This is a genomic window from Paenibacillus sp. EKM212P (genome assembly GCF_011066115.1).
Lineage (GTDB): Bacteria > Bacillota > Bacilli > Paenibacillales > Paenibacillaceae > Paenibacillus > Paenibacillus polymyxa_B.
Map to the genome: position 1 here is coordinate 1 of NZ_JAAMNR010000012.1, position 57,671 is coordinate 57,671.

General features: G+C 46.2%; 55 protein-coding genes, 2 tRNA genes, 2 pseudogenes and 1 riboswitch (1 of these 60 running past the window's edge). Of the genes and pseudogenes, 38 read left to right on the forward strand and 21 right to left on the reverse strand.

Annotated elements, in window-relative coordinates:
* Positions 1-410 precede the first annotated feature (410 nt).
* The 7 genes from guaB (at position 411) to G9G54_RS23235 (ending at position 7,038) form a co-directional block, all read left to right on the forward strand.
* Positions 411-1,868, forward strand: a complete 1,458-nt coding sequence (gene guaB, locus G9G54_RS23205) for an IMP dehydrogenase (protein WP_013308172.1) — start codon at positions 411-413, stop codon at positions 1,866-1,868.
* 324 nt (positions 1,869-2,192) lie between these two features.
* On the forward strand, positions 2,193-3,581 hold the full coding sequence (locus G9G54_RS23210; RefSeq protein WP_165179774.1) for a D-alanyl-D-alanine carboxypeptidase family protein: 1,389 nt from the start codon (positions 2,193-2,195) through the stop codon (positions 3,579-3,581).
* Positions 3,582-3,712: 131 nt separating this feature from the next.
* Positions 3,713-4,594, forward strand: coding sequence for a pyridoxal 5'-phosphate synthase lyase subunit PdxS (pdxS, locus tag G9G54_RS23215; RefSeq protein WP_061831829.1), 882 nt, complete (start codon positions 3,713-3,715; stop codon positions 4,592-4,594).
* Between the two features lie 16 nt (positions 4,595-4,610).
* Positions 4,611-5,177, forward strand: coding sequence for a pyridoxal 5'-phosphate synthase glutaminase subunit PdxT (pdxT, locus tag G9G54_RS23220; RefSeq protein WP_013308175.1), 567 nt, complete (start codon positions 4,611-4,613; stop codon positions 5,175-5,177).
* 35 nt (positions 5,178-5,212) lie between these two features.
* Positions 5,213-6,496: a serine--tRNA ligase gene (gene serS, locus G9G54_RS23225; RefSeq protein WP_013308176.1), complete on the forward strand. Its 1,284-nt coding sequence runs from the start codon at positions 5,213-5,215 to the stop codon at positions 6,494-6,496.
* Between the two features lie 89 nt (positions 6,497-6,585).
* Positions 6,586-6,671, forward strand: a tRNA-Ser gene (locus G9G54_RS23230).
* A gap of 136 nt (positions 6,672-6,807) precedes the next feature.
* The gene (locus tag G9G54_RS23235) at positions 6,808-7,038 is read left to right on the forward strand and encodes a hypothetical protein (RefSeq protein WP_165179775.1); all 231 of its coding nucleotides are present in this window, start codon (positions 6,808-6,810) and stop codon (positions 7,036-7,038) included.
* Positions 7,039-7,069: 31 nt separating this feature from the next.
* Here G9G54_RS23235 and G9G54_RS23240 read toward each other — a convergent pair whose 3' ends face one another.
* Positions 7,070-7,954 (reverse strand): LysR family transcriptional regulator, encoded by an 885-nt coding sequence (locus G9G54_RS23240; protein WP_069290777.1) that lies wholly within the window; start codon positions 7,952-7,954, stop codon positions 7,070-7,072.
* Between the two features lie 125 nt (positions 7,955-8,079).
* On the opposite strand from G9G54_RS23240, the pseudogene G9G54_RS23245 reads away from it, so the two are divergent.
* The 7 genes and pseudogenes from G9G54_RS23245 to G9G54_RS23275 all read left to right on the forward strand — a co-directional run.
* Positions 8,080-8,265: pseudogene (locus G9G54_RS23245) on the forward strand (phosphate acyltransferase); the annotation flags it as partial.
* A gap of 63 nt (positions 8,266-8,328) precedes the next feature.
* Complete coding sequence (locus tag G9G54_RS23250; RefSeq protein WP_069290778.1) at positions 8,329-9,276, forward strand: NAD(P)-dependent oxidoreductase; 948 nt, start codon at positions 8,329-8,331, stop codon at positions 9,274-9,276.
* A gap of 103 nt (positions 9,277-9,379) precedes the next feature.
* A tRNA-Ser gene (locus G9G54_RS23255) sits at positions 9,380-9,508 on the forward strand.
* A gap of 144 nt (positions 9,509-9,652) precedes the next feature.
* Entirely contained in the window at positions 9,653-9,994 is a 342-nt protein-coding gene (locus G9G54_RS23260; protein WP_029514958.1) for a hypothetical protein, read from the forward strand.
* A gap of 28 nt (positions 9,995-10,022) precedes the next feature.
* Positions 10,023-10,193 carry a hypothetical protein gene (locus G9G54_RS23265; protein WP_007428073.1) on the forward strand — a complete coding sequence of 57 codons (171 nt, stop codon included), beginning with the start codon at positions 10,023-10,025 and terminating at the stop codon, positions 10,191-10,193.
* Between the two features lie 72 nt (positions 10,194-10,265).
* Complete coding sequence (locus tag G9G54_RS23270; RefSeq protein ID WP_029514956.1) at positions 10,266-10,421, forward strand: small acid-soluble spore protein P; 156 nt, start codon at positions 10,266-10,268, stop codon at positions 10,419-10,421.
* A gap of 198 nt (positions 10,422-10,619) precedes the next feature.
* Positions 10,620-11,696 carry a hypothetical protein gene (locus G9G54_RS23275; protein ID WP_165179776.1) on the forward strand — a complete coding sequence of 359 codons (1,077 nt, stop codon included), beginning with the start codon at positions 10,620-10,622 and terminating at the stop codon, positions 11,694-11,696.
* 115 nt (positions 11,697-11,811) lie between these two features.
* On the opposite strand, the gene G9G54_RS23280 is transcribed toward G9G54_RS23275, so the two are convergent.
* Together G9G54_RS23280 and tadA are read right to left on the reverse strand one after the other, a co-directional pair.
* Positions 11,812-12,378, reverse strand: coding sequence for a GNAT family N-acetyltransferase (locus G9G54_RS23280; protein WP_165179777.1), 567 nt, complete (start codon positions 12,376-12,378; stop codon positions 11,812-11,814).
* Between the two features lie 60 nt (positions 12,379-12,438).
* Complete coding sequence (gene tadA, locus G9G54_RS23285) at positions 12,439-12,939, reverse strand: tRNA adenosine(34) deaminase TadA (RefSeq protein ID WP_061831822.1); 501 nt, start codon at positions 12,937-12,939, stop codon at positions 12,439-12,441.
* A gap of 329 nt (positions 12,940-13,268) precedes the next feature.
* On the opposite strand from tadA, the gene G9G54_RS23290 reads away from it, so the two are divergent.
* Both G9G54_RS23290 and rluF read left to right on the forward strand, forming a co-directional pair.
* Positions 13,269-15,545: a PAS domain S-box protein gene (locus tag G9G54_RS23290; RefSeq protein ID WP_061831821.1), complete on the forward strand. Its 2,277-nt coding sequence runs from the start codon at positions 13,269-13,271 to the stop codon at positions 15,543-15,545.
* Between the two features lie 50 nt (positions 15,546-15,595).
* Complete coding sequence (rluF, locus tag G9G54_RS23295; RefSeq protein ID WP_165179778.1) at positions 15,596-16,297, forward strand: 23S rRNA pseudouridine(2604) synthase RluF; 702 nt, start codon at positions 15,596-15,598, stop codon at positions 16,295-16,297.
* A 135-nt stretch (positions 16,298-16,432) separates the two neighbouring features.
* On the opposite strand, the gene motB is transcribed toward rluF, so the two are convergent.
* Together motB and motA are read right to left on the reverse strand one after the other, a co-directional pair.
* Positions 16,433-17,260: a flagellar motor protein MotB gene (gene motB, locus G9G54_RS23300; RefSeq protein WP_165179779.1), complete on the reverse strand. Its 828-nt coding sequence runs from the start codon at positions 17,258-17,260 to the stop codon at positions 16,433-16,435.
* Positions 17,253-18,047 (reverse strand): flagellar motor stator protein MotA, encoded by a 795-nt coding sequence (gene motA, locus G9G54_RS23305; RefSeq protein WP_025723780.1) that lies wholly within the window; start codon positions 18,045-18,047, stop codon positions 17,253-17,255. The genes motB and motA overlap by 8 nt, the downstream gene beginning before the upstream one ends.
* Before the next feature lie 187 nt (positions 18,048-18,234).
* Here motA and G9G54_RS23310 point away from each other — a divergent pair, with 187 nt between their 5' ends.
* Positions 18,235-18,528 carry a hypothetical protein gene (locus G9G54_RS23310; protein ID WP_165179780.1) on the forward strand — a complete coding sequence of 98 codons (294 nt, stop codon included), beginning with the start codon at positions 18,235-18,237 and terminating at the stop codon, positions 18,526-18,528.
* Positions 18,529-18,645: 117 nt separating this feature from the next.
* On the forward strand, positions 18,646-18,945 hold the full coding sequence (locus G9G54_RS23315; protein ID WP_007428083.1) for a 4a-hydroxytetrahydrobiopterin dehydratase: 300 nt from the start codon (positions 18,646-18,648) through the stop codon (positions 18,943-18,945).
* Positions 18,946-19,023: 78 nt separating this feature from the next.
* Here the strand turns inward: G9G54_RS23315 and G9G54_RS23320 are convergent, their stop codons facing one another.
* The 4 genes from G9G54_RS23320 to G9G54_RS23335 form a co-directional block, all read right to left on the reverse strand.
* Positions 19,024-19,530 carry a GNAT family N-acetyltransferase gene (locus G9G54_RS23320; protein ID WP_165179781.1) on the reverse strand — a complete coding sequence of 169 codons (507 nt, stop codon included), beginning with the start codon at positions 19,528-19,530 and terminating at the stop codon, positions 19,024-19,026.
* 305 nt (positions 19,531-19,835) lie between these two features.
* Complete coding sequence (locus G9G54_RS23325) at positions 19,836-20,336, reverse strand: C40 family peptidase (protein WP_061831815.1); 501 nt, start codon at positions 20,334-20,336, stop codon at positions 19,836-19,838.
* A gap of 5 nt (positions 20,337-20,341) precedes the next feature.
* Positions 20,342-20,479, reverse strand: a riboswitch (cyclic di-AMP (ydaO/yuaA leader).
* Between the two features lie 276 nt (positions 20,480-20,755).
* Complete coding sequence (locus tag G9G54_RS23330; RefSeq protein WP_165179782.1) at positions 20,756-21,583, reverse strand: hypothetical protein; 828 nt, start codon at positions 21,581-21,583, stop codon at positions 20,756-20,758.
* Positions 21,584-21,594: 11 nt separating this feature from the next.
* Positions 21,595-23,607 (reverse strand): M1 family metallopeptidase, encoded by a 2,013-nt coding sequence (locus G9G54_RS23335; RefSeq protein ID WP_165179783.1) that lies wholly within the window; start codon positions 23,605-23,607, stop codon positions 21,595-21,597.
* A 124-nt stretch (positions 23,608-23,731) separates the two neighbouring features.
* Between G9G54_RS23335 and G9G54_RS23340 the strand changes: the two genes are divergently transcribed.
* On the forward strand, positions 23,732-24,238 hold the full coding sequence (locus tag G9G54_RS23340) for a YwhD family protein (protein WP_010346553.1): 507 nt from the start codon (positions 23,732-23,734) through the stop codon (positions 24,236-24,238).
* Positions 24,239-24,647: 409 nt separating this feature from the next.
* On the opposite strand, the gene G9G54_RS25880 is transcribed toward G9G54_RS23340, so the two are convergent.
* Positions 24,648-24,737 carry a putative holin-like toxin gene (locus G9G54_RS25880; RefSeq protein WP_373441577.1) on the reverse strand — a complete coding sequence of 30 codons (90 nt, stop codon included), beginning with the start codon at positions 24,735-24,737 and terminating at the stop codon, positions 24,648-24,650.
* A gap of 216 nt (positions 24,738-24,953) precedes the next feature.
* On the opposite strand from G9G54_RS25880, the gene G9G54_RS23350 reads away from it, so the two are divergent.
* Positions 24,954-25,460 carry a PTS sugar transporter subunit IIA gene (locus G9G54_RS23350; protein WP_165179784.1) on the forward strand — a complete coding sequence of 169 codons (507 nt, stop codon included), beginning with the start codon at positions 24,954-24,956 and terminating at the stop codon, positions 25,458-25,460.
* 99 nt (positions 25,461-25,559) lie between these two features.
* On the opposite strand, the gene G9G54_RS23355 is transcribed toward G9G54_RS23350, so the two are convergent.
* Positions 25,560-26,309, reverse strand: coding sequence for an MBL fold metallo-hydrolase (locus tag G9G54_RS23355; protein ID WP_165179785.1), 750 nt, complete (start codon positions 26,307-26,309; stop codon positions 25,560-25,562).
* Between the two features lie 141 nt (positions 26,310-26,450).
* Between G9G54_RS23355 and G9G54_RS23360 the strand changes: the two are divergent.
* Positions 26,451-26,991: pseudogene (locus tag G9G54_RS23360) on the forward strand (histidine phosphatase family protein).
* Between the two features lie 55 nt (positions 26,992-27,046).
* The gene (locus tag G9G54_RS23365; RefSeq protein ID WP_165179802.1) at positions 27,047-27,400 is read left to right on the forward strand and encodes a YunG family protein; all 354 of its coding nucleotides are present in this window, start codon (positions 27,047-27,049) and stop codon (positions 27,398-27,400) included.
* A gap of 314 nt (positions 27,401-27,714) precedes the next feature.
* Here the strand turns inward: G9G54_RS23365 and G9G54_RS23370 are convergent, their stop codons facing one another.
* Positions 27,715-28,527 (reverse strand): pentapeptide repeat-containing protein, encoded by an 813-nt coding sequence (locus tag G9G54_RS23370; RefSeq protein WP_165179786.1) that lies wholly within the window; start codon positions 28,525-28,527, stop codon positions 27,715-27,717.
* A 118-nt stretch (positions 28,528-28,645) separates the two neighbouring features.
* Entirely contained in the window at positions 28,646-29,038 is a 393-nt protein-coding gene (locus tag G9G54_RS23375) for a VOC family protein (protein WP_165179787.1), read from the reverse strand.
* A gap of 119 nt (positions 29,039-29,157) precedes the next feature.
* Between G9G54_RS23375 and G9G54_RS23380 the strand changes: the two genes are divergently transcribed.
* Both G9G54_RS23380 and G9G54_RS23385 read left to right on the forward strand, forming a co-directional pair.
* Entirely contained in the window at positions 29,158-30,207 is a 1,050-nt protein-coding gene (locus G9G54_RS23380; RefSeq protein WP_165179803.1) for a hypothetical protein, read from the forward strand.
* A gap of 135 nt (positions 30,208-30,342) precedes the next feature.
* Entirely contained in the window at positions 30,343-30,807 is a 465-nt protein-coding gene (locus tag G9G54_RS23385) for a transporter (RefSeq protein ID WP_165179788.1), read from the forward strand.
* A 146-nt stretch (positions 30,808-30,953) separates the two neighbouring features.
* On the opposite strand, the gene G9G54_RS23390 is transcribed toward G9G54_RS23385, so the two are convergent.
* Positions 30,954-33,011 carry a transglycosylase domain-containing protein gene (locus tag G9G54_RS23390; RefSeq protein ID WP_165179804.1) on the reverse strand — a complete coding sequence of 686 codons (2,058 nt, stop codon included), beginning with the start codon at positions 33,009-33,011 and terminating at the stop codon, positions 30,954-30,956.
* Between the two features lie 282 nt (positions 33,012-33,293).
* Between G9G54_RS23390 and speE the strand changes: the two genes are divergently transcribed.
* Positions 33,294-34,121 carry a polyamine aminopropyltransferase gene (gene speE / locus G9G54_RS23395; RefSeq protein ID WP_165179805.1) on the forward strand — a complete coding sequence of 276 codons (828 nt, stop codon included), beginning with the start codon at positions 33,294-33,296 and terminating at the stop codon, positions 34,119-34,121.
* A 272-nt stretch (positions 34,122-34,393) separates the two neighbouring features.
* Positions 34,394-35,686 carry an MFS transporter gene (locus tag G9G54_RS23400; RefSeq protein WP_165179789.1) on the forward strand — a complete coding sequence of 431 codons (1,293 nt, stop codon included), beginning with the start codon at positions 34,394-34,396 and terminating at the stop codon, positions 35,684-35,686.
* Positions 35,687-35,900: 214 nt separating this feature from the next.
* Here the strand turns inward: G9G54_RS23400 and G9G54_RS23405 are convergent, their stop codons facing one another.
* Both G9G54_RS23405 and G9G54_RS23410 read right to left on the reverse strand, forming a co-directional pair.
* Complete coding sequence (locus G9G54_RS23405) at positions 35,901-36,482, reverse strand: LOG family protein (RefSeq protein ID WP_165179790.1); 582 nt, start codon at positions 36,480-36,482, stop codon at positions 35,901-35,903.
* A gap of 13 nt (positions 36,483-36,495) precedes the next feature.
* On the reverse strand, positions 36,496-36,810 hold the full coding sequence (locus tag G9G54_RS23410; RefSeq protein WP_025718465.1) for a MazG nucleotide pyrophosphohydrolase domain-containing protein: 315 nt from the start codon (positions 36,808-36,810) through the stop codon (positions 36,496-36,498).
* A gap of 267 nt (positions 36,811-37,077) precedes the next feature.
* Here G9G54_RS23410 and G9G54_RS23415 point away from each other — a divergent pair, with 267 nt between their 5' ends.
* The gene (locus G9G54_RS23415; protein ID WP_165179791.1) at positions 37,078-37,557 is read left to right on the forward strand and encodes a DinB family protein; all 480 of its coding nucleotides are present in this window, start codon (positions 37,078-37,080) and stop codon (positions 37,555-37,557) included.
* A 430-nt stretch (positions 37,558-37,987) separates the two neighbouring features.
* On the opposite strand, the gene G9G54_RS23420 is transcribed toward G9G54_RS23415, so the two are convergent.
* Positions 37,988-39,727, reverse strand: a complete 1,740-nt coding sequence (locus G9G54_RS23420; protein WP_165179792.1) for an ABC transporter ATP-binding protein — start codon at positions 39,725-39,727, stop codon at positions 37,988-37,990.
* A complete protein-coding gene (locus G9G54_RS23425) occupies positions 39,724-41,478 on the reverse strand; it encodes an ABC transporter ATP-binding protein (protein ID WP_165179793.1) in 1,755 nt (584 codons plus the stop codon). Before G9G54_RS23425 ends, G9G54_RS23420 begins: the two co-directional genes overlap by 4 nt.
* Positions 41,479-41,631: 153 nt before the next feature.
* Between G9G54_RS23425 and G9G54_RS23430 the strand changes: the two genes are divergently transcribed.
* From G9G54_RS23430 to argS, 3 genes are all read left to right on the forward strand, one after another.
* Positions 41,632-42,522, forward strand: coding sequence for a LysR family transcriptional regulator (locus G9G54_RS23430; RefSeq protein ID WP_165179806.1), 891 nt, complete (start codon positions 41,632-41,634; stop codon positions 42,520-42,522).
* 92 nt (positions 42,523-42,614) lie between these two features.
* A complete protein-coding gene (locus tag G9G54_RS23435; protein ID WP_081112515.1) occupies positions 42,615-43,049 on the forward strand; it encodes a DUF1934 domain-containing protein in 435 nt (144 codons plus the stop codon).
* A gap of 2 nt (positions 43,050-43,051) precedes the next feature.
* Complete coding sequence (gene argS / locus G9G54_RS23440) at positions 43,052-44,731, forward strand: arginine--tRNA ligase (protein WP_028542578.1); 1,680 nt, start codon at positions 43,052-43,054, stop codon at positions 44,729-44,731.
* 111 nt (positions 44,732-44,842) lie between these two features.
* Here the strand turns inward: argS and G9G54_RS23445 are convergent, their stop codons facing one another.
* Complete coding sequence (locus G9G54_RS23445) at positions 44,843-45,703, reverse strand: hypothetical protein (protein WP_165179794.1); 861 nt, start codon at positions 45,701-45,703, stop codon at positions 44,843-44,845.
* A 126-nt stretch (positions 45,704-45,829) separates the two neighbouring features.
* On the reverse strand, positions 45,830-46,723 hold the full coding sequence (locus G9G54_RS23450) for a LysR family transcriptional regulator (protein ID WP_076295928.1): 894 nt from the start codon (positions 46,721-46,723) through the stop codon (positions 45,830-45,832).
* 202 nt (positions 46,724-46,925) lie between these two features.
* Here G9G54_RS23450 and G9G54_RS23455 point away from each other — a divergent pair, with 202 nt between their 5' ends.
* From G9G54_RS23455 to G9G54_RS23470, 4 genes are read left to right on the forward strand one after another with little or no spacing between them, the layout of a single operon-like run.
* Positions 46,926-47,924: an ABC transporter ATP-binding protein gene (locus tag G9G54_RS23455; RefSeq protein ID WP_165179795.1), complete on the forward strand. Its 999-nt coding sequence runs from the start codon at positions 46,926-46,928 to the stop codon at positions 47,922-47,924.
* A gap of 20 nt (positions 47,925-47,944) precedes the next feature.
* Positions 47,945-49,015, forward strand: coding sequence for an ABC transporter substrate-binding protein (locus G9G54_RS23460; protein WP_165179796.1), 1,071 nt, complete (start codon positions 47,945-47,947; stop codon positions 49,013-49,015).
* 4 nt (positions 49,016-49,019) lie between these two features.
* A complete protein-coding gene (locus G9G54_RS23465; RefSeq protein ID WP_165179797.1) occupies positions 49,020-50,690 on the forward strand; it encodes an ABC transporter permease in 1,671 nt (556 codons plus the stop codon).
* The gene (locus G9G54_RS23470; RefSeq protein WP_165179798.1) at positions 50,687-52,072 is read left to right on the forward strand and encodes an MBL fold metallo-hydrolase; all 1,386 of its coding nucleotides are present in this window, start codon (positions 50,687-50,689) and stop codon (positions 52,070-52,072) included. The genes G9G54_RS23465 and G9G54_RS23470 overlap by 4 nt, the downstream gene beginning before the upstream one ends.
* A gap of 14 nt (positions 52,073-52,086) precedes the next feature.
* On the opposite strand, the gene G9G54_RS23475 is transcribed toward G9G54_RS23470, so the two are convergent.
* Entirely contained in the window at positions 52,087-53,247 is a 1,161-nt protein-coding gene (locus tag G9G54_RS23475; protein WP_165179799.1) for a S8 family peptidase, read from the reverse strand.
* Positions 53,248-53,651: 404 nt separating this feature from the next.
* Here G9G54_RS23475 and rpoE point away from each other — a divergent pair, with 404 nt between their 5' ends.
* The 4 genes from rpoE to fba form a co-directional block, all read left to right on the forward strand.
* The gene (gene rpoE, locus G9G54_RS23480) at positions 53,652-54,203 is read left to right on the forward strand and encodes a DNA-directed RNA polymerase subunit delta (protein WP_013308216.1); all 552 of its coding nucleotides are present in this window, start codon (positions 53,652-53,654) and stop codon (positions 54,201-54,203) included.
* Between the two features lie 402 nt (positions 54,204-54,605).
* On the forward strand, positions 54,606-56,207 hold the full coding sequence (locus G9G54_RS23485) for a CTP synthase (protein WP_013368772.1): 1,602 nt from the start codon (positions 54,606-54,608) through the stop codon (positions 56,205-56,207).
* 213 nt (positions 56,208-56,420) lie between these two features.
* Positions 56,421-56,789: a response regulator gene (locus G9G54_RS23490; RefSeq protein ID WP_013308218.1), complete on the forward strand. Its 369-nt coding sequence runs from the start codon at positions 56,421-56,423 to the stop codon at positions 56,787-56,789.
* A gap of 246 nt (positions 56,790-57,035) precedes the next feature.
* Positions 57,036-57,671 carry the 5' portion of a class II fructose-1,6-bisphosphate aldolase gene (fba, locus tag G9G54_RS23495; protein ID WP_013308219.1) on the forward strand. 219 nt of this gene lie beyond the right edge of the window, so the window shows 636 of its 855 coding nt (coding positions 1-636); it begins with the start codon at positions 57,036-57,038; the stop codon falls past the right edge of the window.

A 57,671-nucleotide genomic window follows, 5' to 3' on the forward strand; every position in this document is an offset into this window, starting at 1 on the left:
TAAGCCCTCCAGCGCCGATGGTACTTGGACCGCAGGGTCCTGGGAGAGTAGGACGTCGCCAAGCAACAAGTAAAGAGGACCATGATCTCAATGAGATCATGGTCCTCTTTGGTATATTACGGTACAAACCACTTATACAATTGCTTCTATGCTGCGCATTCAAAGAGGAGATATGCTTTTGTGAATAGCTATTACCTTTGGAAACGCTTATTTTTAAAGGTTGTCCTTCGTAGGAGTACAGTTGTTTGTACAGGGAAATACTAAAGGTTAGGGCTATTGATGAAGGCTTGACACCCCTATACCGCTTTGCTAAGATTGCAATAATATATTTTCAGAGAGCCTTGATTTGTCCATGTCGGACAGACAACAAGACCAATACAGACTAAACAATTTGAAGGAGGATCATCTTGGTGTGGGAAGATAAATTCGGTAAGGAAGGCCTTACCTTTGACGATGTTTTGCTGGTACCTCGCAAGTCGGTGGTTCTGCCCAAAGAAGTAAGCGTGGCGACTCGTTTGAGTGATAACGTGAAGCTGAATATTCCTTTGATGAGTGCTGGTATGGATACTGTTACTGAGGCAGTGTTGGCAATTGCGATGGCTCGTGAGGGCGGTATCGGTATTATTCATAAAAATATGTCGATTGAACAGCAAGCAGTAGAGGTGGATCGGGTTAAACGTTCGGAGAGCGGTGTTATCACCAATCCATTCTCATTGACTCCGGATCATTTGGTGTCCGATGCTGAAGCAGTTATGGGTAAATACCGTATTTCTGGTGTACCTGTTGTAAACGAAGAAAACAAACTGGTGGGTATTATTACTAACCGCGATCTTCGCTTTATTCACGATTTTAACCTTAAAATCAGTGAAGTCATGACGAAGGAAGAACTGGTAACTGCACCTGTGGGTACGACTTTACAGGAAGCGGAAGTCATTTTGCAAAAGCATAAAATTGAAAAGCTCCCTTTGGTCGATGATGAAAATTATCTCAAAGGACTTATCACCATTAAAGATATTGAGAAAGCTATTCAATTTCCGAACGCAGCGAAAGATGCACAAGGGCGTCTTCTGGTCGGTGCGGCTGTCGGCATTTCCAAGGATACATTTGATCGAACTGAAGCACTTGTAAAAGCTGGTGTGGATATGATTGTTGTGGACTCTGCTCACGGCCATCATATTAACATTATTGAAGCGGTCCGCAAGTTGCGTGAAGCTTATCCTGATCTGACGATTGTAGCAGGTAATGTAGCTACTGGTGACGGAACGCGCGAATTGATTGAAGCAGGAGCATCTGTTGTAAAAGTCGGTATTGGTCCAGGCTCCATCTGTACAACACGCGTAATCGCAGGGATAGGTGTTCCACAAGTAACAGCAATTTATGATTGTGCAACAGTAGCACGTGAATATAATATTCCGATCATTGCAGACGGTGGTATTAAATACTCCGGTGAAATTACAAAGGCCATTGCGGCAGGCGCTTCTGCGGTAATGCTGGGAAGTCTTTTTGCAGGTACGGAAGAAAGCCCAGGCGAATCTGAAATTTATCAAGGACGCCGCTTTAAAGTATATCGTGGTATGGGTTCTATGGCTGCGATGAAGCAAGGTAGTAAAGATCGTTATTTCCAAGATGACGACAAGAAATTGGTACCGGAAGGCATTGAAGGACGCGTTGCTTATAAAGGACCACTTTCCGACACTGTTCATCAGCTGTTGGGCGGTCTTCGTTCCGGTATGGGTTATTGCGGTACAGCTAATATTGAGGAGCTTCGTAACGATACAAGCTTTATCCGTATTACAGGCGCTGGTCTGCGTGAGAGCCATCCGCATGATGTGCAAATTACGAAAGAAGCACCAAATTACTCTCTATAAAGTTCGGCTGTAGTAGACTTGACGACAGGCAGAGCGTATTTCGCTCTGCCTGTCTTTTTTTAGAGATACCCCTGTGATAGAATAGACAAGTGTCCGCCTTTTTGACGAAATTATTGACGAATTAGGACACGTAGGTCTTTTGGACGATTCCTACCAGTGAAGAAGATTCGAGCAGAAAATGCTCATGACAGGATACAACTAAGCAAACGAAGTGAAACTGGATTTTATAACATTAATTAATTACATTGGCCAAGTAGAGGCTGTAACCACCGTCTCGTTATTCATAGCGGATCGGGTTGAGGTACGAGAGGAGTTTGTATTCATTTGAAAGCGAACATTTTAAAACAGAATAAAAAACGCAGCATGATTAAAAAGAGTGTGACTGCAGTCATGGTGCTTAATATGATGTATATGTCGGCATTGCCTGTGGTAGGCAATTTCGATCCGAGCGTGGCTACTTATGCAGCTGGAGCGGCAACACAGGCAACCAATATTACGGGGACAGGTTCTATTAATCCTCCTAGTCTGGCACTACGTTCCGCCATTTTGATCGAGCCTTCCACTGGGCAAGTATTGCTGTCTATGAACCCAGATGAGCCACTTCCGCCAGCAAGTATGACTAAAATGATGACAGAATACATCGTGGCTGAACAGGTTAAGCAAGGTAAACTCAAGTGGACGGATAAAGTTACGGTTAACGAGAATGCTTCTAAGAGCATTGGATCACGTATTTTTTTGGCTCAAGGGGATCAACATACGGTAGAAGAGCTTTATATTGCAATGGCGGTAGGTTCTGCTAATGATGCAACAGTAGCCCTTGCTGAACGCGTATCTGGAACTGAGCAGGACTTTGTAAAACTAATGAATGAAACAGCTCAGAAAATGGGCATGAAAAATACGTATTTTATCAACTCGACTGGTTTGGACCGTGGTGATATGCCGAAAGGCTTCCAGCCGGATACAGACCGGGAAACTGTGATGACAGCGAGAGATGCAGCGACATTAGCTAGTAACATTATAAAGGATCATCCGGATTATACACGGTTTACCACAATTCAATCTTACAAATTCCGACCGACTGACAAAGCACCAATTATTAACTACAATTGGATGTTAGAAGCAAACAAAAATATTACTAACTTTAGAAAGTTTGCTTATCCCGGCTTGGACGGAATGAAAACGGGCCATACGAGCAATGCTGGAAACTGTTTTACAGGTACAGCTGAGCGCAACGGAATGCGTCTCATCAGTGTAGTCATGGGAGCAGATTCAGAGCCTCATCGTTTTACAGAGACAGCTAAAGTGCTGAACTATGGTTTTGATAATTTTGAAGTGAAGCAGGTTATTGCTCCAAAGACGATGGTTAAGGGTGTTGAGAATGTGCCAGTGACCAAAGGTACGGAAACAGAAGTACCGATCGTCACCAAGGATGCAGTAAGCTTTATCGTACCTAAGGGTGCGAGCAATCCTAAGGTAACCTTTACAACGAACATTACACCAGCAAGCTCTCTGGTGGCACCTTTGAAGCAAGGGGCCAAAGTCGGAACAATTACGTACACGTACAAGACAGACGGTGTGGATAAAGGGCAGACGAAAACCGTGGATCTGGTTACTACGACGGCAGTAGAAGAGGGCGGCTGGTTCCGGATGCTTTTCCGGGCAATCGGTGATTTCTTCGGAGATCTGTTCCAGGGAATTAAGAACCTCTTCTAAAAAAGCGAAGCTAAGCGATCTACCTTGTTTTTCATTACTTATTTTGCAGCTTGAAATGATTGTGTATTTGGCATTCGTGCGGTAAAATATTAAGTTAGAATCTAAACGTAACCCTTATAGGAGGCAACGACATGGAAACGGGAACTTCGCGTGTAAAAAGAGGTATGGCAGAGATGCAAAAAGGTGGCGTAATCATGGATGTCATGAACGCTGAGCAGGCTAAAATTGCAGAGGCAGCAGGAGCTACAGCTGTAATGGCTCTTGAACGGGTGCCTTCGGATATCCGTGCAGCTGGTGGGGTTGCTCGTATGGCTGACCCAACGATTGTGGAAGAAGTTATGAAGGTTGTTTCTATTCCTGTTATGGCTAAGGCTCGTATCGGTCACTATGTAGAGGCAAAGGTATTGGAATCTCTCGGTGTTGACTATCTCGATGAAAGCGAAGTGCTGACACCTGCGGATGAAGTTTTCCATATTGATAAGCGGGAGTTCACCGTTCCATTTGTTTGTGGAGCTAAGGATCTGGGAGAAGCGCTGCGTCGTATTGGTGAGGGTGCATCTATGATCCGTACGAAGGGCGAACCGGGGACTGGGAATATTGTTGAGGCCGTTCGGCATATGCGTTTTATCAATGGTCAAATTCGCAAGGTGCAAAACTTGTCGAAGGACGAGCTGTATGCAGAGGCGAAAAACCTCGGAGTTGCATATGAACTGCTGTTGGAAGTGCATGAGCTTGGCAAACTGCCAGTGGTCAATTTTGCAGCGGGTGGTGTAGCAACACCTGCCGATGCCGCGTTAATGATGCATTTAGGCGCTGATGGCGTCTTTGTAGGTTCTGGTATTTTCAAGTCGGATAGCCCTGAGAAGTTTGCACGTGCAATCGTGGAAGCGACCACTCATTATACGGATTACAAGCTGATTGCAGAAGTCTCCAAGAATTTGGGAACTCCTATGAAAGGCATTGAAATTTCCAAACTGGCACCGCATGAGCGCATGCAGGATCGTGGTTGGTAAGAAAGAAGGGGCCGGCATGAAAATAGGTGTATTGTCGCTGCAAGGCGCTGTAGCTGAACATATACGTAGCGTTGAGCGTGCGGGTGCGGAATGTATAGCGGTGAAGAAGATCGAACAGCTCAATGAGCTGTCCGGTCTTATCATTCCCGGTGGTGAAAGCACCACTATTGGTAAGCTAATGCGCAAGTATGATTTCATAGAGGCTATACGTCAGTTTTCCAATCAAGGCAAGCCTGTATTTGGCACTTGCGCGGGATTGATTGTACTGGCTAAAACGATTCAAGGACAGGAAGAAGCACATTTGGGACTCATGGATATTACAGTATCGCGTAATGCATTTGGTCGCCAAAGAGAGAGCTTTGAAACAGACTTGAACATTAAAGGGATTGAGGAACCGGTTCGTGCTGTATTTATACGCGCGCCATTAATACAGTCTGTTGGAACGGGAGTAGATGTGCTGTCTGAATATAACGGCGAGATCGTGGCAGCCCGTCAGGGTCATTTGCTGGCTTCATCCTTCCATCCGGAGTTAACAGACGATTACCGGTTACATCAATATTTTGTGGATATGGTCCGCGAATAGTGAAAGTCAGGTTTGTAGTGTAGGAGGGATTACCTGTGTTAGATATAAAGATTTTACGTAATGAGCTTGGTCGGGTTGAGAAAGCTTTGCAGAACAGGGGGAAATCTCTGGATCTGATTAATGGTTTTACAGATCTGGATGTAAGCCGTCGTGAGTTACTTCAGGAAAGTGAAGGGCTCAAAAATCGTCGGAACGTGGTATCCGGTGAAGTAGCCAAGTTGAAGAAGAACAAGGAAAATGCGGATGATCTTATTGCAGAAATGCGTCAAGTCTCCGATCGTATCAAAGAATTAGATGAGCAAGTACGCGAACTGGAAGTTCAGATCGATGAATTGGTGATGTCTATTCCGAATATTCCTAATGATACAGTACCTGTAGGTGCATCGGAAGAGGATAATGTAGAAATCCGTCGCTGGTCGGAGCCGCGCGAGTTTTCTTTTACACCCAAAGCGCATTGGGAATTGGCTCAGGATCTAGATATCCTTGATTTTGAGGCAGCAGCCAAGGTAACGGGTTCTCGTTTTACGTTCTACAAAGGACTGGGAGCAAGATTAGAGCGTGCGCTGATTAACTTTATGATGGATCTGCACAGCAGTGAGCATGGTTATGAAGAAATGCTTCCTCCATACATTGTAAATCGGGACAGCTTGTACGGAACGGGTCAACTTCCGAAGTTTGAAGAAGATTTGTTCAAGCTGCGTGATACTGAGTATTATCTCATTCCTACGGCTGAAGTTCCGGTAACGAACTACCACCGTGAAGAGATTATGAATGCGGAGCAGCTTCCGAAATATTATGTGGCATACAGCTCTTGCTTTCGCTCGGAGGCAGGATCAGCAGGACGTGATACACGTGGCCTGATCCGTCAGCATCAGTTCAATAAGGTAGAGATGCTTAAGCTGGTTCACCCGGATACCTCTTATGAGGAATTGGAGAAAATGACGAATAACGCTGAGCGTGTTTTACAGCTGCTCGGACTTCCATATCGCGTGCTGGCACTTTGCACTGGAGATATGGGTTTTACGTCTGCCAAAACGTACGATCTGGAAGTATGGTTGCCTGAGAGTGGCATGTACCGTGAGATTTCTTCCTGTTCAAATACGGAAGACTTCCAAGCGCGTCGTGCGAACATCCGGTTTCGTCCAGATTCGAAGGCAAAGCCTGAATTTGTACATACGCTGAACGGTTCAGGATTGGCTGTAGGGCGGACTGTGGCTGCTATTTTGGAGAACTATCAGCAAGAGGACGGAAGCATCGTGATCCCAGAAGTGTTGCGTTCATACATGCGAGGCATTGAGGTTATTGCTCCTAAACAGTAAGTGTTGCATTCTTAGAAGTTCTGTGGTAAAATAATTTTGTTGCGCCTGAGTATGTTTAAAAGGGAAGCAGCTTTATCCATTTACCACCTGGAGAGGTACCGAAGCGGTCATAACGGGGCGGTCTTGAAAACCGTTAGAGTGCAAGCTCACATGGGTTCGAATCCCATCCTCTCCGTCAGTTTAATAATTTCCTTGCTGCATAAGGATTTGTAGCAAGTATGATTGAAACGCACTTTACCGTTGGATAGCGGTGTGGTGCGTTTTTTTGTGTTCGTGACCGTTGGATAAACATCTGACGGAGGTATAGGATTATGAATACAAACACGGGGGGCAAACCGCGTAAACGCGGGCAGCGGAAGAATAGTTTGGACATTCCCCAGCGGTTTCTTGACCGTCTGAGTCCATCGGTTTTGGAAACGTCTCGGGTGGCGCAGGATGAGAGAGCGAGCGTATCGCCTGAGATTCTGACACTGGAGGGGCTGTTCAAACGCTATTACACCGCATACTCTATTTTTTTCATACATCAGTTTGCAGGCCTATAATCAATTGCAACTAATATCTCGACAGGTCAGATCATTGTATTCCAAATATATCTTGCAGATAGTTATCAAGAATACGAAGGGGCTCGTGTAAAGCTTGGTTTGGAAACTTATGAGTTACCTTATAGCATATTCTTGGAGGCACCGATACCGATAGTTTCTGAAGAACAAAATCTCCCATCCGCATCATATGTGCGCCAATCGAAGCGGGAACTATCGACCATTGTCTAGCGTCCTTCAAAAAAGTAGTGATGAGTCCCGCTGAGTCCAGATGAACACGGGACGGGCAAAGAGGGTCCCACCACTGGTCATGTCTGAATTGAAACTCTCTATTCCAATTTATGAAGACTTCGTCTTGCGCCGCCAATTCTTCCATTTCAACAGTATCTCCGGCCTGCCGCCCCGACACAGCCAGGCGCAACAGCATCATTTCTTCAGTAAAAAACGGTTTAACAGTGACACTAGGCGACACGATTTCTCGCACCACAAACGCCACATCCATCTCGCGCCGCTCAATACTATCAAAAGCTTCCTGAGTATGCTGCGTACGAATTTGCAGTCGGATGGACGGGGTATGCTGATTAAGCATTCTATATACAGGAGGCAAAACAAATTGACTTATACTTTCGGCAGCGCTTATTGCCAGACTTAACTGCGAACCGCTAGCCTGCAAGATTTGTGTTTCCCTCCAGAGAGCATCCCATCTTTCCGCAATGCTAAAAAAGTTTTCCCCTTTTGGGGTCAGACTGGTTTTGGGTGCCCCTTTTCTTCGCTCAACCAAAAGGCCACCCATTTCCTGTTCCAATGTCTTTAACCGATAGCTCACCGTAGCTTGTGACAGGTGCAGCAATTCGGCCGCTTTGCTTATACTCTCGGTCCGTACGATAGCTAAAAACGCTTCAATCCCAGGAAAATACATAGAATACCTCCTCAATATATAGAAATGATTAATATAGTTCACAAAATATTTGAGTTTTACAACATTATTCTTTATGTTTAAAATTATCTTTAATAAGGACGAGGGGTCAAATTTTATTATAGTACGTTTTCATATTCCCAGGTATTCATGCCGGTAATATTGGTTGTAAGGTAGCGCAGCGTCTTGGAAACTTTGAGGCATATGGTCCGATCCTGCAGCGCCTAAATGCACCGATCAATGACCTTTCAAGAGGTTGTACTGCCGATGAAGTCTATAATATGGAAATAATCACCTTTTCTTCAAAAGGATAAAATGAAGATCATCAAACGGGTTTTCTTCGAAGAATGGTATAGGTAATGAAAGGTGGTTTAGCAATGAAGATTCTCATAGTTGGCTATTTTAGCGAGACCTCGAAATCAAATATTGTAAGGTATTTTCCTCAAGACTGGAATGTTGTAATTGTCCCGCCCGGAAAAGAAATGCTGCATCATATTGAAGATTGCCAGGTAATTATCCCTGAACATATTAAAGTGGATCACAGCCTGCTTTCTATCGCAAAAAAATTAAAATTGGTACAGACGGGTGCAGGATTTGATAATGTAGATGTCCCTGCCTGTACACAGCTCGGCATTTGGGTGGCCAATGCTGCAGGAGTGAATGCACAGGCAGTGGCCGAGCACGTAATGGCACTGATATTGTCTTATTATAAAAACATACCGTTTCTTGATACTTTCATGAAAAACAGGATGGATGAAAATCAATTGGACTATACAGGGAGTGAATTAAAAGGCAAAACGATTGGAATTATCGGTTTGGGCGCTATCGGAAAAAAAGTAGCTGCATTTTGCAGGGTTTTTGATATGAATGTGCTGGCTTATGCGAGAAATGCTCTTGTACAATCTGACGGTTTTGTGAAAATGACGGATTTCGATACTCTTGTAAGCACATCGGATATAGTCAGTGTACATGTACCCTTGAATCAACAAACCAAACAACTGATCAACAAAGCGGCATTCAAGAAAATGAAGAATACCGCTCTTTTTATCAATACAGCCCGCGGCGGGATTGTCAACGAAAGAGACTTGATTGATGCATTAAAAAACGGGGATATTTCAGGCGCATGCCTGGATGTGTTTGAATCTGAACCGCTTCCTATTGACAGTGAGCTCCGGAATCTGAGTAATGTGATACTTACTCCCCATACAGCAGGAATGCCTGATGGTCGAAAATTTCATAAAAAAAGATATGATTTCTTTATAAACAATATAAAACGTGTAGAAAATGGTGAAGAGCCTGAAAGCAAGCTCAATCAGTTATTATAGTTTTGGTGCAATAAAAATGAGCTATCGGGGCAGCTCCGTGCACCTGGTTGCCTCCAGATAATGGCAAGGGGGACACGGCAGCGTTGCAGACAGGCCAGCAGTTGTAGCGGTTCTTGCATTAGACTTCACAAACCCAGTCATACCAAGGCTCGGCGGCTTTTCATAGGTAGTACGGTCTTGAAAACCGTTAGAGTGCAAGCTCACATGGGTTCGAATCCCATCCTCTCCGCCATACTCTAAATAAACCAAGCCATTCAAATACGATAGCTGATACATTGGCCTTTATAAGCTAATGATTAGGAATCGTGGAGAGTGGCTTTTTTGTTGTATAAAAAGCTCGTTTTTTTCACACGTTATCAGATGTGGAGGTGCTGGCATGAATCGAGAAATGACAGTAGATCAGCAAAAGCTGGTAGAGGCCTGGCAGGAACAACTGCCGATTCTTTTGAATTCAGGGGACAAATCACAGGTACAGGCAGATGAAGCTGACAACCGGGCTATACGGATCCATATCGAGGTAGAAGGCCGACAAATGTACTCCTTTGATTTTGCATGTACTTATGTAGACTCCCGGGAAGTACAGGTTAGCTTAGTCGATGTAGAACGGGACGGACAGTCTGTGGATGAACGAACAGATATCATTCAGCAGTTAGTGTCCGATTATACTCGGCATATTCACCAATGTGCCCAAACATTACAGTCATTGACGCACTCGTAGGTCATGAAGGAATGAGGAGGAAGACTACATGACAAAAGCCAAAAACGGTCTGGATAAAAACCTGTCTAACATTGTTGATGATTTGGAGCAACGCCCAGTTAATAGTCATCAGGCACAGCAAGTGCAGCAGGATCGTAATGATCGCCGTCATCAGGATTCACTAAATCATGATAAAACGGAAGATCTACACCATCTATAGTCCTATTTTAAATGGTAATAAACGGATTCGTTGATGTACCACAAATATAGACTGAGAATGGAGGATGCATAAATGGGCAAGCCTAAAGCCATTCCTGTCCCCGAAGCACAGGATTCTGGTGGAAGTAACGAAAAGCGGGAGCGTAGTCATCAGCAAGAGCCGTTATCCGGTTCCAAGAAGGTGAAACAGCGGAATCACGTGGATCATCATAATAGAGAAGGCTCATAAGCAGGCAGACCTTTCTCCTAAAATATATTGCATAGTGTAAGACACCCTGGTAAGAGAGCCAGGGTGTCTTTGTGCTTATTGTAAGAAAATTTTCCAATAAGTGTTTCGCCGTTTGAGAATATGAGTTAAAATAGGAGGTGTGTATTTTTTTTGTTAGCATAAAAAAGGGGTTAATTACGAGAGGAGAGAATCTACACAATGAGTAAAAAGTTATCCGTCTTGGTACTCACTATGGTGTTGCTTTTGACGGTAGCCCTGGTAGGTTGTAGCAAGAAGTTAGAACCAAAGGAAGCTGTTACGACCGGTACAGCTAATGCAATGAAGTTGAACTCTTATGAATCCAAAAGTCAATTCACGATTAAGGAACTGACCATTACATCCGCTTCTGTTCCAAGTGAGCAAAGTGCAATGGTAACTAGCATGCTGAAAAATGCTGATATTACGCTGGATGGTGTATACCAAAAAGAACCTTTCCAATCTGAAATGACGCTCGGCATTCATTTGAAAGGTGATCTTTCCACCAGCTTCACGATTCCAATGGTAATGACTAAAGATAAACTGTACGTTAAAATTCCTAATATTCCATTTTACCCACTTCCACAGGATGTTGTAGGTAAATTCCTGGTCATTGATCCACAAGAACTGGCTAAACAATCAGGACAAGAATTTAATCCTGCAGCCATGGATCAGGAAAAATCGCAGAAATTTGCGAATGAAGTGATTGCTGCTATTATGAACGAGTATGATCAAGCTACGTACTTCTTTGATATTGATCCTAAAGACGCTAAATTGCCACAAGGTGTTGAAGCTAAACAAGTCGTTCAATTCAAAATTACGAACGACAATGTGAAGCAAGCTACCAATACATTTATCACTAAGGCGCTTCCTAAAGTCCTTGATGTGATGTCTAAAGATGAATATGCTGGCATGCTTCAAGTGAAGAAAGAAGAGCTGGCTGAAGCGAAGAAAGAATTGCAATCCAACACCAGCGAAGTTAGCAAAAAGCTGGATGAGTTGAAAAATTACTTGACAGTGAAACAGTTTGACATTAACACAGCTTTGAACAAGGATAACATTCCTGTGTATCAAGACCTGAATGCGAATGTAGAGATGAATGATCCGGCCACAAAAGACAATGTAAAATTGTCCGTAACAGGCTACACGCAATACAGCAAAATCAATGCTAAAGCAGCATTTAAAGTGGGTATTCCAACAGGTGATCAAGTCCTGACTATGGAACAGCTGCAACAAAAAATGCAAACTGTTGCTCCGTAAGTATGGGATGACATGATTGCAAAACATCATTTTTTTCGAATATGATGTAAGAAAACCGCTCGGCATAAGCCGGGCGGTTTTTTGTTTACTGTTAATGTTGTCCCTGTGCAGTCATTTAGCTCTGCCACACGTCATCCTCAGCTAAAAGTCCAAACATCTGGTGATCCTGCCATGCGCCCTGAATCTGTACAAGCTTGCGAGCAATGCCTTCTGGCTGGAAGCCGCACTTTTTTAATACACGTTGTGAGCGATCATTATGCAAAAGGGTACCCGCTTGGAGACGATGTAGAGATAAGGCACGAAAGGCATATTGTATGATCAACTTTAAGGCTGCGGTCATATGCCCTTTACCCTGTTCATGATGATCCATCATGTAGCCGATATCAGCGAATTGTCCAACTCCACGCACCAGATTGGAAATAGAGATATAACCGATGAGCCGTTCTTCCTTTAAGAGAAAGATACCAAACACGTAACCTTGATCCTCTTCGGCCTGACGCAATTTCTGACGGATATAATCCTGCTGTTTCTCTAATGTGAAAAATGAATCCTCGTAAAGCGGCTCATAAGGCGCATGGGAATCCCTATTACGTTGCCTAAGGGCGAGAAGGGCTTCACTATCCGCTAAGTTAAATGGCCGTAAAAAGATACCTTGAGGCGTATTATACAAGCTCATAGGCATGGGTTGGTCTCCTTCCATGGGGAATTAGCAATGAGATGAAGTGTTTTGGACTTTTCCCCCTCAGGATGAGGATGGGGGAGGAGACAATCTGGCTGCCGCTCTTTTTTGCCGGAGATGCCGAAAAAAGTTCGTTAACAGCGAGGCGCATTCCTCCTGCAGTACACCACTGGTTACTTCTGTACAATGATTGAACCGAGGCTCCTGTAATAAATTCATCAGCGTGCCTGCGCAGCCTGCCTTGGGATCTGTAGTTCCGTATATCAAATGGGGAACCCGTGATTGAACAATGGCTCCGGCGCACATTGGACACGGCTCCAAAGTGACATACAGCCTACAATCCAGCAGGCGCCAAGCACCTAAGTGTTCACTGGCCTGACGAATGGCAACCATCTCTGCATGTGCGGTTGGGTCAGCATCCGTCTCGCGCAAATTGTAGCCGCGACCGATGATTTCATTATCTTTTACGATGACAGCCCCGATGGGGACTTCACCTAACATTTCTGCCTTATACGCTTCCTGAATGGCTTCTTTCATCCAATAGGCGTGATCCATGGTGGTCACTGGGAAAATGCTCCTTTCAAAACGCGGAATTATCCAACGAACAAATATTCCGTTGTTAACATGATGTGAATAAAATTGTGGATAACACGGCACTTGTCCACAGGTTTATCCACAGTTTATAATAAAATCTGTGTATTTGTGGACTACTTGTGGATGATTATCTTCTTATATTGTAGGCAAACCCTTGTCTATTGACAATACTGTACACAAGGTGTGTATTTATGTATATCCGGTAAATGTAAATGCTGGTATCACAGGCGCTATTACGGTATCATTGAGTTAGCAATTGCCAGTAATCGCCAGCATACGGCAAGAGGTGAGAAATCAGTGTGTCGATAAAAATCAGAATAACGATCATTTTGTCGGGGTCCGTCCTGTTTATCCTTTTATTAAACATCGCACTCAATTATTACACGACCCACGAAAATCTAAGAAGTGACAGTGAAACTAAAATGGTTCTGACGGCTAAAATTATCGGAGGAGCTATCGAACAAACCCAACATAGCTGGGAGGCCGTTGACAAGCAGCTCGGATATAATCTGTGGCTTTCTGCCACGTTGGCTGCCAATCAGCTCGGTCCTGACATCCGAAATATTCAGCAGGAACAGCTTCAAAAGGTGGCCTCACTCCACAGAGATACTAATATTTCTTTGATGATTCGAGACGGGCAGGGGTATAAGGTTGTTAAATCCTCGGATCCAAAAGAAGTAACGCCATCTGATCCATTGACAGGGTATTGGAAAAATGCAGTTGACCAATTATATGAGCACGGACAGGCTGCAATGGCGCAAGGTCAGAAACTGGATCATTTTTGGACCGGATCATTTGACTACACCGGTTCAGGCTCCTCACAGATTAACAAATGGGGATTTTATTATGACCAAAAGCGTAACTACTTAATTCGAATTTCCTTTCAGGATACTTCAGTGCAAGATTTCATAACCATCCTGAGCCCCGATGAGATCGTGAAGCAAACTCAACAAGTGGATTATCGCATCATGGAGATTACAGGAATTAACCCTGCAACCTTTGGTGGCGCTTCGATGGACAAGAACGGGAACGATTCGAAATACTATTATATGTACAATAAACCGATCCAATTTGGCACGTATCAACTAACGAGGGTGCAGGAAGATCGTTTGGCCGTGTCCAGAGCTATCCTCTCCGGGGAGAGTATTGTACAAGACTGCTATATCAAAGGCGAACGGGTTCTCGTCAGTTACATACCTTTTTACCCGGCTAACCGCGAAGCCTATGTTATCCGTATTGTTATGAATTATGATACGATTACTTCTGTTATTTCCAAGCAATTGATAAGCTTAATTGCTATTTCTATTGTCCTTTTGGAGGTTGTAATCATTGGAAGCTATGTGCTGGCAAGTCTGTTTGTCCGCCCAATTCAGTCGATTCTGGGGAAAGTGAATGAGATGGCTGATGGTCATTTTGATACACGGCTAGAAATAAAAGGTGGTCATGAGCTTGCACAGTTGGGTGAACGCATCAATGCGATGGCCTACAACCTAGGGATGTACACGAGAAGACTGGAACAGATGTATGAAGAGAACCGTTCTGTAAAGGAGCATCTGGAATCGGTTATTAATCAGACAGCGGATGCGATTCATGTAACCGACGAGGAGGATCGCGTCGTTCGGGTCAATCATGCCTTCGAAGCTTTGTACGGCTGGACCAAGAAGGAATTGGTTGGTCGTAAGCTGGAGTTTGTACCTCCGCAGCAACAGGAGGAGTATGAATTTCAGAAGAAGAGCCTGCTTCAGGGAGAGAGCATCGTATCAAGTGAGACCCTTAGAATGCGTAAGGATGGAAGTACAGTAGAGATCAGTATGAGCACGTCACCTATTCTGGATGAAGAAGGCCAAATTTTGGGGTTTATCTGCGTGTCGCGTGATATTACGGGTCGCAACCGAATGGAGGAGTTGTTGCGCAGATCAGAGAAACTGACAACCGTCGGACAATTGGCGGCAGGCGTAGCGCATGAGATTCGTAATCCGCTAACTACGCTACGAGGCTTTCTCCAACTACAGCAGCAAAATCAAGTGTTGAATATGAAACACAACGATATTATGATGTCTGAGCTGGATCGCATTAATTTGATCGTTAGCGAGTTTTTAATACTGGCGAAGCCACAGGCAGTGCATTTTCAGAAAAAGGATGTTCGCTATATTGTGAGCGACGTGATTTCTTTACTAGATAGTCAGGCGCATCTGCTGGGCATTGTATTCAATCTTCAGGTCACGGACGAGCCTGCCCTGGTATACGCTGAAGAAAATCAGTTAAAACAGGTATTCATTAATTTACTTAAAAATAGCATGGAGGCTATGAGTAAAGGTGGTATCATCACGATTCATTTGTTCTTGGAGGGAGAAAGCGTTAAAATCTCTATACGGGATCAGGGAGCGGGTATTCCCGCAGAAATGCTGTCCAAGCTAGGAGAACCTTTTTTCACAAACAAAGAAACAGGGACAGGACTAGGACTTATGGTCAGTCAGCGTATTATACAGAGTCATAAAGGCACACTGGATATTGAAAGCACAGAGGGAGAGGGAACGACAGCCCTGGTGCAGCTTCCGATTGCCAAGCCGGAGTAACGGGTTGGGCGCAGGAGGAAGTGTGTTAGTAGAAATGGAGGGTACACAGGTTGCGCATTAACAAGTTTATCAGCGAAACCGGTTTTTGCTCGCGCCGCGAGGCGGACAAGCTGGTAGAGAGCGGCCGCGTGACGATTAACGGCGAAGTGGCTGTGCTGGGTAGTCAAGCGGAAGAAGGCGATGATGTTCGCGTGAATGGCAAGCCACTGCGCGAGAAGTCCGATCACGTCTATATTGCATTGAACAAGCCGGTGGGCATTACAAGTACAACCGAGAGCCACATTAGAGGCAATGTTGTTGATTTTGTGGGGCACCCACAGCGGATATTCCCGATTGGACGCCTGGATAAGGATTCGGAAGGTCTCATTTTACTTACCAATGATGGGGACATTGTAAATAAGATTTTACGGGCAGAAGGCAAGCATGAGAAAGAATATATCGTAACGGTGGATCGCCCTGTTATACCGTCTTTTGTGCAGGGCATGTCCAGCGGGGTGAAAATACTCGGCCAGCGGACGCTACCTTGTGAGGTGACGCGTGTATCTGAGTATGTATTCCGTATTATCCTGACTGAAGGGAAAAATCGTCAGATCCGGCGTATGTGTGCTGCCTTCGGTTATGAAGTAAAAAAACTGCAACGGCTGCGAATCATGAACATTCGGTTGGGGTCCCTTCAGAAAGGTGCCTGGCGTGATCTGACAGAGGCTGAGAAGCAGGAGCTTGGCCAGATGCTCGATTATAGGCTTAGCTAATGCCAGAGGGGCTCGTATAGCCTACAGCGTATGATCCTCGTATCTGACAAGTCCAGATTACAGGAAACACTAAACAAAGAGGCACCAGCTGCATAAAAATGCGGCGGTGCCTTTGTTCATATAACATATGCATAATCAACCTTCATTCGAGCTTGAGGTAGGACTGATGACTTGTGTCCCGTTCTGATATTTGCGGAGAACAGATATTTCAACACGACGGTTTTTGGAGCGTCCTTGGCCATCTTGATTGCTTGCCAATGGACGATACTCGCCATAACCGATGGATACAAACTTGGTTGGATCGAGATCTGGATTGAGCAACAAGATACGCAAGAAATTCAGAGAGCGCTTGGCGCTCAAATCAAAGTTGGACGGGAACTGGCTGTTGGAGATCGGTACATTATCCGTATGACCCGATACGATAACATCATAGCCAGGGAACTGCTGAAGCATACTAGAAATAGACTTGGCCAGCTTTCTTGCTTCCGGCTTTACTTCGGCTTGCCCGGATGAAAACAAGGCATTATCGCTAATGGTGATCATTAGCTGCGATTGGTTTAGCTTGGTATTCAGCAACGGGGTCAGACCGTTATTTTGAATATATTGATCCATCTGTTTTTTAAGCTTTTTTAAATCTTCTTCTTCCCGCTGGGCAAGCTGTTTTTGCAGTTCAGAGGTAGAAGTAGCCTTCGATTTTAAGGGTTGTGATACTTGTTCTTTATTTTTGCCCATATCCATGGATTGTGACGACGGATTCGCAGCCGAGTGATCCAGCACACCAGTGCCGCCACTAAAAGCTGAACTCAGGGATTGAGCCATAGTTTCAAATTTTTTGGCGTCGAGCGAGCTCATACCGAATAAGACAATGAAAAGAGCCAACAGAAGGGTCATTAAGTCGGAATATGGCAACAGCCAGCTTTCGTCAGCATGCTCTTCATGCGGTTCATGTCTCTTTTTACTCACTGGAATCGCCATCCTTCTGGGTCATCGTAGCCCGTTCGGTCGGAGTCAGGAAGATCGTCAGTTTCTGACTGATGGCAATTGTCGATATCCCCGATTGAATGGAAAGCAGACCTTCGACCATCATTAATTTAAGCTCCACTTCTTTTTTGGATAACCGTTTCAGCTTGTTGGACATCGGATGCCACAGAACATAACCTGTAAAAATACCGAGCAACGTCGCAATGAAGGCTGCTGCAATGGCGTGAGAGAGCTTTTCCATGTCACTAAGGTCAGCCAGAGCGGCGATCAGACCTACAACGGCACCGAGTACCCCGAGCGTTGGAGCGTACATACCGGCTTGGGAGAAGATCAGTGCGCCAGAGCGATGTCGATCCTCGGTAGCATTGATATCCTCCATCAGAACGTCCCGTACGAATTCCTGATCATTGCCGTCAATAATCATTCGCATGCCGCCACGCATAAAGGGATCGTCGATTTCCTCTACCTTAGACTCCAAGGCGAGCAGACCTTCACGACGGGTAATGGATGCCCACTCGGTAAACGTACCGATGAGCTCTTTGCGGTCTAACAGTTTTTGTTCGGTGAAAATAACCTTGAACAGCTTCGGAATCCGTTTGATTTCTGCCATCGGGAAGGCCATAAATATACTCGCTGCCGTTCCGACGAAAATAATCATGTAAGCAGCGGGATTATTGACCAAATTGACGACCGGAGCGCCTTTTAAGATCATCCCGACGACCAGTGACACAATCCCGAGCACAAGTCCGATAATGGTTGAAATTTGCATGATACACCTCATCCATGAGAATAGATTTTGAATCCTTTCATGCCGCCGGGGTCGTCCTTGCCCCAAGCGCGTCATTACAAGACGGATTATAGTATTTATCGACAAAACTCTCTTTTTTGTTAAGTGCGAATTTCCGGTATAATAAGGTGATTATGTATTGAATGGCGGAACCATTGGAGGAAATGGCATGGGAGTAAAGCATGGGCGTGAGTATGAACAAATTTTGAACGATTTTACAGAGGCTGTGGGGCGCATCCCAGATAGCTATGAATTTTTTGAGATGGAAGCAGAAGATTGGGACAGGCTGGACCCGGCGGGACGTCAGGAAGTCAATGAAGCTTTGGCAGAAGACTTATTTTATGCACTGGGTACAGAGCCCACAATCACTGTAGGGAGTAGCGTTGTGATCTATGAGCCGGAGCAGCATCGCATCTATGTACTTATTGGGGACGAGGAGCTGACGTCAGTCCCTTTGGTTTGAGGTCCGTCTTATGGATTTATCAACGGGGCCGTGGTAATATGTACACCAATATATCGTAGTTTTGGCCGTATTTAAGCGGTCGAAAGGCTTCCGTATAAACGGGGAGGAGTTCGTAACATGCCTTTTACACAAGAAGAGATTGAAGCACATCTGGAGAAACTGGAGGGCTGGGAACTGGAGGAAGGACGTTGGATCGTCCGAAAATATAATTTTTCCAGTTTTATGAAAGGGATTGCATTCGTGGATGAAGTTGCCGCTATATCTGAAGCATTCAATCATCATCCATTTATTACGATTGATTATAAGACCGTGACTCTGCGTTTGACCTCTTGGGACGACGGCGGTATTATGGCCGTGGATATTAAGGAAGCCCAACAATATAATGAAGCTTTTGAAAAAATGCGCAGCAGTCATTGAGCTTGTAATGATCTGTCGTATGATGATAAAAGCGCCTTCGCTATACAACATCGTGGTTGTATGCCGAAGGCGCTTTTATCATAGAATCTGGGTTGGGTGCTCGGGACGATATACCATACAATAAAATGGTTTTTTGCCATCAGGAGTCTGGCGTTCATAGGTATCTGTAAGCTCAAATCCAGCCGCCTTGTAGGCCCGGATAGCGCGCCCATTCCAAGTGAGCACCTCTAAATCAATTTCATTCTTCGGGTTGCGTCGTTGAGCTTCCTCTGCAATGGCACGGACAAAATCAGAGCCTTTGCCATGTCCGCACCTGTCAGGATGCATTCCAAGACCTAGCCGGGTCACACCGATCATAGGAAAATATTGAGCAAATCCTGTTAGCTTGTTCTCTTCATCCAGTACGGCAACATATTGCTCTTGGCGAAGCGTGGGACTTCCAAATTCGACTTCAAGCGCCTTCATTTGTTCCCAGGGGAGCCAACCGTATATGTTATAAGGTGGATCATAGTGCCACTCACAGATTGCAGCCGCTTGATGCTCGTCCATCGGTACGATCCGATAGTTGGATATTGAGGCCGGCATGTGTTCCATCCTCCTTTTACACAGGTACTTCAATCATTAACAACAGATTGTAGACAAGTTGCAGAGGAATGGCAAGCGTGTTTATTTCATACCTAAGTCGGGTATACATTCAATAAGAAGGAATTACTGCTCATATGCTCCCCCAGCGGTGACGGTAAAACCGACGATGTTCGCTACAATTGAAACCTTTTGAGGTCTCAGTTCGTCAGTAAAGATAATAATTGCTGATGTTGTGGACATAAAAAACCGCAATTCGATTCCGGCCAGAATCAAATTGCGGCTAGGGTTAGCTTGCTGTGCGTTAGTTATTCTACGTTATCGTCATCAGGAATGTCTGAAGCTACAGAATGGTAAGCGTCTGTGCTCATAATTCTTTTTGCACCGACATAGCGGTTAGCGTAATAATTTTCGTTCAGTGAGCTAACTACTACACCACGTGAAGTCGAGGAGTGGGCAAATTTCCCTTCACCTACGAAGATACCTACATGGGAAATGCCTCTTCCTGTGGTGTTGAAGAACACCAGGTCCCCAGGTCTCATTTCATCGCGGGATACAGAAGATCCCATTTTGAATTGTGATCCAGATTGATGCGGAAGTTTAATTCCCAGTTTGTTGTATACGTACATTGTGAAGCCGGAGCAATCGAATCCCTCGAGTGTAGTGCCTCCGCTTCTGTAGTTCGTTCCTTTGGCATCTTGGATGACCTGGTCCATCTTAGAGTCTGCATATGCACTGCCGCCACCGAATGTAAAAGATGTAAAGGCAATGGCAAGACCCATAGCTGCGATCGTTAGCTTCTTCTTCAAAAAAAATATACCCCTTCCAATGCCTGCGAGGTTAGCTTAAGGATTCGGTAGAAGGTTCCCCTATGACCACTCTGTTGCGAGATCAATTCACCCAAACTGGTTCCCCCGCTTCCTAGGTGCCAGGAATTAGGCTTAACTTAAGATGTGCACCTTGGAGAGCAGTATTCACAGAAACGTTATTTTTAAGATAAAGGTTACAATAAAGATTACAAAGTTGTTACTATCAGTTCACTGCGATTATTGTAACAAAGACGGCTGGCTTTGGCAAATGTTTCATTGCAAAAAGTTACAAAAAAAATCTGCTCCTAATGTCCCAGGAACAGATCTTGTTAACAGTATTCAGTTATGTGTCGTTTGCTCGAGTATGAATCAAGGTTTTTCGACAGACGGAAATGAAGTAAAAAACATAAAGGCAGGGCTTAGCTTCTACTAGAGATATCGGTATGCCATAGTCTGTACTGCGAACTGATATGCCACAGCCTGACCAGACTAGTAACAAAATGATACGATTGCTGGAGAATGAGCGCCAGCATGCCAGTCCAAATCATCGCCACGGTGCCAAATAGACCGAAGACCAGCAGCACACAAGCACCGAGCAAAAGGGATATACCGACAGCTGGGAGGAGCTGGCGAAAGAAGGCGAGCAGGGACGATAGTATGGCGTGACCACCGACAGTACCCAGTTGCATATACAGGATGCACTGCCGAATGAACCATCCGTATGCCATCCATCCAATGACATAGGGCAATAAATGCAGCAGATAAGAGGAAGATTGAAGTGCTCCTGCTACAATAGGGTAGAGTCTCGGTACTACCCAAAAGGCGGGAAGCAGCAGCAGTTCCAACTCGATGGTGTAATACAACAGCGACGACATGCCATGGCGTTTCATACCCTTGAAAAAGGACAGGCTTTGCGGTTCAGTCGCATCGGTATGCAGACTTTGATATATTCCGGCTCTAATGAAGGGAGTGATCAGTATGCGTAGTACAGTCGCCCCTAGTAGTATCCACAAATACACATGTACTTCCCGGCTGTCCATCAGAGCAATCTGACTCTCCATCCAAAATAAGGTCTGTCCCAGCTCGTTTTGACCCTGATCAGGATAACGGAGCAATAGCGGGATAACGGCAGACTGCACCAGCCGATAGATAAACACCCCCCACAGTAGTCGATACAGAAATAAAATGATAACGATATAGAATCGTATGCGCACCAGCGCCCAGCCCTCTTTTATAACAGTCCGCATCTATAGACACCTCACCATGACAGACTTCCAAGCAGTGTCTCCAACAGCTTGGTTACACTTACACTCCAACGGGTTTGTTGCTTTTCGTCCAATTCGGCTTTTAGGCTATTGTTAATATGCTTGTTCTCCAGTGCAATGGTATATAAGGGATCAAGGGTTACATAGGAAACGGGAGAAGTACTTTTGATCCGAAAAGTTGTGCTTTTGCCCGCGCCGTCCCAAGCCTTGAATATCGTGGTACCATCCTTGAAGGTAAATTGGACAGGGATCTTGGGATAATCCGCCCCTTTTTTGCTGACCGTCACGACTGCTTCATATCCATTCTCCAGCTTGTGGTTTGTGATGTGATCCACTGAAAAGTCCGCCATCTGGCCGTCATATACATACTGTTCAAAATAGTGGCTCCATGAGCGTCCGGTGACTCTCTCCACGATACGTTGAAAATCCATTGAGGACGGATGCTTAAATCGGTACGTCTGGACGTAGGTCCGCATAATGCGATCCATTTTTTTCATACCCACCTGACGTTCAATGCCCCGTAGGACCAGCTTGCCTCGAGAGTAGGCATTTTGCGCGTACTCAGCAGCTGAGCCGTACTTCCATGACTCACGGTTTAGCGGCTGTGGGGAGGCTACCTGTCCCGATTGTAATGGCAGGTTGGGGGTAAGCCCATATTCTTGCTCCATAAGCCGCTCCTCTGCATAGGAGGTGAAGCCTTCATCCAGCCACGGCTCCTCAAATTCATTATTGGCTACCATTCCGTAGAAATATTGATGTCCAATCTCATGAACTAATGTCCGTTCCAGACTATAGCCAGGATTCAGATTACCCGCAGCAGCGGCCGTGATGAGTGTCGGATACTCCATACCGCCGGCTCCATTGCCTGATTTGGGTGGAACCACGATGGATAGGGTGGAATATGGATAAGGCCCGTACCATTTGCTGTAGTACGAAAGGGCGGCCTTCGCTGCGCTCATATAGCGCCCTTTGAGCTCCTTGTGCGACGGGTCAAGGTAGAGCTTGATTTTGACACCAGGGACTTCAGCAGAAGAAAAGGGTTCTTCTACGGTTACAAAGTTGGGTGAAGCGGACCAGGCAAAATCGTGTACATCATCGGCATAAAATTGATATATTTTTTGGCCGTTCTGTCGGACGGCACCACGGGTGGGAAATCCGGTCGCTGCTACGATATGAGTTTCAGGCACCCGAATCCGTACGCTGTAAATTCCAAAATCGGCATAAAACTCGGAGTTACCATGATACTGGTGGAGGTTCCAGCCCTCCTCGGCGCGTCCACGTTGTCCTGCAGTCTCGTAGACGCTGAGCTTCGGGAACCACTGTCCTGCCATTACAAAATCATCTGTCGCACCCATACGAGCGAAGATGGCGGGCAGTTTTACCTCAAACTTCATATATAATGTGATTTCTTCGCCACCTCGTACCGGCTTGGGTAGACGCACCTTCACGAGCGAACGGTCGCCTGCGTTACCGTCATCTGGCTGCACATATTGGATGCGGTGCATGAGAGATAAACCGTCTTCTGTTTTTAGTTCAGTCAGCGTCATGGAGCCAAAGCCGTCTTTGGGCATGGTATCTCCGCGCAGCTTTCCACCGGATTCCTTCATAAAGGTAGTTTCCATGGAAGAGAAAGCATTCGGGTATAGATGAAGATACAGATCATTCACGGTTTTCTTGCCCGGATGCTTCCAGGTCAGTGTCTCAGTGCCTCGCAAAACCTGTCCTTTTTCCAGAGACACATCAATGTGGTACTCTACCACCCGTTTGCTGAGGATTTCTGTAGCGGGCTGTGGAGGGTTCTTGGGCAGGTCAGGCAGGATATTTGCCCCTAGAGGCTTGCCCATATTTGGGGCAAGCGCAGACTCAGACAGGGAGCCGTATAGTGGTTGGCCTATGGACTGCGGGTCGGATTGCGGTTGGGGCTGCCAGGCAAACCATAACGTCCCTGCGAGGAGACCGAGGGCTAGTGTAGACAATAAAACGATTTTAGTGCGTGCTGGGGTCATACAATGGATACCTCCCGTTGACAAGCATCTACAGCATGTATATGTTTGCTTTCAGGAGATTATTAGTTAAAATATTTATAGTGTAGAATGAGTGTGAAGACGGAAAATGGAGGTCTAGTGACGCATGAGTGAAAATCAGCCGGACGGCAAAAAACAGATTGCACTGAACATTGTCAGTGGCAAGAGTAAACATAAGGGTTTCGGCGCAGGCTCAATCGACCTGAACAGCATGTCTCCCGTTATCATTGACCGAGGAGAGGCGAAAATTGATATCGGTGCCATGCATGCCAAAAGTAAAGTAGAACGTGGTATCAAGTTCTCTACGAATAAAGAGGATGTACCGAACGGACGCCAAGTATGGCTCGTATGGGTAGCCGTGGATCGTACGCCCGAAGGGCGTATGTACGGCGGTGCCACCGCCTGCGAGATGCTGATTGACGACGAAGCCAAACGCGGCTGGAAAATCCTCGCCGATCACGTCAATCGTATGGATTATGCGCTCAAGCGTCGTTTCATGCTGGAGGATCTCGGAAGTGAGGATAAGGCAGCACTTAAAAGTCTGCTGATTTCTCATAACGAGGAATGGTGGGACGCTTCGCCTGAGGAATTGAAGCAGGCGCTGGAAGGGTAGGCCCAACCTTAACGCAGTAATAATATTGTAAAAAAGCAGCCACATCTGTGGGCTGCTTTTTTTTATTGCGAAGGGTGTTAAAGAGTTTTGAACTTACAATGAGTTATACTAAAGGTGCTTTTTCCTATGAGAAGCAACCAAATTAGAACCTCTATTTAAGCTTTGTTTTACCTTTAGTTGTAAGCATTAAGACCTCATAGAATATGTACCGGACAAGTAAATAGCAGAGGAAATCAGTAAAATATTTGAAGAAAAAAACTGTATTTACGTTATAAAATGAGCTATACTGAGGTAAGAATAGTAAAGGAGTCGTGCGTCAACACGACTCCAGCATACAACAACTGCATAAAGAGCAGTCGGCCGGGTAAGATAAGGTCGGATATAGACCGTATTCCTTAGTCAGAGCGGTCTATTTCTTTTTCACGTAGGTAAGCAATGCCAGAATGAACATGCCAAACATGATCATCAAGGAAATCGCGTCTTTAACCTCCATGGGCATCACCTCCCTTCGGGGAGACTAGCCGACCGCCCTTTTAGCCGGGTTCTTTTACGACGGTAGCGCCTTGACATCCTGAACAGGCATTCACTATAATTCAGATAGAAATCGCTTCCACTTTTCTTTTTATTTATTTTGTGGAACCGGTTCCTTGAAAAATGTGTAGCTAAGTCCCATTCACTGTTTATGAATGTAATCTCTAAATAAGGTGGCATCGTTATGTTTAAATGGTTGAAAAAGAAGGCGGCTCCTCGTATTGAACAATTCGACATGGTAGCACCAATCAAAGGAAAAGTGGTTTCCCTTGAAGAGGTTCCAGATCCTGCGTTCTCTACGAAGGCTATGGGGGAAGGCATCGCTATTCATCCGACTGAAGGTAAAGTCACTGCTCCTTTTACGGGTAAAGTCGTTCACGTGATGGAGAAAAGTAAGCATGCTCTGATCATTGAGCATGAATCCGGTGTACAGATTTTGATACATGTCGGGATTAACACAGTTTCCCTCAAAGGACAAGGGTTTAACCCTCACGTTCAAACAGGAGATAACATTAAAGCAGGGCAATTACTGATGGAGTTTGATCTAGACGCGATTCAACAGGGTGGCTTGCCTGTAATTACTCCGGTAATCGTTCCAGACGGGCAAGAGATGATCAGTCATGTGGAAATCTTGGAAGGTACATCTGCCTCTCCAGAAGTCCCCGTATTAAGAGTTCACTTAAAAGCTTAGTTCTCATTCAGAAAAGACTAACCAGGAATTCCTGGTTAGTCTTTTCTTTAGATGATTCACTGACTGGTCAAGGATCGGGTATGACCATGTGATCAAAAGCTAGGATTCACATATTTCAGATATCCGCTGATTACAATTGCCTTCGTACAGCCCTCCATGAAAGCAAATCACTTTTTTAATATCATATGGCAGCAGGTTTTTAAGAGATTCTTTGGCCATATTGAAATCCCAGCAGTATTGCGGGTCTGGAGCCAATAATTTGCCGCTTACTACGCGTAGAGCATCTCCTGCAATCAGGGTTTGACTGGATTTATGATAGAAACTTAGGTGTCCTGGTGTATGTCCAGCAGTATCTATAACTACGATCCCCCCACAGAAGGGTAATTCCTCTCCGGCAACGATGGTGGAGTTTACAATAGCCTTTGGGGGATTTTCAAGTGTACGCCGGAATGCGTGTCTCCACTCTACCGGAACGGATTCGGGCATGGCGCTTACAGCTTGATCTATTGCTTCTGGAGTCAGCTTTATAAGCTGTTGTTCTCCCTGTATATAAGGCTTTTCGATAGAACTGGCTAATACTTGAACTGGGGATGAAGAAGCCCGGATTATATCTGCTAAACTGCCGATATGATCAAGATCCTGGTGTGTTATTAATATGAAGGTAAGTTTATGGATTGCTAATCCGGTGCCTAGAATAGCCTCATGCAAAAGTGAGAGTTGCCCGGGGTAAGCCGTATCGACTAAAATCATGTTATCTTCGTCCCACATTAAAGTGGGGTGAATACTCTCTATACTTCCCATAATGTTAGCAGAAACCTGGAGCATGTGTATTCCCTTGTCTAATTGCATCGAATCCCTCCCATAAGAGTTGATGTAATACAAAGGAATCGTATCATGAAATCTAAATATGTAAACCCATATTATATCATAAAAATAATTATTTGTAAATATGTAGAATTTTAAATTTGTGTGACAGTTAGGAGTGATGACGTGAAGAAAATTTATTTTGTCAGACATGCCCAAGCAACAGGACAGGAACCAGATGCCCGACTTACCGATGAGGGTACCCGACAAGCTGAGCAGTTAGTTGATTTTATGGAGAATGTAGGTGTGGAATATGTCCAGCCCGTGGAAACGGGCCGTGCGAACCATTCAGCCCTTGGCTGAACGGAAACAGTTGCAGGTGTATACTGATGTACGTCTTCAAGAACGGGTACTTAGCCATGAGCATTTGGATCATTGGCTGGACGTGCTGGAACAGACCTATTTGGACGAGGACTTGAAGCTGGAGGGAGGGGAATCATCCCGTGAAGCAGTAGATCGAGGAATCCAGCTTGTTCAGGAGCTTATAGAGCGGGCGGAAAAAACGGTTATCATTGTAACTCATGGAGCTTTACTATCTCTTCTCATTCGACATTACGATCCGCAGTTTGGGTTTGAGGACTGGAAAAAGCTTTCGAATCCCGACGTGTATTTGCTAGAACTGAAAGAAGCAGAAGCCAAGATTCACAGAGTGTGGAATACGGATTGAAATAAATAAAGCACGTTCATTAAGTGCAGAATGGAATCGAAAGGGGAGGCGCATGTTGAATGCAAACCGTTTTTTAGAATTAGAAAAGGCGTTGTTTCGAGCTTGGTCTTTGGAGTCTAGCTCTAAATGGACAGCAAATAATCCTGCGGCTGGACAATGTGGTGTCACAGCGCTTGTCGTTCAGGACAGGCTTGGCGGAGATATTTTGAGGACATGGCTGGATAGTGGCTGGCACTATTACAACCGCATTGGTGAGGATATTATGGATTTTACGAGGTCGCAATTTTCAAGCCTTCCTCAGTATCAGGATGTATACTCCAACCGGGAGGAGGCTTTTTCGGACACCAATGCAGAGCAGTATACAGCTTTAAGTCGGAGATTAAAGGAATTTTTTAACGAAGGAGAATAAGGGGATTTAAATCTGGATGCGTCATAAAGACGTGATTTTTGAACCTGATCCAATGGAAGGTACTTTTTGTTGCCAAATATACATTAAAGAGCTGAGTAATCAGTAAAATTTTTGAAGATAAAAGACGTATTTACGTTATAAAATGAGCTATACTGAGGTAAGAATAGTAAAGGAGTCGTGCGCTAACACGACTCCAGTATACAGCCACTGCTTAAAGAGCAGTCGGCAGTAGGGTCCAACAATAGACCGTTACCTTGGATCGGGGCGGTCTATTTCTTTTTCATGTAGGTAAGCAATGTTTCTTTAGAAAAAAACTAATGCAGCCAATGACCGGGAATGCTTAGAGAAGGGGGCAGTTTGGTTTTACAATTGCCCTTAGCCGAATTTAATTGCGCCTGTGTAAGAAAGATACTTCCTTCCAGATTAGCCCCACTTAAATCAGCATCTCTAAAATCCGTACCGATCAAGTCTGTCATTCTCAGATCAGCCTCTCGCAGATCAGCAGCAATAAGTAAAATTCCTCTCAGGTTGGTACCTCTAAGATTAGCGCCTCTCAAATTGGCCCCGATAAGGTCTCTACTCCTGATTTTTTTACTATATTTATTGTGCTCCACGTTTTTCTTAACTTTTTCTCGTACTAACTCACTTGTTCGTAAAAGTAAATCATTGACTAACGCCCTATGGGTTGGTACATGAAGATTTATGAGGGATTTTGGATCTTGATCCGTAAGCTGCTCGGTTTTCGCCATAGCTTTTTGTAAGTCTGTATAGATGGGATGAGTTTCTTTTAAGTTAAGGGCTTCATTGAGGTAATAAAGCATTTCATGAAGCTGTTGCATGATGGGAAATATATTGAACATTTCCTCAGCTATTGCCGGATCGTCTCGCCAGCTTTTTCCCTTGTATGTAACTTGGGAAACTTTTTGACCTGCTCCAAAGCAATCATATACCGTACAGCCTCGCAAGCCGTTGTTTCTTAGATTCTTATGAATATCACAACGATAATCCGCATTTAGGTTTTGACAAGGAGTTCCTCCATCCTTATTAAAAGCAAAATCAGCTGATTTTGCATAAGGCAAGGCTACACAGCATAAACCAAAACATTGTTCACAATTTGCACTATACAATAAACACACATCCTTTTACTGGCACCTATTAAACATAATATTACCAAAAAAAGATGAAACATGGTCTATTGTTTTTCTATAGACTTCTAGAGTCTGCTGGATCGTTTAGAGAAGAAATTTAGTCTTTTGCCAAATTCAATTGCCATGAAACACCGTATTTGTCTTCAACCCAGCCAAATTGTTGGCTTACGGGCGAGGCTTCAAGGGGCATTAGAACTCGGCCTTCCTGAGATAGCTGACCAAACACACGATGAATTTCTTCTTCCGATTCACAAGTGACGAATAGCGATAGAGCTGGGGTAAAAGGGTGTTTGTCCTGATGGTTATAGTCTATAGCCATAAAGGTTTGCCCTTTGAGGTTGAATACGGCATGTAACACGGTCCCATCTTCCTGATGAAAAATGCTCATGATACCAGACGGCTTAAATACAGAGGTATAATATTGCATGGCTTCTTCTGCTTGACCGGAGAACATGAAAAATGTTGTGATTTTTGGACTGGAATCATGCATGAGATCAACTCCCTAGATTGTATCGTAGATGATAACATCTTTCCTCTTTTTTAATAGAAATATTCAGCATTAGAGAAGTGCTTCATGAAGACGTACACATGTGAAAGGAGAAAGACAGGATAATGGACGCGACAGCAAGACTTATGGATATGTTCGGCTCAGCTAAGAAGCTGGATGCCAGCATCATTTCTGCCTATACGGATGTGGTTGCCCAATATGGGACAGTGGAGGATGCGTGGGAGTTATATAGGCTTTTTGTAGAAGATCCCCATCATTATATCCGGGGATTGCTCCTCCAGCCGATCATGAGATGCGGGGATGTTACTTTGGCGCAGGATATGTACGAGCGTTACGTCCGAAATCAGGCATCCCCAGAACATATACCTGACGGTGTGCTGTATGCGCTAGGTTATTTGGGTTATGTGGAGGCTGCTGCTGATCTCGTCGCTTTGGTGAACGGACCGTATGGAGCTGTGTCTGTGGATGCCTGTTTGGGACTGGTACATCTTCCATGCGAACCGTATCGTGAGAAACTGGCGGCTGAATTGGAAAAAGCGCTGGATCAGAATTTGTTTAATGAATTCTTACCTCTGTTAAGCTTCAAATGCACGACTGAAGATATGATTCCGCGGTTGGTACATTGGGGAGAGCAACATGCTTCCGTAGACTGTAATGCAGGAATTATTGCTGGAATCGCATTGTTTGGAGAAGGGCAGAAGGATACGATTCGATCTATCCTGTGGAATCCGTTTTGGGAGGCTCATGGAACGGCTACAGGCAGTTGTGTGTGGTCTTATTTTGCTATGCAGCACGTAGGGCTAACCTTTAGGGAGCTTGTTCAGGATATAAAAAGCAACGATGCATCCAAAGAAGATGTACAGGCACTGGAATACCGTTTGGACGTGCTATGTGAGATGTTGGAACTCAAGCTAAGCTATACAGCCCGACCGATCCGGTTCGCTGGCAGCAATGAGGAATCATTTGGTCAGCTATATAGCGATTTGTTTAGCTGGTCTAACGAGCATCACGATGACTCTATTGTAGGCTGGATGAACGAACAGTTGGGGGTTGAGCACCGACTGTTGGATCAGTATGATGAGCTAAGGAAAAAAATTGAGATTAAAATGGTGCATGAAATTGAGCTGGAGCATGTTCGGACAGGGAGTTAATCGGGTCGGGATATAAGAGTTTTTGATGTAAAAGGACGAAATGGCGGAGTTTGGCGGCGATATGGGGATTCGCCCAGTCCGCGGGCTGATGTCCCGCATAGGATACATCAGCCTAGAACACAAGGAGTGAAACACATGTCTTTACTGCCACAAGTTCCTTTCGGAACGCAACCGGGTACTCCGGGTCCTTTCACGCCGTCAGGTCCTTCGATTCCACAGTTTCCTGATATGCAGGATTCCTTCCCATCTCCGATAGGTCCGCCACCAGGCCCAGGACCATTTTCGCCACAGCCGTTCTCACCGCCGCCGCAGGGGCCATTCGGTCCGCAAGGTGGGCAGCAAACTCAAGCACCAACTTCCCCACCACCGCAATTTACGCCACCGAAGCCGCTGGTTTCGGCGTATGCGGTTGACCCTGGAGCCATCTTCGGTTGTTTGTTCCGCAACACGTTTGTATGGCTGACGAACGGAGAGCGTTTCTGGATGTACCCTATCTTTGTAGGCAGGACATCCGTAGCGGGTTTTCGGTGGAGTGGACGTTTTTGGTTTTATTATGGTGTAGACACTAACCGTATTGAGTCGTTTAGCTGTTATTGGTAATAGCGCAGCTTTAGGGAAGAGCGGGGTTTAACGGAATGATGGCTGATGGCACTGTCAAGAGAGGTAAATGGGCACATGAGGTAAGTGAAGCGAAAATTAAAAGACTGAGAGAGCGCTCATCGCGTTCCCCCAGTCTTTTTTTTCTATTAATCCATCCACCAACGTTTAAAATTGCCCCACCATGATTTCTTTTCGGCTTGTCGCTCCGCTTGGTCAGTTGGTGTGGATGCCGGTGGGTTATCTTGCCCCGACAGCGTCTCCTTCGGCTCCGTGCCGCTTACAAATACCTCCAGCCGCTTATCCGGGCTGTCCGGTGCAGCCAGTTTGCCGCTGGCCGGATCAATATAAGCGCTGACTACGCCGTCGGGGATAGGAAAGATTTTGGGCGGCACATTCTCCAGCGCTTTCTCCGTATATTGCGCAAAAATCGGAGCCGCCCGTCGGGCATCCTGTGTGCTGATGTCCTTGCCCTTGTCATAGCCAACCCAGACAGCGGTGGATAGTTCGGGGGTAAAGCCGACCATCCACGCATCGGTGTTGGTCGTGCCGCTCTTGCCGGCAACCGGGCGCTTGATCAGCTTCGCGACCCGGTTGCCGGTGCCGCCTTCTTCGAACACGCCTTCCATGAGGCGTGTAAGGACATAGGCGGAGGCGGGCTTCACCACCTGCACGGGCGCGGCTTGGGGCGCTTCGTACAGCGACCGCCCGGCCGCATCGGTGATGCGCAGCACTGCCACCGGAGCCACCTTTTGCCCGCCGCTGCCGATGACCGAGAAGGCGGAGGCCATCTCGAACGGGCTGACGGGCGACACGCCCAGCGCCAGCGAGGGTACGGGCTTGAGCTCGCTTGTAATGCCCATTTTGCTGGCGAGATCCATGACCTTGTCCGTTCCCACCTTCAAAATGGTGCTAACGGCATAAATATTATCGGACGCCGCAATTGCGCGCCGAAGATCTATTTCGCCCAAGTATTTGTCTCCAAAATTTTTGGGCTTATAGGTCTTGCGGTTGTTATCGTAGTGGAACAACGTCGGTCGGCTTTCGAACTTGGACGTACTCGTCAATTCGCCGGAATCCAGCGCGCTCAGATACATAATCGGCTTGAAGGCTGAGCCCGGCTGCCGGGTTGTGGCCAGCGCATGATTATATTGATTTCCGACATAGTTCGTTCCGCCGACCATGGCCTTGACATGTCCGTTGCGCGGGTCCATGGAGATTAACGCGGTTTCCAGTCCGTTGCTGTTCTTCATGCCTTCGTTTACAGCCGCCTCGGCTGCCTGCTGCATGTGCATGTCCAGCGTGGTATAAATGCTCAGGCCGCCATGCTCAAGCACCCCTTCGCTAATCCCAAGTTGATGAGTAGCCAGCTGGCGAACGTAATCGCGGAACCAGGGAGCGGCTTCCACTGTCCGGCGCTGGCTCTCGGGCCGCAGGGCCAGCATTTCCTCATAGGCCTTGGTGGCTTCAGCCGGAGTAATCTTGCCAGTGAGCGCCATCGAGTCCAGTACAATTTTCTGCCGATCCTTTGCATTTTTCATATGATTATACGGTGAATAGTAGGTCGGTCCTTTCGGAATACCTGCTAACAGGGCGCTTTCGGCCAAATCCAGATCTTTTGCGGATTTACCGAAATACATTTGCGAAGCTGCTTCAATGCCATAGGCGCCGTGACCATAGTAAATTTCGTTCAAATACATTTGCAGCAGCTCATTTTTGTTGTACTTCATTTCAAGCTGTGCGGTATAAATGGCCTCCTTAGCTTTGCGCGTCCACGTTTTCTCATGAGATAAGTACAGATTGCGTGCAAGCTGCTGAGTCAGCGTGCTGGCCCCTTGCGACATATCCCAGCGGGTCAGATTAACGATTACCGCCCGGCCCAGACCTTTGAAATCAAAACCAAAATGATCGTAAAACTTCCGATCTTCCACAGCCAGGGTAGCTGCAATCAAATTGGGTGAAATGTGATCAAGCTGGACCGGAATGGATTCCTTGCCTCCAGCAGAGAAAGTGGCGATGACTTGCCCCTGACTATCAAGCAGACGTGAATTCCGATCCGTATCGGCGAGCGGAAGGCTGGTCGTGTACAAATAGGCGAGCAGGATGCAGGCGGCGATGACCGTCAGAATAGTGATAGACATCATTCCTTGAAAGCATCGAAGCCAAAGCGGTTTACGCTTGGGGGATCGCCCGGTCGTATCGGTCATCATGCCACCTCCTTCCATAGTTGATGTTCTCAGTATAGTCAATCCGAAAGCGTCTATTCATCAGATGCACATACGTATCTACTTTAAACAAGATTAAATCTTCAAATTGCTTTTGCAGTCCATTCAGGTATCACTTATAATGCAAAAAGTGTGAAATTCCAATGTGTTTGGTACAATAAATATAGCAAACTCGGCGTTTGCGTGTTGCTGATATAAGGAAAGTCAACGTTTATGCTACCGGATTGCCGGACACATACTTTGATCAGAAAGAAGGTTGGAATGATGGACTTGTGGTTTACGGAGAAGCAGACTCCCTCTTTCGGCATTACAGCAAAAATCAAACAAACCTATGTCTCTGAGAAAACGGATTTTCAGGATCTGGCTATGATCGAGACAGAGGAATTCGGCAATATGCTTGTTCTGGATGGCATGGTGATGACAACGGTTAAAGATGAATTTGTGTATCACGAAATGGTAGCACATCCGGCCTTGAATACACATCCGAATCCGAAAAAAGTTTTGGTTGTGGGCGGTGGCGATGGCGGCGTTATTCGTGAGGTCATCAAGCACCCTGAAGTAGAAAAGGCGGTATTGGTTGAGATCGACGGTAAGGTGATTGAATATTCCAAAAAATATTTGCCTGAAATCGCAGGGAAGCTGGACGAGCCTAATGTAGAAGTGCTAGTCAATGACGGATATATGCACATTATTGAACACAAAAATGAATACGACGTCATTATGGTCGATTCGACGGAGCCGGTAGGTCCGGCAGCCCCTCTGTTCGAGCGCGGGTTTTACCAAGGTATTTTTGAGGCGTTGAAGGAAGACGGCATTTTCGTTGCGCAAACGGATAACCCGTGGTTCAAGGCAGACCTGATTCAGAAGGTCAACAAAGATGTGAAGGAAATTTTCCCGATTGTGCGTGTTTATGGTGCGAACATTCCGACCTATCCGAGTGGTCTTTGGACATTCACGTTGGGGAGTAAGAAGTATGATCCGCTCGAAGTAGACGAAACCCGAATTCCAGAGATAGACACCCGATATTATAGTCCGCGTTTGCACAAAGCGGCGTTTGTACTACCTAAGTTTGTAGAGGATTTAACGAAGTAAACATTTTAAGAAAAAGCGTCTTAGTGGTCTTTATTGCCTGTTTTTGGGTGGAAAGGAGCGCTATAGGCGCTTTTTTGTGTTGAATAAGATTTAAAAATGGCCATGAAAGCATACTGGACACTGAATTTCCTTTTAAGATAAAAGAAGGAAATTTAAGGGTGTGTGTAGAATATACAAAAAACCAGACATTTAACAGATTTGTAATGTCAACAGGGACGGTTTGGTTATGGAAATACATAAATCGGCGATGTACCAAAGAGGGGGAAACTTTTTTGATCAGACGCTCTTTTTATTACCTGTGGGGGTCTCAGACGATCTCCAATGTAGCAGATATCATCTACATGTTGAGTGTAGTGGTATTGGTGTTCAGTTCAAGTAATTCCTTAATGACGACTATTTTAATTCCGTTGTTCCGATTGTCTGCTCAAGTGCTTAGTGGGCTCGTTGCACCAATAGTCCTCGGTCGATTTCGGCTGACACGAGTGTTGCTATTTTCCCAGTTTGGACAGTTTGTCATCTTTACGCTTCTGCTGCTTTATTTGTGGATCGTACCTGAGCAAAGGTCGTTTCTGTTTATTTTTGTGATGGTGTTCGGTATGTCTTTTCTAGATGGCTGGACAAATCCTGCGCGTAATGCGCTTGTACCCCGTTTGGCTACGGGGGAAGGACTAATGCGTGCCAACGGCATGGTAGCGGTCAGTGATCAGGTGGTCAGGTGTGCAGGCTGGGCGTTGAGCGGAATTATTGTGGCTTGGCTGGGTTCCCTGAATACGCTTGTGATTGCATCCTGTTGCTATCTCGTGGCTGTAACTGTCACGTCTTTCATTCGTGATCCGCTGGATCAGAAGGAATTAAGCCTTGAAGCTTCGGATTCCTCGACAAATCTAGTAGAACCTGCAAAGGGAAAGGAAAAAGGCTCTCATTGGAAAGAGCTTGGGGAAGGCTGGAAAATCATTTGGCACAACCGTCGTATTCGTTCTCTGATGATCGTCGATAGCGTGGATAGTATCGGGGGAGTCTCCTGGCTTGGGGTATTTATTTTGGCCTACGTCAGCCAAGTGCTGCATCGGGATGCGAGCTGGTGGGGCTTTATGAATGCGTCCTTTTTCTCGGGCACGATTTTGGGTGGATTGATCGTCGTTGGCTTGGTCAAGCGATTGCAAAAGAACAGCTTTTTATACATGCTCGGAGCGTTGCTGGTGTATGTACTGATTACAATTGTATTTGCGCTGAATACAATTCCCGTTGCTGCGCTTATTCTTTTTGCTATATCAGGCTTACCTGTTCAAATGGCGGGGATTATTCGCCGCACCTTGCTGCAAACCAGTGCACCGGCAGCCCAGCTGCCCAAAGTCATGGCGGGAATTGATGTGCTGACCAATCTCGCTTTCGGCCTGTCCTTGTTATTCATGGGCTGGTATGCAGACCGTTTCGGTATGGTGCAGGTGTATTTGTTGGCTGCGGTTATGACGACCATTGCTGTCTTGATCGGCTGGTTGTATCGACGTGATTTTCAGGAAAGTGAGCAAATGGACCATCCAACCGCTACGGGCGCTGGGATTTAAAATTGGGGTTCTCGTTAGGCGTGACATCATTCATTGGATGACTACATAATTAAATGCAGGTGTAAAAGTGAACGTGACGATTGGGGAGAATAAAAGCCTGCAATTCTCCTCAATTTTACAGGAACACCACTGGAATAACGTTGACGGTGGTGTTCCTTTTATAACTATTAAATTAATTGGTATGTCTGTTGAACAGTATGTGCCATTCCTAATGTCAGGTCCGTTTGCTCGTGAGATATGTTTTGACGGCAGGAGGAGTGTAATTTGTAAATTGCCGTAGGATTCCTTGCGGAGTGGTATCCGTAATTACCATCGCACGATATTTTTCCTGCATAAATTGTTCCTCAGCCATACGATCAAACAAGGATATAAGAGGATCGTAATAATGGTTAATGTTTAAAAGACCGCATGGCTTTTCATGCAAGCCTAATTGCGCCCATGTGAAGATTTCAAAGTATTCTTCCATTGTACCTGGGCCACCTGGTAAAACAATGAATCCGTCCGCAATCTCTGCCATTTTAGATTTTCGTTCGTGCATGGAATCAACAATGATTAATTCGCTCAGGCCATTATGTGCAATTTCACGGCTTTGCAAAAAGTGAGGGAGCACACCGATGACGCGACCTCCTGCATGAAGTGCCGCGTCAGCCACTGCACCCATTAAACCAACACTTGCTCCTCCATAAACCAGGCTTATTTCCTCTTCGGCAAGTGCCTTGCCCAGAGCAACAGCATGCTCTCGATAAATCTCAGACGCTCCATTACTGGAACCGCAAAAAACAGCAATGCTTTTCATATGAGATTCTCCTTTATGTATATCTTTTTGCAAGTTTTTGCTGGTGTGTTCGAAATATATCCTCCAAGGTGATGTCATACTTGTTGGCGATCACGATGAGATTACCCAGTACGTCTCCAAGTTCTTCAGTTAAATGGTCCTTGTTCTCCTCGAATGAACCATCGATCTCATCAGGCCGGTCTCTGCCGATCTCCAGGGCGCGAATAGCTCTCGCAACCTCCCCGGTTTCCTCTGCCAAGAAACCAATTCGGACGAAGATATCCAAATCCGACCAGTTTCTCTCCTGATAATATTGCTTGACCCACTTTTGAAATTCATTAATATCCATATTCAGCCTCCCAAGTGAAACCCATGCATAGGTGTTGGCTATACACAAACCATAAGGTTTAGATGGAACAGAAACGTTTGTTCGTGTTTATATTATATAATATGAGAGCGTATTTTTTCAAACCGCTATTCATCGTGGTTTCTATTTGTTTTCTCTAGGTTGTTTTCGTAAACTTTGTTGTTTTTGCGTTATATATAAGAGCATATTCTTGTTGAAATAAATTTGGTATAATTTATCTACGAATAGAAGCAAAGGGGTGGAGCTTTGATGAATTCAGTTGATTTAATGATTTTAAATTTTGAAGAAATTAGATGTAGAAGTATAAAAGTATGGAAATCTATACCTAAAGAAGTGTTAAGTTGGAAGCCTGATGAAGATGCTCTTACTTGTGCTGAAATGATCAGACATTTATTACAAGGTGAGTTTCTCTTTCACCAAGTTCTTATAGGGAGAGGTAGTAAAGCACTATCTAATTTGTTTAATCCCTTTGAAGCAAAAAAATTCACATCAGTAGATGATGAACTTGAATTTGCACAGCCTTATCGTGAGGAATTCTTGAGATATGTTAAAACAATTAGTATAAACGACTTAGAAAATATAGAAATAGACCTTTCTGACACAGGTGGTTATGTTAAAACACTTGGGGGAATGTTATTACGCATTGCTTACCACGAATCTGTTCACACAGGTCAGTTGTTAAACTATATGAGAACAATGGGAATAGACCGCCCTAAGATATGGGATTGATATTGACTTTGTTAAAGTCTTGTTTTTATGTAACCCAGAAGCCTTTCGAACTGTTATATGTTTAGATTTTGGTACGCTGAAATAAGCATTTGTTCAACTTGATTTCCAAATATTTAGTTGCCACGCCTTGAAACATCTTTCCACATCCTCGGACACCTCCTTATACCCCACTATGTCAGCCATTTAAAAGTACGATCAACACTAAACGAGTACGCAAGCGAACTAATAAGAGGTACTTCAAAAAAAGGAGCCAAACTTATTATGGCTCCTTTTTTCGTTGTTCAGATATTGGGCAGGATAGTGGAATTGATCAGGAGAGGAACGGTCTGTTTCAAAGGCATTTTTTGCTCGTGTGTAGCCCTCAGGTGCTGAATGATACGTTCAGCCAAATCGCGTTTAAATTCACCTGCGACCGTACCCGATACGCCTGCTAGTCCATAGTGAACTGGCTGTTATAGAGCGAGGCATAATGGCCGCCGCTGGCAAGAAGTCCCTCATGGGTACCACTTTCGACGACATCGCCGTTTTTCATGTATAAAATCAAATCCGCTTCGCGGATGGTCGATAGTCTGTGGGCGATCACAAAGCTGGTGCGTCCGGCAATCATTTTCATAAATGCTTTTTGGATACGCGCTTCTGTCAGGGTGTCTATGCTGCTGGTCGCTTCATCCAGGATCAGCATAGGTGGATCGACCAGGATCACCCTCGCGATGGTAAGCAGCTGTTTTTGGCCTTGCGACAGGCTGTCGCCTGACCCGCTGATGACCGTATCGTAGCCATGAGGCAGTCGCTTGATGAAGCTATGCGCATTGGCAGCTGTTGCAGCCGCGATGACTTCTTCATCCGTGGCCTCTGGCTTCCCGTAAGCGATATTGTCCCGAATGGTCCCGCTGAACAGCCATGTATCTTGAAGCACCATACCAAAGTTAGTCCGTAGGCTGTCTCGGCTCATGTCGTTGATATTCACCCCATCGATGGATATCGAGCCGCTGTCCACATCGTAAAATCGCATGAGCAGATTGACGAGTGTGGTTTTGCCAGCTCCGGTCTGCCCGACAATGGCCACACGAGTGCCTGGCTTTACCTCCAAACTAAAGTTCGTAATGAGCGTACGTTCCGGGTTGTAGGAGAATTTGACATGATCAAAAAGAATCGTGCCTTTGCTGCGCTCCAGCTGTACGGCGTTCGATTTTTCCGGCTGCTCTGGCGGTGAGTCCAAAATAGCAAATATGCGCTGAGCAGAAGCCGTAGCTGCCTGGAACTGGGTCAGCACACCCGTAATTTCATTAAAAGGCTTGGCGAACAAATTGGTATAAATCAGAAAGCTCGACAATCCGCCTATCGAGATCCCACCCAAAATAATGGAGATACAGCCAATCATGGCGGTGACTGAAAAAGTCATGTTGTTCACCAATCGGGTAGAGGGGTTGGACAATGATCCGTAAAACTGCGATTTCACCCCGGCTTGATACAATTGTTCGTTTCTGGCGGAAAATTCCTCAAGTGAGCGGTTTTCATAATGAAAAGCGGTAACTACCCGTTGCCCGCCGATCATTTCTTCCACATAACCGTTCAGGCTTCCTAAAATTTTGGCCTGTTCGCGGAACATACGCTGCGATCTTGTGGTAATGAACCGTGCTACGCCATATGTGATCGGGGCAGACACCAATACAACCAACGTCATGATCGGACTGATATACAGCATGAGTACAATGGAGCCTATAATCGTAATAATCCCGGTAATCAATGTGGAAAAGCCTTGCAGCAATCCATCCGACACAGCATCCATATCGTTCACAAAACGGCTAATGCTGTCTCCTTGTGGATGAGTATCATGAAAGCTTAACGGAAGGATATTAAAATGATCAAATAACTCCCGCCGCATATCATTTACGGTCTGAAAAGCAATGCGGTTCGTCAAATACGTGAGCAGCCAGCTAAATAGACTGCCTACAACATATACAATGCCTAATCCAGCTAGAATCTGCGCAATACCTTTAAAATCCACTGCTCCCTTATCCACCATATGGTCGATAGCCTGACCAATCATGTAGGGTCCGATCAGACTGGCAAGCACGCTGAGAATTGCACTGACGATGACCCAACATGTTGTTGTTTTATATTGACCCACATAGGTTAACAATCTTCTCCAAGTTTCCTTGCCACTCATTGGTCTACCTCCTGCGTTGAGAGCTGGGAATGATTAATTTCCTGATATACATCTGAGCTGCTCATCAACTGTTCATGTGTTCCGATACCGACAATTCGCCCCTCATCAAACACAATTATTTTATCAGCATGCTGTACACTGCTTACTCGTTGCGAGACCAACAGGACGGTCATGCTGGTGCTATTTTCCCGTAGCGATTTACGGAGGGCGGCGTCGGTTGCAAAATCAAGTGCGCTTGAGGAGTCATCCAAAATGAGAATTTGCGGATTGCCGACAATAGCTCTGGCAATGGTAAGTCGCTGCTTTTGTCCTCCCGACAAATTAAGCCCCCCTCGGGTGATCGGAGCATCGAATTTCTCCGGCAGGTTGGAAATGAACTCATCCGCCTGTGCGATAGCTGCGGCTTGAGCGACTTCCTCGTCGGTGGCGTGTTCATGCCCCCAACGGATATTATCCGCTATAGTACCAGTGAACAGTAGCGCCATCTGAGGGACAATTCCGATTTTCTGCCGCAATTGCTCAAGCTTATATTGCCGAACGTCGATGCCATCAACCTGCACACGACCCTCTACCGCATCATAGAAGCGGGGAATGAGATTCACAAAGGTGGATTTCCCCGAACCTGTTCCTCCGATGATGCCGACCGTTTCACCGGGATAGATGTTTACCACTACATCGCTAAGTGCCAATTGCCCTGTCTTATTGTATCCAAAGGAAACGTGATCAAAAGAGATGGCTGGTACAGCGCCATGCTCACTTGCTTCCTCCCTGTCTATAGATGTAGAAGTAGTAGCAGTGTCGGAAATCGAAGCTTGCGTGTCTAGGACCTCCTGAATACGCGCTGCTGAAGTGGCAGCTTTGGTGAACAAAATAATTAAATTGGTTACCACAATCAGAGCCAGTAAAATTTGCGTAATGTAATTAATAAAGGCAATAATCTCCCCTTGTGTAAGAGATCCATATTGGATATGGATGCTGCCGATCCACAGGATAGCAATAATAGCTCCGTTCACCACTAACAAGGTGGCGGGGCTTAGCAAAGCAGAAATACGTCCGACACGAATAGCAGTCTGGGTCAGGTCATCTGAGGCGGCATTGAACTTTACTCGTTCAGCTCCTCTTTTGGCAAATGCACGTATGACCCGTACACCTGTAAGATTTTCGCTAAGTACCAGAGCGATTTTATCGAGTTTTTTCTGGTATAGCCGGTACAGGGGAGAAGCCTTCGTAATGACTACATACAGAATCAAAGCCAGAATCGGTGTAGCCGCCAACAGCACCAAAGCAAGGCGGAAGTCCAGAATCATGGACATGATAATCGCCCCGATACAAATAAAAGGAGCACGAATGACCAAACGAATCAACATCGCTACAGCTGTTTGCAGCTGATTGACATCATTCGTAATCCGGTTGATAAGCGAGGGTGTACCGAATTTATCGAGATCAGCATAAGAAAAAGAAGAAATATGCTTAAACATCGTATTGCGCAGCGTAGTTCCGAATCCTTGAGAGGCACGAGCTGCGTAAAACTGACACACTAATGAACTGCCAAAGCCCAGTATAGTCATGAGTAACATCAAAAGACCCATCTGCCAAACATAATGGGTGTCTCCTTTACCTACACCATGATTGATCATTAAAGCAACCATCGTAGGCAGCAATATTTCCAGGATGGCCTCAATCAGTTTAAACAGAGGTCCAAGAATCGTTTCCTTTTTATAGGGTTTCAAAAAAACAGCAAATTTCAGCAAATAAACCATCACCTAACCTAAATAATGTATCTAGCTTCATGCCGCAATAGCATAACTGAATTTGATTATGGCATATCCTCAACTATATGAATAATATTTAATATATATTAGAGGTATAGGTTTTACATATATCAGTACCGGAGGTCCATAATGATGGAATTGAGACATCTCAAGTATTTTTTGGCGATTGCAGAGGCCGGACAGATTACAGCGGCAGCCAAAAAGCTGCAAATCGCGCAGCCTCCCTTAAGTCAACAGCTCATGCAGCTGGAGGAAGAGCTTGGTGTAAAGCTCGTGCATCGAGGCTCACGAAGCATCCAATTGACGGAGGCCGGCATCATTTTACAGAACAGGGCCAAGCAGATTTTGGAGCTGACAGATGCCACGACAAGAGAGATAAACGATTTTGCCATGGGGATGAAAGGTACGCTCACCATTGGAACGGTCTCCTCCTCTGGGGCAACGCTGATGAAAGACAGGCTTTCCGAATTTCATAAAACCTATGCGGGTGTAAAATTTGAAATTCATGAGGGAAATACGTTCATGATTCTCGATCTTTTGAACAAAGGAATTGTCGAGGTCGGTATCGTCAGAACCCCTTTTAATACTACCGATTTAGGGTGTAGATATGCGTCCACTGAGCCGATGATAGCAGTGATGACAGAAGAATATGACTGGAACCCCGAACAGAAGACCATTTCATTGTCTGAGTTGAAGGACAGGCCACTCATCGTATATCGCCGCTTTGAACATTTGATCCACGATACCTGTATGAAGCATGGCTTTGAGCCAAATTTCTTTTGCAAAAACGACGATGCTCGCACCACGCTTCACTGGGCTAATGAAGGGCTGGGGATCGGTATGATTTCGCGGTCTGCGTTGTCACTCGGAAGCAATAACCAGTTAATCGTTAAGGAAATTATGTGTGAGGAATTGCATACGCGTGTGGCGGCTGTCTGGCTGAAGGATAAATACTTGTCTTCTCTAGCCTCTCGATTCATCGAAAGTTTTAGCCAAGCCTCCGATGGAGCTGACTTAAGGTAGCTGAATTTTTTGGATGAAAGCATCTTTTTGTAAAAACTCATTTGAATTGCAATCGGGAACTGGATATAGTAGTACAGTAGGATAGCAATAGAATGGAGTTTGAATACATGCCACATAATGCAAAGGTCCGAATCCGTCTTCATAGTCACCATGACGGAGAAGATGTGGTACAGGAACTTCCCGGAGAAGCGATCGTGCGTGGGAAGCATCTATATATAAGGTACGATGAGCCGCAAGAAAGTCCTGAGGGCGGTACGACACGGAACACAGTCAAAATCGGATCGGATGAGCTAAAGCTGATTCGTCACGGTGAGGTACAATCAGAGCAGTCGTTTGCGCTGGGACGCAGGTTGCCTGGATTTTACCGCTCGCCTTATTTAAACCTGAACATGTCTGCGCATACGCAGAAGCTCGATATTCGGATGGATGGTTTCACCGGACATGTGAGCTGGACCTATGATCTGTACGTATTTGAGGATTTCTCGGGGCATTTTGCCATCAGTTTGCATATACAGGAGGAGCAATAATCATGACAAGCAATCCACTGGAACTTATTAATCAAAAGGTGACTTCAGCAATCGAAGCGGCAGTGCTGGCTACCGGAATCGTGAGCCGCGAAGAGCTGCCGACCATTACGCTGGAGGTGCCAAAGGACAAGTCACACGGTGATTTGGCTACCAACGCTGCGATGCAGCTCACCCGCATTGCAAAGAAGAACCCACGGCAAATCGCTGAAGATTTGATCGCGAATATGGATTTAGCTTCCGCTTCTATTGAAAGTGCGGAAATCGCTGGACCGGGCTTTATTAACTTTCGCCTGAACAAGAGCTACCTGTATGCAGTCATTGGACAAGTGCAGGAGCAGGGGGCAGATTACGGGCGTATACAGGAAGGTGCAGGCAAAAAGGTACAAATCGAGTTTGTCAGCGCCAATCCGACAGGTAGCCTTCACTTAGGTCATGCACGTGGTGCAGCCGTAGGGGATGCTCTCTGCAACGTGCTTGATTTTGCCGGATACAAAGTAACTCGTGAATACTACATTAATGATGCGGGCAACCAGATTTACAACATGAGCCGCTCTATTGAAGCGCGTTATTTGCAGGAGCTCGGACAGCCTGCGGAGATGCCGGAGGATGGTTACCATGGTGAGGATATCATCGGGTTTGCCAAGGAACTGGTGGCCGAAAAGGGCGATTCTCTGTTGTCCATGGAACCGGGAGATCGCGCAGCTTATTTTCGTGACTACGGTCTGGAAAAGGAACTGAACAAGATCAAGCGCGATCTGGAGCTGTTCCGTGTACCTTTTGACTCCTGGTTCAGCGAAACGTCGCTGTATGAAAACGGTGAAGTGCTTAAAGCGCTGAATGAGTTGCGTGACCGTGAGGAGATTTACGAGAAGGACGGAGCTACATGGCTGAATACGACCAAGTACGGCGACGATAAAGACCGTGTCTTGATCAAAAATGACGGTACATATACGTACCTGACCCCAGATATCGCTTACCATCGCGATAAATATGCTCGTGGGTATGACACGATCATCAACATCTGGGGAGCGGATCACCACGGCTACATTCCACGGATGAAGGCAGCAATGGAAGCACTGGGCAATGATCCAGATAAGCTTAAAGTGCTGATTGCCCAAATGGTCAGCTTGTTCCAAAATGGGGAAAAAGTAAAAATGTCCAAACGTACCGGCAAGGCCGTGACGATGGAAGATCTGATGGAAGAAGTGGGTGTAGACGCGATCCGTTACTTCTTCACTATGCGCAGCATGGATTCGCATCTGGATTTTGACATGGATTTGGCGATTTCGACCTCCAATGAGAATCCGGTATTCTACGTACAATATGCACACGCACGTGCATGCAGCGTATATCGTCAAGCCGAAGAGCAAGGTATTGCTGTGCTGCCGTTGGCAGAAGTTGACTTGTCCAAGCTGACGGCTGAACATGAATACGATCTGCTCCGCAAAATCGGCGAGCTGCCGGAAGAAGTATCGGTAGCGGCTGCAAACTTTGCACCACACCGTATGATTCGCTATGTCTACGAGCTGGCTTCATTGTTCCACAGCTACTATAAGGCAGAGCGCGTTATCACAGAGGATGCCGCTCAAACGCAGGCACGCTTGGCGTTGTTTGGTGCGGTGCGCACGACCATTGCCAACGTACTGAAGCTGGTGGGCGTGTCTGCACCAGAACGTATGTAAGCAAACAACTTTAACGTAATGACCTTGTAGTCATATAATTAATAATAAAAGGAACCGTTCGTATCACCCTCAACAGGGTGGCGCTTCGGTTCCTTTTTATGTTGGATTAGCTTAGTAGCGTTCCAGTACCAAATTCGTTTTCAGGGAATCGGCGGGAACCAGCCATCCTTTGGATTGCAGCAGGTTCATCAGCTTGGTGCGGTTGCTGGCAGCAACACTGTAATCCGTGGTTTTGAAGGAGATTTCGATAATAGAATCTGTACCTGATCCGTTTGCGCTGCGAATAGGCCATATTTCAACGTCAGTATCCAATCCCTGAAAGCTACCCTCGTATTTACTGACCTGTACAGGACCGCGTACTCTGGAGTCTGCCAAGGTTTGTTTGCCCCAATTGCTATTTTTCCAGTTTTGCAGCTTGCCCGGAAGATTATCCTGCAATTGCTTTAATGCTTGATCTGGGGAAGGCAGAGCCAATCCTTTGGAGGCGTTTGTTTTTTTATCATTGGAAAAGCTTAGTGTTTGCTTGCTGTATCCCCAATCCACCTCAGCCTCATAATTATCATCAGATGCGCTGAACCCTTCTTTATTCGCTTGGGTGAGCGCCGCGTCGATATTTCCATTTGTGACCGTATAGCGCTTTTTGTAGGTTAATTCATAATTTTTTTTGTCCTCTTTTTTGCGAAATCTCACGTTCCAGCCCTCGTCATTCAATTGCAATGAATTTGTATCAAAATACTCGACGCTCAATCGTTGTGCATCGTTGCTAATTTGAAACTCGTTCACGATGCCACTTTTTAATGAGCCATCCGCATTGAGGACCTGAGCCGTATCCAGTAGCAGCTTCACCTCATAGCTTGGTGTGGCATTGGCGGCGGCTTGCACTGGTTCTACTCCTTTCCATCCTGTTACGAGCAGCACTGCACTCAGAGTTACTACTGACATCAATTTAGTGATACGAAGGCCTGTATTCATTTCATCCTCTCCTGTTCGTCTGAATAGGTTACACGCTACACTTTACGGGTGTATTGTCAGTCGTATGTCAAAGCAAGAGGGTACTCCGGTTAAAAAATTACATAATTTCTATATGACAGGTAAGATTTAATCTTGGTTCCATGATAAATATTCGGTGAATCTGTGAATGAGCGCCGAGCGATGGCGGTCTTTGTTGCTGACCATATAGATGTACCGCTCAACAGACTGCCCCGGAATAGGTCTTACAACCAGTAAGCCCCGCTCAACCTCTGACTGAACGGCAATGCGAGAGACAAAGGAGATGTGTTCTCCCAGCATAACCGCCTGTTTGATGGCTTCCAATGAATCCAGCTCCAGATAGGAAGGAAGCCGCCGACTCCCACGTTCCAGCCATTTGTCGGTCACATGGCGTGTGCTGGATTCCTTGCCATGTAATACGAAGGAGGAAGAAGCGATCAGCTCGGGCGTCAAATCGGTTTCGTTGGCGAGCGGATGAGTGGGTGAGCAGATGAGCATCAGTTCATCTTCGCCCAAAGATTCGGAGAGTAGCGTTGGGGATTGAAACGGCTCTGCCGAAATGATGCCAAGGTCAATTTCGTGGCGAGCGAGCATGTCCTTGATCACGGGCGCTGTTTTCACGGACAAGGCGATGTGAATGCCCGGATGCTCACGGGCAAAGCGGTGCAGCACAGCAGGAAGCAGGTAGGTAGCGGGTACATAGCTTGCGCCAATACGTATACTTCCCCGCTGGAGCGTATCGAACTCGCGGACGACTCGCTCAGCTTCAGCAGCCAGTGCATTAATTTTAGTGGCATAGTGCAGCAACGCATTTCCAGCATCCGTCAGGATGATTTTGCCCATACGTGTGTCAAACAGCTTTACTCCGAATTCACGCTCCAGATTCTTCATATGAAAAGTAACGGTTGGTTGCTTTAGGCCAAGAAGCTCGGCGACCGTGGTAATTTTATGGTGCTTATTCAGCAGCTCTACAATATGTAACTTTAGAAGACTTAAGTTCACTTAGAATGCCTCGCTTTCAGGTTAATCGAACAATCATGCCTATTTCTTTGGGGAGCAGCATCAATCCCCTCTATATAGATTAAATCTATGAGTGTTAACACAATTCATTGAAATAATTAATTTTGTTTTAACTTTCCAATAACACAGGTTGCGAATTCAAGTTTTACACTGGGGTCAGTCAGAAGAACAGGCAGGTAATGCGATGAATCAGGATCTATATATTCACGGATTAAGTAAAACCTTCAGCCAAATAACCGCGCTGCATGAGACGAATCTGGTAGTACGACGGGGCAAATTCACAACACTGCTCGGACCGTCCGGCTGTGGGAAAACAACGCTCTTGCGCTTGATTGCTGGTCTAGAGATACCGGATACCGGCACAATCACGATGGGAGAGGAAATTCTTTTTTCGGCAGAACGCAAAAAGGATATTCCCGCCCATCTCCGCCACTTTGGCATGGTCTTTCAGGATTTCGCGTTGTGGCCGCATATGACGGTGTTTGAAAATGTGGCCTTCGGCCTGCGTGCGGGCAAGCGTGGGAAAGGGTTCGCCAGCGCTCGAGACAAGGAACTGCGGACAGTGGTGCTGGAGGCGCTCGACATGGTCAGATTGTCAGGGATGGAGGATCGGTATCCTCATCAGCTGTCTGGTGGTCAGCAGCAGCGGGTTGCCTTTGCAAGAGCGGTTGCTATCCGGCCTCGACTTGTTTTGTTCGACGAGCCACTCAGTGCGCTGGATGCGGTGCTACGGGAGGAGATGCGCATTGAGATGCTATCGCTTGTGCGCGATCTGGGGCTGACCGCCCTATATGTCACCCATGATCAGATCGAGGCTATGTCCATGTCTGATGAAGTAGTTGTTATGAAAAGTGGACATATTTTGCAGACCGGAACACCAGAGGTGATCTACGGTTGCCCAGCTCATCCAGAGGTAGCGAGGTTTATTGGCAAATCCAACTGGCTGGAGTCGGAACGGACACTATTTCGTCCTGAACATGTCCGTTGGGAACAGGAGCAAGCGGATCAGCACGCTTTTACAGTAGAGATCCTGCATGTCAGCTATGTCGGCGATCGTTATGAAATTCGTATACTAGCCGAGAACGGTGAGCAATGGACTGCATATCACTCCACCCGCTTGCCGATTGGCGAAAAAATGCACATTTGGGTATCACCGCAACACATCCACCAACTTGAAGCATAAGGAAAAGGGGTATATATAAGATGATGAATAGGCATGTTTTTCGTACAGGATGGAAAAAAGGGACGATGCTCGCATTAACCTTGACTTTTGGACTCGCTGTGGCGGGTTGCGGAACAGCAACGCCAACCAAGGATGGGGCGCCAGCTAATGGATCAGCAGGACAAGCGGAGGCGGCATCCACCGATCAGAAGTTGGTGGTCTACAGCGCAGGCCCGGATGGACTGGCGAAAAAGCTGATAGCAGGATATGAGGCGCAGAGCGGAGTGAAGGTAGAGTTGTTCCAGGGAACGACAGGAAAAATTTTGGCCCGTATGGAAGCCGAGAAGACGAATCCGGTAGCGGACGTGGTTGTGCTGGCATCGCTTCCGTCTGTACAAGGCTTGAAAAAGGAAGGACTAACACTGCCTTATCCGGATGCCAAGAATGCAGACAAGCTAAATCCAGACTGGTCCGATAAGGAAGGCAACTACTTCAGTACCAGTGCTTCTGCTCTGGGCATTGCGTATAACACGAATCTGGTGAAAACACCACCAACTTCATGGACTGATTTGACAAAGCCTGAGTACAAGGATCAGGTTAACATCCCCGACCCATCCCTGTCCGGCTCAGCGTTGGATTTTATGACAGGCTATCTGAGCGCCAAGGGCGATGGAGGCTGGACGTTGTTCGAGCAGTACAAGGCTAACGGTGTTGCTATGGCTGGTGCCAATCAGGAAGCGCTGGACCCCGTGATTACCGGAGCTAAAGGTGTAGTCGTCGCTGCGGTCGATTACATGACCTACAAGGCTAAAGCCAAAGGTGAGCCGATTGATATCGTCTATCCGACAGAGGGGACAGTCATCAGCCCACGTCCTGCCGCAATTCTCAAGTCAACGCAGCATGAGCAGAATGCGAAGGCATTCATTGACTATCTGTTGTCGGACGAGGCACAGAAACTAGTAGCAGATGCCTCCTTACTCCCGGGCCGCACGGATATCAAAGCTGACAAGCGTGCCAACCTGGACGAGATCCCATTGCTGAAGACCAATTGGGAATGGATGGGCGAGCACGGATCAGACGTGACGGAGAAGTTCACGCAAATGTTCAAGTAAGCCGATGGGAGGCTTATCCGTTAAACACATCAGAGCGTGGTGTCTGACGCTGGCTCTGATCGCGCTTCTTTTCCTGATTGTGATGCCGTTGCTACAAATCTTTATCCAAAGTGTGTATGTTGATGGAAAATTCCAATGGGATGCGCCTTTTCGAACGTTAGCTGCTTCACCATTTGCAGGCGTGCTATTCAGTTCAATTTGGCTTGGCATCTGCGTGATTGCAGGAACGACGGTACTTGCACTTCCGCTAGCCTGGATCATGTCCAATACTCGCCTTGCACACTGGCGCTGGCTGGATGTCGTGCTGCTGATTCCGTTTATGACCCCGCCCTATATCGGGTCCATGGGCTGGATTCTGTTTATGCAAAAAAACGGATATCTGGAGCAATTGTTCCCGGGTCTACATTTCTTAACGGCGTCCTTCTTCAGCCTTGGTGGCATGGTGATGATCATGAGCCTGCATCTGTTTCCATTTCTGTACCTGCTGCTGCGCGGGGCGCTGGTGAGGATTGGCGGGAGCCTGGAAGAGGCGGGAGCCGTAATGGGCGGCGGCTTTCTGTACAGGTTCCGTCGAATCATTTTACCGCTACTGCTATCAGCTTACGGAATGGGCGCGTTGCTCATTTTCGTTAAAACGATTGCCGAGTTTGGTACCCCTGCTACCTTTGGGCGACGTATCGGGTATGAGGTCATGACTTCGGAAATCCACAAGTATATTTCCAGTTGGCCTATAGACTTTGGCAAAGCGACGTCAATGGCCTCGGTGCTGTTAACCGCCTGCCTGCTCATGTGGTATGCACAGTCGGTGATCAACCGAAAGTTTACGTACAGGCTGGTAGGTGGTAAAGGTTCGCGTCCGTCCCGTCTTCGTATATCCGGCTGGACTACGGGACTGAGTGTTGCATTCATTCTATTGTTGCTCATTGCGTCCATTGGCATTCCTTATTTTTCAATTCTTTCAGCCTCAACAATGAAGCTGAGGGGAATGGGCCTTGCCTGGGATAATTTGACGCTCGACTCTTACAAGGAACTGCTGTCTTGGGGATCAGAGAGCATGGAGGCGCTCCAGAACAGCGTATTTCTCTCTTTGGGCGCTTCGACGCTTGCTGTGGTACTGGGCACTTGGTTTGCGCTTGTCATTGGCGGCTCACGCACGAGAATCCAACGGACAGTTGATGCATTCAGCTTGCTTCCGAATACGGTGCCGGGAATTGTTATGGTGGTTGGCCTGATTTTATGGTGGAATTCGCCGTGGATGCCGATCCCATTGTATAACACATACGGCATGGTCATTCTGACGTATGTTATCTTGTTTGTTCCTTATACGGTGCAGTATGTCAAAAGCGCCTTTACACAGGTGGACACGGGTCTTTTTCAGGCGGGACAGGTATTTGGCGGACGACCGTCTTACATATTCCGCCGGATTGTACTGCCGCTGATTGTACCGGGAATGCTCGCTGGTTGGATGATGACATTTACGATCGCTTCACGCGAGCTGGTAGGATCGTTGCTGATTTTGCCGCCATCCGTTCAGACGTCTGCAACCTACATATTTGCACAATTTGAGCAGGGACAGGTGTCACTTGGGATGGCGATGGCCGTCATATCGGTCGGAATGACCACACTGCTGCTGATCTTAATCGAAAGCTTAAACTCGCAAAGAAAGTGGAAATGATCATGACCAAGCTTAGGATTTGGGGAGGAGCGGGCGAACATGGCCGCTCCTGCTATGTTTTTGAAGGAACGCAGCATCGCGTCATGCTGGATTGTGGCGTGAAAAAGGAAGGAACCGGACAATATCCGGTTTTTCCGCCGCAAAATGCGGAGAGACTGACCACTGTATTGCTGTCACATGCACATGAGGATCATTCCATGGCGCTCCCCTTACTGTACAAGTATGGATACCAGGGGGAGGTCTGGACGACCAAGGCCACCGCTGAGCAGTTAGGCTCCTATTTTCGCTCCTGGCATACTTATGTTGAATCGAGAGGAGCCGACTTGCCATACGACGAACAGGATATCCAATCCATTGCTTATCGCTATCTAGAAGATGAAGCGCCAGCAGGAGAATGGCTTGAGGCTTGTCCGGGTGTGAGAATCATGTGGGGACGCAGTGGACATTTGGCTGGTGCAGTGTGGTATGTGGTAGAAATGGAAGGGAAGCGGTTGTTTTTTTCTGGAGATTACAGCCGCGAATCTGAACTTCTTGCTGCCGATGCGCCAGACTTGGGTGTTGGGGAGGGGCTGCATGACCTACCTGAATGGAAGTCAGAGCCCAATCTAGCGGACATATCCATTATAGACAATGCCTATGGCATGGATATAGACCCGCAGCCTGTTAAGCTGGAGCGGCTGAGGGTCGAGATGGAGCGGATATTATGGTCTGGAGGTCATGTGTTATTGCCGGTGCCTGCCTTTGGTAGAGGACAGGACATGATCGTATGGGCTAGCGAGCAATTCCCTGAACAGGCAATGATTGTAGAGCATGACATATGGCAGGGATTGAAACAGTTAAACCGCTGGAAAGAATGGCTGCGTCCAGAAGCCCCGGCGCGAATAAAACATGTGCTAAACAGTGACAGGGTCTTCGTGCCTCGTGATGCTGCGGAACGAGTGAGTCTGCTGGAACAGAACCCAACGGTTATTATCATAACAAGAGACGGCATGATGGATTCCCCACAGGCGCGTTGGTACTATCAGTATCTTTCGGATAACCGCAACATGGGGGAGGGTGAAGATAGCGGAGAAAGCATTAGCAACAGTGTTATATTGACCGGACATGCTCCACAGGGTTCTTTTGGCAAACATCTGTTGGAACGTGCGGATGAAAATAACAACTGTGTAGCTCGGCATTTGATTTATAAGGTGCATCAGGGATTATCAGATGTGCGGCAAATGCTGAAGGAGCTGCCTAGCAAACAGGTTGTACTCGTTCATGCGCCAAAGCTGCAGACCGACCTGGTACGAGATGAGTTGATAAGAGAAGGAAATAGTGGATGTGAAGGTCCTGCCAGAAAAGTTCACTCTCTGGAGCCGGGCGCTACACTAGAGGTTTAGCATCACAATATCATTCACTTTGTGCCCTCCTGCATCAATCGGAAGGCATCGACTTCTCCAAGTTTGGTCGAGATAGAGCTCCGTCCGGCGCTTTTACGCAGACGGAGCGGTGTGGCGGTACGCTTAAGCAACGCCTTGATTTCTCCAGGCCCCAGTTCCGGCCTCAGTGAAAGGAGAAGTGCGATGCTTCCGGTCACATGGGAAGTAGCCATAGAGGTACCGCTCATTTCGTGATGCTTGCCATGGATCCAGGAGGATGTGATCTTTTCGCCAGGTGCGTACACGTCTACAAATTGCCCCCGGTTGCTGAAAGGCGCGATGCGTCTGTATTTGTCGGTAGCCCCCACTGAAATCGTCTGAGAATAGCGGGCTGGATAGTCAATACTTCGGCGCTTGCCCTCATTTCCCGAGGACGCTACAATCACAATGCCGTTATGATATGCTTTATTCACCATATCAAGTAGTGCCTTGCTGCGCGACTTCATACCAAAGCTCATATTGATGATATCGACACGATTTAATACACACCAGTCGATACCAAGGATGATATCGGAGACGTAGGCGGCTCCATTATGATCAAATGCTTTTACGGGATGAATTAAAGCCCGTGGTGCTACGCCGACCATACCTTCGTCATAGTTGGACGCCGCGATAGTTCCAGCAATATGAGTACCATGGCCGTTATCATCATAGGGTAGCATGGTTCGGTTAAGCAAATTAATACCTCTGGCGAGAGAATGACGAAGATCAGGATGTTGAAAATCCGCTCCTGTGTCGATCACACCGATTCTGACCCGATTCCCTGTCGAGGAAGGCCAAGCCTTGTATGCACGTACCTGTTTGACTCCCCATGGCATGGAAAGGTTCTTTTCTGCTTTTGGTATATGAGCAGTTTCAGCGTGGACCTTCATGCGGGTATCTTCTTCAACGGTGACACCGTTGTGATATTTGCCCAGCCTGTCTCCCCCTGAAAGCGGAGCGATTAAAGCACGGATTAGTCGGGCCGGTTGTACTTGCCGTAATCCCGCAAGCTCGGGTTTCAGCTTCCTGAGATAGGACAGGCATTCCCGGTATTGGTGAGGCTTATCGAACGTGATGATCTGTTTGTTCCGTCCACTGCCGGACGGCTCCGAAATACCCTCATGCAAACGCTGCAAAAAATCCGGATAGTCCATTTGAGACGGTCCCCCTCCGATGAGCCATGCTGAGGTATTGTATGAGCAAGCGTCAACTGCGGCATGGGAAACCTGCCCCTTTTTTATGGAAATAGGCCTGCTTGTCGTGTCAAAGTGGCTGTGGACACATACGATACATGGAGGGCATAAGCTCTTGTGCAACAACTTTGGGGGGTTCTCCCGGAGCGGGTACAGTCGAAGACGGGGGGGACCCCGTCTTTTTATATATGCCGTCTTGTTTAGAGGGATATTCCTGGAAATTATGACGATACCCATCTTTAACTTGCAATTTGCTTCCAAATAGGTTTTACTTAGTTTTGATAATGGATATGTTAGTATTGCATGTATCGTGTATGCTCTGAAACATGTTCTTGTGAATTACGTGTGAGAGGAAGTGTCCCTAGGTGAGTACCCCACTCAACTTGAAGATTGACCCGGAGAAAGTCCACGAGACTCCAATGGTGGATTTGGCATTTATGGTATTGAAAGCAGCCAATACTCCGTATTATTACCGTGACCTGATGAAGGAAGTCGCCAAATTGCGTGGCTTTTCCGACGAAGAAATTAATGACGTTATTGCTCAGCTATATACTGAAATCAACATTGACGGGCGTTTTGCCTGTGTCGGTACGAATCTGTGGGGCTTGAAACGTTGGTATCCGGTAGATAAATCCGAAGATGCCCTGACAGGCGCCAAGCGTCCTCGTATTATTAACGACGAAGACGATGACGACGAAGATGACTATCATGAGGAAGAAGAAACATACAACTCTGATGACGACTTCGATGCAGATAGCGAAGACGAGGATGGCGAAGATGAGCTGTTCGACGGAGAAGAAGATGATGATGATAGTGATGAAGACGTAGTTATAGACGATGAAGACCTCAGTGATGAGGAAGATTCAGAAGATGAAAACGACGATGAGTCGACGGAAGACGACGATTCGCTTCGTTAGGAACAGGCTGCAAGGGGAGATGCGTTCTCCCCTTTTTCATGACCGTTTTCTTGAAAACCTCTTCTGATTTAAAGCTTTCAGGTGGATTCTCTCCAATCTGGTTCAATGGACAAATTAACACGGATAACTTCCTTGACAGCGGATTGGACACGGGGTAAACTATTGCTTGGGCTTATGATTGATTCACTTATATGTTTGCTTTTTGTATAAAAGTGCCCCGTACTACGGGAGTGCTTTTTTGTTTTTTATAGGGGTGTTTTCACTCATGAAAGAGGGCTAAGGGCGGCGGACATGGAAAATGATTCCGCTGCCTTCTTCATGGATGATAATCCGTGCAAACGGGTTACGATAACATCATAATGTCGCCTGAATTTTGCATCTTATCTAGGAGGGTTTTGAACAGTGACAAAGTATATTTTTGTGACAGGCGGGGTTGTGTCTTCCTTGGGCAAAGGGATTACGGCAGCTTCACTAGGGAGGCTTTTGAAGAACAGGGGACTGAAGGTAACGATCCAAAAATTTGATCCTTACCTGAATGTCGATCCGGGTACGATGAGTCCTTACCAGCACGGTGAAGTGTTTGTAACGGATGATGGTGCGGAAACGGACCTTGACTTGGGACACTATGAGCGCTTTATTGATATTAATCTGTCCAAGAACAGCAATGTCACAACAGGCAAGGTATATTCCAGCGTAATCAGCAAAGAGCGTCGCGGAGAATATTTGGGCGGTACGGTGCAGGTTATCCCTCATATTACGAACGAAATCAAGGAACGCGTGTATCGTGCAGGCCGTGAAGCAGGTTCGGACGTAATTATTACAGAAATCGGCGGTACTGTGGGTGATATTGAAAGCTTGCCATTTTTGGAAGCTATTCGTCAGCTCAAAAGCGAAGTTGGGCGCGAGAATGTGATGTACATTCACGTAACGCTCATTCCTTATATTAAAGCTGCTGGTGAGGTTAAAACTAAACCAACTCAGCACAGTGTAAAAGAACTGCGCAGTATCGGTATCCAACCGAATGTCATTGTTTGCCGTACAGAGCATGAACTGTCCTCCGATATGAAGGCTAAAATTGCATTGTTCTGCGATATTGATGCGAATGCAGTGGTAGAATGCCGCGATGCTTCAACCCTCTACGAGGTTCCGTTGAACCTGCGTGAAGAAGGCTTGGACGAAATCGTAGTTAACCACCTCAAGCTGACAACACCTGCACCAGATATGACCGAATGGGAAGGGTTAGTTGATCGAATCAGCAAGCTGGATAAAACGGTTGAGATTGCCATTGTTGGTAAATATGTTGCGTTACATGATGCGTACTTAAGTGTGGTTGAATCGCTTTCCCACGCTGGATTTGATGCGAATGCAGACGTAAAAATTCGTTGGGTGAACGCTGAAGAAGTGACGGACGAGAACGTAGCTGACATGCTGGGCGGCATTGGCGGCATTCTCGTACCGGGTGGCTTCGGCGATCGCGGAATTGAAGGCAAAATTAGTACCATTCGTTATGCACGGGAGCAAAAAATTCCGTTCTTCGGCATTTGTCTGGGTATGCAGGTATCTGTCATTGAGGTTGCCCGTTCCCTGGCTGGTCTCGAAGGAGCCAACAGCTCGGAAATTAACCCGGCTACTGATTATCCTGTCATCGATTTGCTTCCTGACCAAAAAGACATCGAAGATTTGGGCGGTACGATGCGTCTTGGCTTGTATCCATGCAAACTGGTGGAAGGTTCCCTGGCTTCGGCTTGCTACAACGACGAGCTGGTGTACGAAAGACACCGTCATCGGTACGAATTCAATAACGAATATCGTGAAGTTATTGAAAAAGCGGGTCTTCGTATTTCCGGTACTTCACCGGATGGACGCTTGGTGGAAATTGTGGAGCTCCCTGAGCATCCGTGGTTCCTGGCGGTACAATTCCATCCAGAATTTACTTCCCGTCCGAATCGTCCACAGCCTTTGTTCCGTGAATTTGTAAAGGCAGCATTGCAGCTTCAAGGTTAATGCTATGGCTTGTAAGACCTCCTCAGGGAGGTCTTTTTTTATCCCATGCTTCCTGATTATGAAAGAATATTCCACAATTATGTATAAGAGCAGGATTTTCTTTTTGCAGGAGCGAATATAGTTTTAGGTATGGGACGGATATTGTACGTCATCGGACGCTGTTATGGCAATAGCTGCATGATCCTCGTTTTAAGATCTTAGGAGGTTAAAACATTGGAAAAGAAGAAAGTATTAATCGTCGATGACCAGAATGGAATACGGATTTTACTGATGGAAGTGTTCGGAAGTGAGGGTTATGAGACCTTTCAGGCGGCGAACGGGAAAATTGCACTTGAAATTGTTGAGAAGGAACCACCTGATCTGGTTCTGCTCGATATGAAAATTCCAGGTATGGACGGACTCGAAATTCTGAAGCATCTAAAAACCATGAATCCTGATATCAAGGTTATTATGATGACAGCATATGGAGAACTGGACATGATTAAAGAGGCGACGGAGCTAGGTGCGCTAATGCATTTTACCAAGCCCTTTGATATTGACGAAATGCGGATCGCTGTGAACAAGCAACTCAGAGGTGATTAGGTGAGTCACTATGGTTGAGAACTCTGTTAACACAACAGGGTTTTTTGTTTGTGATTATGGGAAATACTGAAAGTAAATCCTCTCCTTATACAATTCTATGGAAAAACGGCGTCCTAACGTGATTTTTGTATGTGTTGATATGCAAAAGCTTGTTTAGTATTTAACATGGGTTGTGGTATAATAAGCCCGTATGTGATGTCGGCTAAAATATAGACAAACCCAAACACCTTTAGGAGGACTGTAACCATGCCATTGGTATCTATGAAAGACATGTTGAACAAAGCACTCGAAGGAAAATATGCAGTAGGTCAATACAACATTAATAACCTGGAGTGGACTCAAGCTATTTTGGGCGCTGCTGAAGAAGAAAAATCCCCAGTAATCTTGGGCGTTTCTGAAGGCGCAGCACGTCACATGGGCGGATTCTACACTGTTGTTAAAATGGTAGAAGGTCTTATTCATGACATGAAAATCACCGTTCCAGTTGCGATCCATTTGGACCACGGTTCCAGCTTTGAAAAATGTAAAGAAGCTATCGACGCTGGTTTCACATCCGTTATGATTGACGATTCCCACAGCCCGATCGACACAAACATTGCTACAACGAAAAAAGTGGTTGAATATGCTCATTCCAAAGGCGTTTCTGTTGAAGCTGAAGTTGGAATGGTTGGCGGTCAAGAGGATGATGTTGTCGGCGACGTAATGTACGCTAAGCTGGACGACTGTCTGCGTATCGTTAACGAAACAGGTATCGATACACTGGCACCTGCACTGGGTTCCGTACACGGACCTTACAAAGGCGAGCCAAACCTCGGATTCAAAGAAATGGAAGAGATCTGCAATGCAATCAAACTTCCACTCGTTCTGCACGGTGGTACTGGT

What these genes read in the sequence shown, in the direction of transcription:
- pdxS (WP_061831829.1), top strand. Translation starts at nt 3,713, where the DNA reads ATGGAAACGGGAACTTCGCGTGTAAAAAGAGGTATGGCAGAGATGCAA.
- pdxT (WP_013308175.1), top strand. Translation starts at nt 4,611, where the DNA reads ATGAAAATAGGTGTATTGTCGCTGCAAGGCGCTGTAGCTGAACATATA.
- G9G54_RS23235 (WP_165179775.1), top strand. Translation starts at nt 6,808, where the DNA reads ATGAATACAAACACGGGGGGCAAACCGCGTAAACGCGGGCAGCGGAAG.
- G9G54_RS23240 (WP_069290777.1), bottom strand. Translation starts at nt 7,954, where the DNA reads ATGTATTTTCCTGGGATTGAAGCGTTTTTAGCTATCGTACGGACCGAG.
- G9G54_RS23250 (WP_069290778.1), top strand. Translation starts at nt 8,329, where the DNA reads ATGAAGATTCTCATAGTTGGCTATTTTAGCGAGACCTCGAAATCAAAT.
- G9G54_RS23260 (WP_029514958.1), top strand. Translation starts at nt 9,653, where the DNA reads ATGAATCGAGAAATGACAGTAGATCAGCAAAAGCTGGTAGAGGCCTGG.
- G9G54_RS23265 (WP_007428073.1), top strand. Translation starts at nt 10,023, where the DNA reads ATGACAAAAGCCAAAAACGGTCTGGATAAAAACCTGTCTAACATTGTT.
- G9G54_RS23270 (WP_029514956.1), top strand. Translation starts at nt 10,266, where the DNA reads ATGGGCAAGCCTAAAGCCATTCCTGTCCCCGAAGCACAGGATTCTGGT.
- G9G54_RS23275 (WP_165179776.1), top strand. Translation starts at nt 10,620, where the DNA reads ATGAGTAAAAAGTTATCCGTCTTGGTACTCACTATGGTGTTGCTTTTG.
- G9G54_RS23280 (WP_165179777.1), bottom strand. Translation starts at nt 12,378, where the DNA reads ATGCCTATGAGCTTGTATAATACGCCTCAAGGTATCTTTTTACGGCCA.
- motA (WP_025723780.1), bottom strand. Translation starts at nt 18,047, where the DNA reads ATGCAAATTTCAACCATTATCGGACTTGTGCTCGGGATTGTGTCACTG.
- G9G54_RS23310 (WP_165179780.1), top strand. Translation starts at nt 18,235, where the DNA reads ATGGGAGTAAAGCATGGGCGTGAGTATGAACAAATTTTGAACGATTTT.
- G9G54_RS23315 (WP_007428083.1), top strand. Translation starts at nt 18,646, where the DNA reads ATGCCTTTTACACAAGAAGAGATTGAAGCACATCTGGAGAAACTGGAG.
- G9G54_RS23320 (WP_165179781.1), bottom strand. Translation starts at nt 19,530, where the DNA reads ATGCCGGCCTCAATATCCAACTATCGGATCGTACCGATGGACGAGCAT.
- G9G54_RS23330 (WP_165179782.1), bottom strand. Translation starts at nt 21,583, where the DNA reads ATGCGGACTGTTATAAAAGAGGGCTGGGCGCTGGTGCGCATACGATTC.
- G9G54_RS23335 (WP_165179783.1), bottom strand. Translation starts at nt 23,607, where the DNA reads ATGACCCCAGCACGCACTAAAATCGTTTTATTGTCTACACTAGCCCTC.
- G9G54_RS23340 (WP_010346553.1), top strand. Translation starts at nt 23,732, where the DNA reads ATGAGTGAAAATCAGCCGGACGGCAAAAAACAGATTGCACTGAACATT.
- G9G54_RS25880 (WP_373441577.1), bottom strand. Translation starts at nt 24,737, where the DNA reads ATGCCCATGGAGGTTAAAGACGCGATTTCCTTGATGATCATGTTTGGC.
- G9G54_RS23350 (WP_165179784.1), top strand. Translation starts at nt 24,954, where the DNA reads ATGTTTAAATGGTTGAAAAAGAAGGCGGCTCCTCGTATTGAACAATTC.
- G9G54_RS23355 (WP_165179785.1), bottom strand. Translation starts at nt 26,309, where the DNA reads ATGCAATTAGACAAGGGAATACACATGCTCCAGGTTTCTGCTAACATT.
- G9G54_RS23375 (WP_165179787.1), bottom strand. Translation starts at nt 29,038, where the DNA reads ATGCATGATTCCAGTCCAAAAATCACAACATTTTTCATGTTCTCCGGT.
- G9G54_RS23385 (WP_165179788.1), top strand. Translation starts at nt 30,343, where the DNA reads ATGTCTTTACTGCCACAAGTTCCTTTCGGAACGCAACCGGGTACTCCG.
- G9G54_RS23390 (WP_165179804.1), bottom strand. Translation starts at nt 33,011, where the DNA reads ATGACCGATACGACCGGGCGATCCCCCAAGCGTAAACCGCTTTGGCTT.
- speE (WP_165179805.1), top strand. Translation starts at nt 33,294, where the DNA reads ATGGACTTGTGGTTTACGGAGAAGCAGACTCCCTCTTTCGGCATTACA.
- G9G54_RS23405 (WP_165179790.1), bottom strand. Translation starts at nt 36,482, where the DNA reads ATGAAAAGCATTGCTGTTTTTTGCGGTTCCAGTAATGGAGCGTCTGAG.
- G9G54_RS23410 (WP_025718465.1), bottom strand. Translation starts at nt 36,810, where the DNA reads ATGGATATTAATGAATTTCAAAAGTGGGTCAAGCAATATTATCAGGAG.
- G9G54_RS23415 (WP_165179791.1), top strand. Translation starts at nt 37,078, where the DNA reads ATGAATTCAGTTGATTTAATGATTTTAAATTTTGAAGAAATTAGATGT.
- G9G54_RS23420 (WP_165179792.1), bottom strand. Translation starts at nt 39,727, where the DNA reads ATGAGTGGCAAGGAAACTTGGAGAAGATTGTTAACCTATGTGGGTCAA.
- G9G54_RS23430 (WP_165179806.1), top strand. Translation starts at nt 41,632, where the DNA reads ATGGAATTGAGACATCTCAAGTATTTTTTGGCGATTGCAGAGGCCGGA.
- G9G54_RS23435 (WP_081112515.1), top strand. Translation starts at nt 42,615, where the DNA reads ATGGAGTTTGAATACATGCCACATAATGCAAAGGTCCGAATCCGTCTT.
- argS (WP_028542578.1), top strand. Translation starts at nt 43,052, where the DNA reads ATGACAAGCAATCCACTGGAACTTATTAATCAAAAGGTGACTTCAGCA.
- G9G54_RS23445 (WP_165179794.1), bottom strand. Translation starts at nt 45,703, where the DNA reads ATGAATACAGGCCTTCGTATCACTAAATTGATGTCAGTAGTAACTCTG.
- G9G54_RS23455 (WP_165179795.1), top strand. Translation starts at nt 46,926, where the DNA reads ATGAATCAGGATCTATATATTCACGGATTAAGTAAAACCTTCAGCCAA.
- G9G54_RS23460 (WP_165179796.1), top strand. Translation starts at nt 47,945, where the DNA reads ATGATGAATAGGCATGTTTTTCGTACAGGATGGAAAAAAGGGACGATG.
- G9G54_RS23465 (WP_165179797.1), top strand. Translation starts at nt 49,020, where the DNA reads ATGGGAGGCTTATCCGTTAAACACATCAGAGCGTGGTGTCTGACGCTG.
- G9G54_RS23470 (WP_165179798.1), top strand. Translation starts at nt 50,687, where the DNA reads ATGATCATGACCAAGCTTAGGATTTGGGGAGGAGCGGGCGAACATGGC.
- G9G54_RS23475 (WP_165179799.1), bottom strand. Translation starts at nt 53,247, where the DNA reads ATGGACTATCCGGATTTTTTGCAGCGTTTGCATGAGGGTATTTCGGAG.